The organism is Exiguobacterium sp. Helios, assembly GCF_014524545.1.
Classification (GTDB): Bacteria; Bacillota; Bacilli; order Exiguobacteriales; family Exiguobacteriaceae; genus Exiguobacterium_A.
The window spans coordinates 2,059,023-2,116,693 of the sequence record NZ_CP053557.1 but is presented as its reverse complement, the minus strand read 5'-3'; the positions used below and the strand labels follow the sequence as shown (position 1 = coordinate 2,116,693).

52 protein-coding genes (1 of these 52 only partly in view) are annotated in these 57,671 nt (G+C 46.5%); 50 read left to right on the top strand and 2 right to left on the bottom strand.

The genetic code is table 11. The features are described 5' to 3' along the window. The 42 genes from flhB to HNY42_RS10890 all read left to right on the top strand — a co-directional run. Positions 1-501: the final stretch of a flagellar biosynthesis protein FlhB gene (flhB, locus tag HNY42_RS11095; protein ID WP_131502578.1), read on the top strand. 591 nt of this gene lie to the left of the window's left edge; the window shows 501 of its 1,092 coding nt (coding positions 592-1,092); its start codon lies beyond the left edge, outside the window; the stop codon is at positions 499-501. A 14-nt stretch (positions 502-515) separates the two neighbouring features. Next, the gene (gene flhA / locus HNY42_RS11090) at positions 516-2,540 is read left to right on the top strand and encodes a flagellar biosynthesis protein FlhA (RefSeq protein WP_131502577.1); all 2,025 of its coding nucleotides are present in this window, start codon (positions 516-518) and stop codon (positions 2,538-2,540) included. 3 nt (positions 2,541-2,543) lie between these two features. Then, entirely contained in the window at positions 2,544-3,611 is a 1,068-nt protein-coding gene (locus HNY42_RS11085; protein WP_188004504.1) for a flagellar biosynthesis protein FlhF, read from the top strand. Beyond that, positions 3,608-4,462 (top strand): MinD/ParA family protein, encoded by an 855-nt coding sequence (locus HNY42_RS11080; RefSeq protein ID WP_131502575.1) that lies wholly within the window; start codon positions 3,608-3,610, stop codon positions 4,460-4,462. The genes HNY42_RS11085 and HNY42_RS11080 overlap by 4 nt, the downstream gene beginning before the upstream one ends. Before the next feature lie 21 nt (positions 4,463-4,483). After that, positions 4,484-6,472 (top strand): chemotaxis protein CheA, encoded by a 1,989-nt coding sequence (locus HNY42_RS11075; protein WP_188004503.1) that lies wholly within the window; start codon positions 4,484-4,486, stop codon positions 6,470-6,472. An 11-nt stretch (positions 6,473-6,483) separates the two neighbouring features. Continuing rightward, positions 6,484-6,912 carry a chemotaxis protein CheW gene (locus HNY42_RS11070; RefSeq protein WP_026828027.1) on the top strand — a complete coding sequence of 143 codons (429 nt, stop codon included), beginning with the start codon at positions 6,484-6,486 and terminating at the stop codon, positions 6,910-6,912. Then, positions 6,905-7,513: a chemotaxis protein CheC gene (locus HNY42_RS11065; protein ID WP_114595514.1), complete on the top strand. Its 609-nt coding sequence runs from the start codon at positions 6,905-6,907 to the stop codon at positions 7,511-7,513. The genes HNY42_RS11070 and HNY42_RS11065 overlap by 8 nt, the downstream gene beginning before the upstream one ends. Beyond that, positions 7,506-7,988, top strand: a complete 483-nt coding sequence (locus HNY42_RS11060) for a chemotaxis protein CheD (protein WP_131502573.1) — start codon at positions 7,506-7,508, stop codon at positions 7,986-7,988. Before HNY42_RS11065 ends, HNY42_RS11060 begins: the two co-directional genes overlap by 8 nt. A 13-nt stretch (positions 7,989-8,001) precedes the next feature. Then, on the top strand, positions 8,002-8,775 hold the full coding sequence (locus HNY42_RS11055) for a FliA/WhiG family RNA polymerase sigma factor (RefSeq protein WP_114595516.1): 774 nt from the start codon (positions 8,002-8,004) through the stop codon (positions 8,773-8,775). An 11-nt stretch (positions 8,776-8,786) separates the two neighbouring features. Further along, positions 8,787-9,242: a hypothetical protein gene (locus HNY42_RS11050; RefSeq protein ID WP_188004502.1), complete on the top strand. Its 456-nt coding sequence runs from the start codon at positions 8,787-8,789 to the stop codon at positions 9,240-9,242. 129 nt (positions 9,243-9,371) lie between these two features. Next, a complete protein-coding gene (rpsB, locus tag HNY42_RS11045; protein WP_012370721.1) occupies positions 9,372-10,106 on the top strand; it encodes a 30S ribosomal protein S2 in 735 nt (244 codons plus the stop codon). A gap of 82 nt (positions 10,107-10,188) precedes the next feature. Further along, complete coding sequence (gene tsf / locus HNY42_RS11040) at positions 10,189-11,070, top strand: translation elongation factor Ts (protein WP_114595518.1); 882 nt, start codon at positions 10,189-10,191, stop codon at positions 11,068-11,070. A 110-nt stretch (positions 11,071-11,180) separates the two neighbouring features. Continuing rightward, positions 11,181-11,900: a UMP kinase gene (gene pyrH, locus HNY42_RS11035; RefSeq protein WP_026828033.1), complete on the top strand. Its 720-nt coding sequence runs from the start codon at positions 11,181-11,183 to the stop codon at positions 11,898-11,900. Position 11,901: 1 nt separating this feature from the next. Next, positions 11,902-12,459 carry a ribosome recycling factor gene (gene frr / locus HNY42_RS11030; RefSeq protein WP_114595519.1) on the top strand — a complete coding sequence of 186 codons (558 nt, stop codon included), beginning with the start codon at positions 11,902-11,904 and terminating at the stop codon, positions 12,457-12,459. An 83-nt stretch (positions 12,460-12,542) separates the two neighbouring features. Continuing rightward, positions 12,543-13,280: an undecaprenyl pyrophosphate synthase gene (locus HNY42_RS11025; RefSeq protein WP_131502571.1), complete on the top strand. Its 738-nt coding sequence runs from the start codon at positions 12,543-12,545 to the stop codon at positions 13,278-13,280. A gap of 19 nt (positions 13,281-13,299) precedes the next feature. Then, entirely contained in the window at positions 13,300-14,100 is an 801-nt protein-coding gene (locus tag HNY42_RS11020; RefSeq protein WP_131502570.1) for a phosphatidate cytidylyltransferase, read from the top strand. A 12-nt stretch (positions 14,101-14,112) separates the two neighbouring features. Then, a complete protein-coding gene (locus HNY42_RS11015) occupies positions 14,113-15,267 on the top strand; it encodes a 1-deoxy-D-xylulose-5-phosphate reductoisomerase (RefSeq protein ID WP_131502569.1) in 1,155 nt (384 codons plus the stop codon). Between the two features lie 13 nt (positions 15,268-15,280). Then, positions 15,281-16,522, top strand: a complete 1,242-nt coding sequence (gene rseP / locus HNY42_RS11010) for an RIP metalloprotease RseP (RefSeq protein ID WP_188004501.1) — start codon at positions 15,281-15,283, stop codon at positions 16,520-16,522. A 29-nt stretch (positions 16,523-16,551) separates the two neighbouring features. Next, positions 16,552-18,252, top strand: coding sequence for a proline--tRNA ligase (locus HNY42_RS11005; protein WP_188004500.1), 1,701 nt, complete (start codon positions 16,552-16,554; stop codon positions 18,250-18,252). Positions 18,253-18,376: 124 nt separating this feature from the next. After that, complete coding sequence (locus HNY42_RS11000; protein WP_188004499.1) at positions 18,377-22,672, top strand: PolC-type DNA polymerase III; 4,296 nt, start codon at positions 18,377-18,379, stop codon at positions 22,670-22,672. 129 nt (positions 22,673-22,801) lie between these two features. Then, complete coding sequence (rimP, locus tag HNY42_RS10995; RefSeq protein WP_114595525.1) at positions 22,802-23,269, top strand: ribosome maturation factor RimP; 468 nt, start codon at positions 22,802-22,804, stop codon at positions 23,267-23,269. A gap of 16 nt (positions 23,270-23,285) precedes the next feature. Further along, a complete protein-coding gene (gene nusA / locus HNY42_RS10990) occupies positions 23,286-24,413 on the top strand; it encodes a transcription termination factor NusA (protein ID WP_131502565.1) in 1,128 nt (375 codons plus the stop codon). 3 nt (positions 24,414-24,416) lie between these two features. Further along, positions 24,417-24,686: an RNase P modulator RnpM gene (gene rnpM, locus HNY42_RS10985; RefSeq protein ID WP_012370709.1), complete on the top strand. Its 270-nt coding sequence runs from the start codon at positions 24,417-24,419 to the stop codon at positions 24,684-24,686. Beyond that, complete coding sequence (locus HNY42_RS10980) at positions 24,679-24,981, top strand: YlxQ family RNA-binding protein (protein WP_012370708.1); 303 nt, start codon at positions 24,679-24,681, stop codon at positions 24,979-24,981. The genes rnpM and HNY42_RS10980 overlap by 8 nt, the downstream gene beginning before the upstream one ends. A gap of 15 nt (positions 24,982-24,996) precedes the next feature. Then, positions 24,997-27,165 carry a translation initiation factor IF-2 gene (gene infB / locus HNY42_RS10975; RefSeq protein ID WP_026828043.1) on the top strand — a complete coding sequence of 723 codons (2,169 nt, stop codon included), beginning with the start codon at positions 24,997-24,999 and terminating at the stop codon, positions 27,163-27,165. A 36-nt stretch (positions 27,166-27,201) separates the two neighbouring features. Next, complete coding sequence (rbfA, locus tag HNY42_RS10970) at positions 27,202-27,543, top strand: 30S ribosome-binding factor RbfA (RefSeq protein ID WP_012370706.1); 342 nt, start codon at positions 27,202-27,204, stop codon at positions 27,541-27,543. Positions 27,544-27,594: 51 nt separating this feature from the next. Continuing rightward, complete coding sequence (truB, locus tag HNY42_RS10965; protein ID WP_188004498.1) at positions 27,595-28,503, top strand: tRNA pseudouridine(55) synthase TruB; 909 nt, start codon at positions 27,595-27,597, stop codon at positions 28,501-28,503. A gap of 17 nt (positions 28,504-28,520) precedes the next feature. Further along, positions 28,521-29,450, top strand: a complete 930-nt coding sequence (locus HNY42_RS10960; protein ID WP_188004497.1) for a bifunctional riboflavin kinase/FAD synthetase — start codon at positions 28,521-28,523, stop codon at positions 29,448-29,450. A gap of 123 nt (positions 29,451-29,573) precedes the next feature. Further along, positions 29,574-29,843 carry a 30S ribosomal protein S15 gene (gene rpsO, locus HNY42_RS10955; RefSeq protein WP_012370703.1) on the top strand — a complete coding sequence of 90 codons (270 nt, stop codon included), beginning with the start codon at positions 29,574-29,576 and terminating at the stop codon, positions 29,841-29,843. Positions 29,844-29,978: 135 nt separating this feature from the next. Next, entirely contained in the window at positions 29,979-32,198 is a 2,220-nt protein-coding gene (gene pnp, locus HNY42_RS10950; protein WP_131972525.1) for a polyribonucleotide nucleotidyltransferase, read from the top strand. 78 nt (positions 32,199-32,276) lie between these two features. Further along, positions 32,277-33,518 carry a M16 family metallopeptidase gene (locus HNY42_RS10945; RefSeq protein ID WP_188004496.1) on the top strand — a complete coding sequence of 414 codons (1,242 nt, stop codon included), beginning with the start codon at positions 32,277-32,279 and terminating at the stop codon, positions 33,516-33,518. 64 nt (positions 33,519-33,582) lie between these two features. Continuing rightward, complete coding sequence (locus HNY42_RS10940; RefSeq protein ID WP_188004495.1) at positions 33,583-35,046, top strand: UDP-N-acetylmuramoyl-L-alanyl-D-glutamate--2,6-diaminopimelate ligase; 1,464 nt, start codon at positions 33,583-33,585, stop codon at positions 35,044-35,046. Further along, a complete protein-coding gene (locus tag HNY42_RS10935; RefSeq protein WP_131502559.1) occupies positions 35,043-36,302 on the top strand; it encodes a lipid II:glycine glycyltransferase FemX in 1,260 nt (419 codons plus the stop codon). Before HNY42_RS10940 ends, HNY42_RS10935 begins: the two co-directional genes overlap by 4 nt. Further along, positions 36,302-36,964, top strand: a complete 663-nt coding sequence (locus tag HNY42_RS10930; RefSeq protein WP_114595532.1) for a M15 family metallopeptidase — start codon at positions 36,302-36,304, stop codon at positions 36,962-36,964. Before HNY42_RS10935 ends, HNY42_RS10930 begins: the two co-directional genes overlap by 1 nt. Before the next feature lie 153 nt (positions 36,965-37,117). Further along, positions 37,118-38,782 (top strand): ribonuclease J, encoded by a 1,665-nt coding sequence (locus HNY42_RS10925; RefSeq protein WP_188004494.1) that lies wholly within the window; start codon positions 37,118-37,120, stop codon positions 38,780-38,782. Positions 38,783-38,853: 71 nt separating this feature from the next. Then, positions 38,854-41,019 (top strand): DNA translocase FtsK, encoded by a 2,166-nt coding sequence (locus tag HNY42_RS10920; RefSeq protein WP_131502557.1) that lies wholly within the window; start codon positions 38,854-38,856, stop codon positions 41,017-41,019. A gap of 232 nt (positions 41,020-41,251) precedes the next feature. Continuing rightward, complete coding sequence (locus tag HNY42_RS10915; RefSeq protein WP_131972528.1) at positions 41,252-42,271, top strand: BMP family lipoprotein; 1,020 nt, start codon at positions 41,252-41,254, stop codon at positions 42,269-42,271. A 222-nt stretch (positions 42,272-42,493) separates the two neighbouring features. Continuing rightward, on the top strand, positions 42,494-43,213 hold the full coding sequence (locus HNY42_RS10910) for a GntR family transcriptional regulator (protein ID WP_012370694.1): 720 nt from the start codon (positions 42,494-42,496) through the stop codon (positions 43,211-43,213). A 128-nt stretch (positions 43,214-43,341) separates the two neighbouring features. After that, entirely contained in the window at positions 43,342-44,415 is a 1,074-nt protein-coding gene (locus tag HNY42_RS10905) for a BMP family lipoprotein (protein WP_131502555.1), read from the top strand. A gap of 65 nt (positions 44,416-44,480) precedes the next feature. Then, positions 44,481-46,010 carry an ABC transporter ATP-binding protein gene (locus HNY42_RS10900; protein WP_114595537.1) on the top strand — a complete coding sequence of 510 codons (1,530 nt, stop codon included), beginning with the start codon at positions 44,481-44,483 and terminating at the stop codon, positions 46,008-46,010. Further along, positions 46,007-47,080 carry an ABC transporter permease gene (locus HNY42_RS10895; protein WP_131502554.1) on the top strand — a complete coding sequence of 358 codons (1,074 nt, stop codon included), beginning with the start codon at positions 46,007-46,009 and terminating at the stop codon, positions 47,078-47,080. Before HNY42_RS10900 ends, HNY42_RS10895 begins: the two co-directional genes overlap by 4 nt. Continuing rightward, a complete protein-coding gene (locus HNY42_RS10890; RefSeq protein ID WP_131502553.1) occupies positions 47,080-48,039 on the top strand; it encodes an ABC transporter permease in 960 nt (319 codons plus the stop codon). The genes HNY42_RS10895 and HNY42_RS10890 overlap by 1 nt, the downstream gene beginning before the upstream one ends. Before the next feature lie 103 nt (positions 48,040-48,142). Here the strand turns inward: HNY42_RS10890 and HNY42_RS10885 are convergent, their stop codons facing one another. Continuing rightward, positions 48,143-48,391: a ferredoxin gene (locus HNY42_RS10885; protein WP_012370689.1), complete on the bottom strand. Its 249-nt coding sequence runs from the start codon at positions 48,389-48,391 to the stop codon at positions 48,143-48,145. Positions 48,392-48,683: 292 nt separating this feature from the next. Here HNY42_RS10885 and HNY42_RS10880 point away from each other — a divergent pair, with 292 nt between their 5' ends. From HNY42_RS10880 to HNY42_RS10845, 8 genes are all read left to right on the top strand, one after another. Further along, entirely contained in the window at positions 48,684-49,697 is a 1,014-nt protein-coding gene (locus HNY42_RS10880) for a YpbB family protein (protein ID WP_188004493.1), read from the top strand. After that, on the top strand, positions 49,694-51,127 hold the full coding sequence (locus HNY42_RS10875; protein WP_188004492.1) for a RecQ family ATP-dependent DNA helicase: 1,434 nt from the start codon (positions 49,694-49,696) through the stop codon (positions 51,125-51,127). Before HNY42_RS10880 ends, HNY42_RS10875 begins: the two co-directional genes overlap by 4 nt. Positions 51,128-51,166: 39 nt before the next feature. After that, positions 51,167-51,364 (top strand): hypothetical protein, encoded by a 198-nt coding sequence (locus tag HNY42_RS10870; RefSeq protein WP_233494518.1) that lies wholly within the window; start codon positions 51,167-51,169, stop codon positions 51,362-51,364. Positions 51,365-51,435: 71 nt separating this feature from the next. Beyond that, positions 51,436-52,320: a MerR family transcriptional regulator gene (locus HNY42_RS10865; RefSeq protein WP_131502550.1), complete on the top strand. Its 885-nt coding sequence runs from the start codon at positions 51,436-51,438 to the stop codon at positions 52,318-52,320. 59 nt (positions 52,321-52,379) lie between these two features. Continuing rightward, positions 52,380-52,970: an adaptor protein MecA gene (locus tag HNY42_RS10860; protein WP_188004491.1), complete on the top strand. Its 591-nt coding sequence runs from the start codon at positions 52,380-52,382 to the stop codon at positions 52,968-52,970. 178 nt (positions 52,971-53,148) lie between these two features. Then, positions 53,149-54,096: a D-alanine--D-alanine ligase gene (locus tag HNY42_RS10855; RefSeq protein ID WP_188004490.1), complete on the top strand. Its 948-nt coding sequence runs from the start codon at positions 53,149-53,151 to the stop codon at positions 54,094-54,096. Between the two features lie 131 nt (positions 54,097-54,227). Beyond that, positions 54,228-55,493, top strand: coding sequence for a Glu/Leu/Phe/Val family dehydrogenase (locus HNY42_RS10850; RefSeq protein WP_012370683.1), 1,266 nt, complete (start codon positions 54,228-54,230; stop codon positions 55,491-55,493). Between the two features lie 115 nt (positions 55,494-55,608). Then, a complete protein-coding gene (locus tag HNY42_RS10845; protein ID WP_188004489.1) occupies positions 55,609-56,598 on the top strand; it encodes a YpdA family putative bacillithiol disulfide reductase in 990 nt (329 codons plus the stop codon). A 57-nt stretch (positions 56,599-56,655) separates the two neighbouring features. On the opposite strand, the gene HNY42_RS10840 is transcribed toward HNY42_RS10845, so the two are convergent. Next, positions 56,656-57,624, bottom strand: coding sequence for an asparaginase (locus tag HNY42_RS10840; protein ID WP_188004488.1), 969 nt, complete (start codon positions 57,622-57,624; stop codon positions 56,656-56,658). Positions 57,625-57,671 lie beyond the last annotated feature (47 nt).

The following is a 57,671-nucleotide window of genomic DNA, read 5'->3' as shown; positions in this document are numbered from 1 at the left end:
CTGACGTTCCTGTTAGGGATTTCGGTCAGTATTGCGTTGATTGTCCTTGCTGTACTAGATTTTGCATATCAAAAATTTGATTTTGAAAAGTCGATTCGGATGAGTAAACAAGACTTAAAGGATGAGCATAAGAATACGGAAGGTGACCCGCAAATCAAAGGGAAAATTAAACAGCAACAACGGGAGATGGCGATGCGGCGGATGATGCAAGAAATACCGAATGCCGATGTTGTCATTACGAACCCGACCCATTACGCCGTAGCGATTCAATATGATGACGGCAAACATGCCGCACCCATTGTCGTCGCCAAGGGAGTGGATGCTGTCGCATTCCGGATTCGGGAGAAGGCGACAGCAGCTGAGATCCCGATTATTGAAAATAGACCGCTCGCACGAGCATTATTCGCAAAATCAGAAATAGGAATGGCAGTGGATGAATCATTTTATCAGGCACTCGCTGAAACACTCGCCTTTGTCTATCAAATGAAACAAGCGAAATGAAAGGATGAAGCATCATGACTATTTCAACACGAGATTTATCTGTCCTGCTAGGCGTCATTATGATTGTCTTCATGCTCGTCATTCCACTGCCAGGATTTTTACTCGATTTTCTCATTATCATCAATATTTTAATTGCCTTAATGGTCTTACTTGTCGCAATGAACGCGAAAGAAGCATTGGAATTTTCCGTTTTCCCGACACTCTTACTGATTGTGACTTTGTTCCGATTGGCATTGAACGTCTCGACGACCCGTGCGATTCTCTCGAACGGGAACGGTGGAGAAGTCATTGAAGCATTTGGTAGTTTCGTTGTCGGCGGAAACGCCCTGGTTGGATTCGTCGTCTTCTTGATTCTCGTATTGATTCAGTTTTTGGTCATCACGAAAGGATCAGAGCGGGTATCGGAAGTGTCGGCCCGTTTTACGCTTGATGCCATGCCCGGAAAACAGATGGCGATTGATGCCGATTTGAATTCCGGTATGATTGACGAATTACAGGCCCGGACACGCCGCCAAAAAATTCAATCGGAAGCCGATTTTTACGGAGCAATGGATGGAGCTTCGAAATTCGTCAAAGGAGACGCGATTGCCGGAATCATCATCGTCATCATCAACTTGATTTTCGGAATGATCATCGGTGTCGTGCAACAAGGGTTACCAATGGGGGAATCTGTCAAGCTGTATACGCTGTTAACCGTCGGTGACGGTCTTGTCAGTCAAATCCCGGCCTTATTGATTTCTGTTGCAACCGGAATCATCGTTACCCGCTCGACTTCTGACGGTAACTTAGGAGAAGACATCATCGGTCAGCTCTCACGGACACCGCTCCTCGTCATGATTGGAGCCGGTGCAATCTTCCTGCTAGGACTCTTTACAGCAATTCCCGATTACGTGACGATTCCTGTCGCGGCTGCAGCGGCTTTCTTCGCTTGGCGATTGACACGAACGTCAAAAGCAGCACAAGAAGAAGTGGCTGTCGAAGAAGCACCAACTGAAAATCTGCGATCTAGCGAATCGGTCATTTCCCTCTTGAACGTCGATACAATTGAGTTTGAATTTGGCTATGGTTTGATCCCGCTCGCAGATGAAGCACAAGGTGGGGATTTACTCGACCGGGTCGTCATGATCCGGAGACAGTTGGCACTTGAACTTGGATTCGTCTTACCGACAGTCCGGATTCGTGACCATCTGCAACTTCCACCGAACCACTACCGGATAAAAATCCGTGGAAGTGAGATGGCAACCGGCGAACTGTTACTCGATCATTACCTGGCAATGAGTCCGGGAGTGGATGATCCGGAAATCCAAGGTATCGAGACGGTTGAACCCGCGTTTGGGATGCCGGCCTTATGGATTGACGAACGGACGAGAAGCCGAGCAGAGATGTCCGGCTATACAGTCGTCGACCCGCCATCTGTTGTCGCAACACATTTGACAGAGCTTCTGAAAAAACACGCGGCCGATTTACTCGGTCGGGAAGAGACAAAACAACTGGTTGATCATTTAAAGGAATCGCATCCGATTTTAGTCGACGAAGTGACACCACAATTGTTGTCGATCGGCGAGCTACAAAAAGTGTTCGTGCAGTTGTTAAAAGAAAAAATTTCGATTCGAAACTTACCGCTCATCTTTGAGACATTGGCCGATTATGCTGCCGTGACGAAAGATAGTGATTTGTTGGCTGAATATGTCCGTCAAGCATTGGCTCGACAAATTACGGAACAAGTCTTACAAGGAGACGTCTTACACGTTGTGACGGTATCGAGTGAACTGGAGATGGAGATCCAGTCAGCGATTCAAAAAACGGAGTTCGGCAATTATTTGGCGCTTGATCCGGATAAGGCAACACGTTTCATCGAGTCACTAAATGAATTGACGGCAGAATTCGAACGATACGGAGCTCAGCCAATCGTTTTGGCATCGCCAAGTATTCGGATGTTTGTTCGTCAATTAACAGAACGTTATTTCCCGGATGTGCCTGTTCTGTCTTATAACGAACTGATTCCGACCATTGAAGTCAAGAGTATTGGGGTGATTTAACACATGATGGTAAAACGAATTATCGCAAATTCTGTCAGCGAAGCGATGGAACTGGTTAAACAAGACTTAGGAAATGATGCCATCATTTTGAACACACGGCAGATCAAAGTGGGCGGTTTGTTCGGCTTGTTTGCACAAAAAAAAGTGGAGCTCGTCGCCTCAGTCGAAGAACATCCGGTCGAAAAAACAACACAGCCTGTAAAACGGGTCTCGGATGAGCTACAACCAACTAAATCAGTCGTTCAAAGTCACCCATCAATGATGGAGCCGCTTAGCCCGAAGATTGTCTCGTTCAGTTCACGGCGGTTGCCGGAAGCGCTTAGCTCATACGAAGTCTTGCTCGCTGAACCTGCCCTGCAACATGAAGCGGAGGCACTCTATGATTTATTAGTGTCAACTTACTACAAGACCAATGATGTGAGACAGGTCGAACAAGCCTTCATCACGACTGTGACTGCTCCTATTCAAGTCACGACGGCAACTTCCCGTTTCATCATGGTGACCGGACCAACGGGAGTCGGAAAAACGACGACCCTTGCCAAACTGGCTGCTTATTACCGTCTCACGAAACAACAAACCGTTGGATTGATTACGACGGATACATATCGGATTTCAGCCATCGAACAATTACGGACTTATGCCGACATCATCGATATTCCGTTACACGTCGCCTATGATTTACAAGAATTCGAACAAGCGAAAGTCGACTTATCCGACTGTGACGTTATCCTAATCGACACGGCGGGAAGAAATTTTCTTGACGCGGGTTATGTCGAACAGTTAAAAAAGCGGCATGATTTTTCAGAGACAGATGTATTTCTTGTACTCAGCTTAACGTCGAAGTACCGCGATTTAGAACAGATTCAACAACGGTTCGATCAAGTACCGTTGTCCGGATTCATTTTTACCAAAGCCGATGAGACAACAGATTTGTGGTCGATTTACGGACTTACGAAAAAGACACAGTTGCCTGTGTTTTGTCTGACGACCGGACAAGAAGTACCTGAAGACATCATCTGGCCGACAAGTGCAGAAGTTTCCCGAATGATTGTAGAAAGAGGGTTAAGATGATGCCAGAGGATCAGGCACGAGCGTTAAGATCAAAAGTTTCCGTACGGCAGACCAAAACCATTGCCATCGTCAGCGGTAAAGGTGGGGTCGGAAAAACGAATGTCGCGGTGAATCTGGGTGTCGCGTTATCGTTGCAAGCTAAAAAAGTATTAATCATTGATTTGGACATCGGTATGGCGAATGTCGGTGTGCTACTCGGAAAATCGTCGAAAGTTTCATTAATGGATTGTGTCAAGGAACGGTCACCCTTGACCCAAGCGGTCGTCGAAGCGACGCCGGATCTGCATTTCATTCATGGCGGGAGCGGATTCACAGAACTGATGGATCTGACGGATCATGATGTCGAATTCATGATGAGCGAGTTTCGGTTTTTCTATGAATATGATTTCGTCTTACTTGATCTAGGTGCCGGAGCGACACATCAGACTTTTGATTTCATCAGTAGTGCGGATGAAGCATGGCTGGTCGTGACGCCTGAACCGACGTCGATCATGGACGGATATGCTTTCGTCAAACTTGCGCATCACCATGCAAATGAACTTCCTGTCGCTGTCATCGTCAATCGGGCAACGAACGGACAAGAAGCGCTTGAAACGTTTGACCGGCTACAACAGGTCAGTCAGAACTTTTTGGGAAAATCGTTGCGCTTCGTCGGTTTTTTGCCGGATGATCCGACTGTCATGAAGGCAGTCAAAGCCCAACGACCATTTTATGTATTTGATCGGACGAGTGATGTCAGTTGGCGACTTGATCATATCACGACATCGCTGACAGGACTTCAGGTCCAGGAACAGAAATTTTTAGACCGGTTACTGAATCGTTTGAAAAAACGGCATAGCCGTGTCCGCTAACCATAAAGGAGGATACGTTCCATGGATTTAAATGAATATTTAGGATTGTTTCTTGATGAATCGATTGAACATTTACAAGCCATTAACTCGAGTTTGCTGATTTTTGAACAACGACTCGACGATGAAGCCGTTATCGATCAAATTTTCCGATCCGCTCATACTTTAAAAGGGATGGCCGGAACAATGGGGTATGATGCCATTGCCGATTTAACACACGAAATGGAAAGTGCACTTGATTTAGTCCGTTCGAAGACACAACCTGCTACACCCGAATTAATTGATGTACTATTTGTCGCAGCTGAACAGTTAGAAACGATGGTCGAGGATATCAGTCAAGGTGGTACCGGGAAGCTGGATGTAGCAACAACCGTCGTTCGTTTGAAACAGTTTATCAATACGGATTCGGAACCAGGTCAGGATACGGACAAACCTGCAGCAACAGTCGTGAAAAACTTTGAGTGTGATGTCTACTCTGAGTCGGTTGTCCGTCAATCGATGGCTTCCGGTTATCAAGCCTATGTCATTACGGTGGAGTTATCGGCGGATGTCATTTTGAAGGCAGCCCGGGTGTATATGGTATTTGACCGGTTGCAAAACCTCGGGGATGTCATCTTGTCGAATCCGACTTCGGATGAACTGGAACAGGAACAATTCGAGACCCGTTTTGATGTCTTGTTCGTGACGATGAAATCTGCTGAAGACATTCAAGGTGAAATCAAAGCCGTTTCGGAAGTCGCTCAAGTGTTGATTCAGCCATTCGAAGTGCCGGTCGAACCAGCAGCAGCGGCGACATTGCTTGAGCCGGTTGAAAAGCCGGTCGTCAGTCCGGCAACGGATACTTCGAACGAGACGCAAACACCGGTTGCGGCAAAAACGATTCGTGTCAACCTCGAGCGGATTGATCGATTGATGAATCTGTTTGAAGAATTCATCATCGATCGTGGACGTCTCGAGCGGATTGCGGCAGAAGCCGGTTCTTCTGATTTGACGGAGACGGTTGAACGGATTAAACGCGGAACAAATGAACTGCAGTCACTGGTCCTGACGTTACGGATGATGCCAATCGAACAAGTCTTCAATCGTTTCCCGCGGATGGTACGTTCGGTATCGAAAGATGTCGGCAAAAACATCAAGCTCCACATTACAGGAGCAGAAACGGAACTCGACCGGACGGTCATTGATGAAATTGGGGATCCACTCGTCCACTTGATTCGAAATGCGGTCGACCATGGAATTGAAAGCAAAGCCGACCGGATTTTAGCCGGGAAAGCAGTTGAAGGAAATCTTTCCCTCCGGGCCTATCATTCCGGAAACCGTGTTTTCATTGAGATTGAAGATGATGGCGCAGGAATCAATCAGGAACGGGTGACAAAAATCGCCCTTGAAAAAGGATTGTTGACGGAAGAAGAGGCGGCGATGTTGACGCCGGAAGAAGCGGCAATGTTATTGTTCGCGCCTGGATTCTCGACGGCAGAAACCGTCACCGACTTATCAGGTCGTGGTGTCGGGCTGGACGTCGTTAAATCGAAAATTGAATCGCTCGGTGGAGAAGTCTTCGTCGAGACGAAACGCGGAGAAGGAACGATTTTCAGAATCAGTTTACCGCTGACGTTATCGATTATTTCTGCGATGCTCGTCAAGTTGGGAGAAGAAACGTATGCCATCCCGTTAACAGCCATCCTTGAAACGACATCGCTGAAGCAGGACGCCATTTTACAAGCCCACCGGGAAAAGGTATTCGATTTCCGTGGCCAGCTTGTTCCATTGATTTCATTAAATCAAGTATACGGATTACCACATGTGGAGGCAGATGCCTATTCTGTCGTCGTCGTCCGAAGTGGTGAGAAATTAGCAGGGTTGATAGTCTCAGAACTGATAGGACAACAGGAAATCGTCATGAAACCGTTAGGCAGTTATCTTGAGGGGATTCGTGCGATTTCAGGTGCGACGATTCTGGGTGACGGACAAGTTGCGTTAATCATTGACAGCAATGCACTGTTACGAAAGTGAGGGAATGAAGAATGGAACAAAAATGGGTCGTCTTTCAATTAGAAGAAAATGCATATGGAATTGATGTGCAATCGGTTCGTTCAATCGAACGTGTCATTCCGATCACACGTATCCCCAATGCCGCATCCTATGTCAAAGGTGTCATTAACTTACGCGGAGTCGTTACACCCGTGATTGATTTGCGGACGCGTTTAGGATTTGAGGCCGTCGAAGAAACAGAAGAAACGCGTATCATCATCGCAACACTGGAACATGGAGATGCAGGATTCATCGTGGATTGTGCAAATGAAGTCGTTGAAGCAGCAGATGTCCGGATTGAACCGCTGGCAGATTCAAAACAAGATGAGACAAACTATTTAACAGCCATCGCTAAAGGGGAAGACCAACTGTTCTCTTTACTCGAACCAAACCGTTTATTTGAAGAGATTATCCATGCTTAATCGAATGGAACAGGATGTCTTTCGAGAAATTGGTAATATCGGGGCAGCACATGCGGCAACCGCTTTATCCACGTTGCTGGGACAACCGGTTGAAATCGAAGTCCCTTCAGCGGACTTGGAAGGGTTCTCGACCATCATTGAGAGGGTCGGAGGTGCTGAAGCCTACACAGCAGGAGCACTCCTTCGGTTTTCTGGGGATATTAAAGCATCCTTATTATTTTTAATGCCGCTCAAGGATGCTGAGAAACTCGTTTCGCAGTTATTGCAACAGCCATTTCAATTTTTTTCGGAGCACCATGCGCTTGGTGTTTCGGCATGGGAAGAGATCGGGAATATCTTAATCGGCGCTTATGCCCGCTCGATTTCCGATTGGCTGGATTTATCCGTCCATGTCACGGTCCCGGCCTCTGCTTTTGATATGGTAGGAGCAATTTTGGAAGTTGCCTTACTTGAGTCAACAAAATTTGGTAACATGGCAGTATACATCGATACACGTTTATCCAGTTCAGGTAATGATTTGAATGGTCATTTATTGTTACTACCTGAAGAAGGTGCCTTTGATTCGGTCTTTCAACGATTGGGTGTGGATATTGATGGATGAAGTCGTTCGGATTGGAATTGCAGAATATGCAGTCAGCCAAAAACCAATCATTCTTCGGACGGCTGGTTTAGGTTCTTGTGTCGGTGTCATTATCTACGATCAAGAGCGTGGACTGTCGAGTATGGCACACGTGATGTTACCGGACTCGGCAATCAGTCGGAATATCGCACTGGAAATCGGAAAGTTCGCCGATACGGCCGTCGTCGAGTTGACACGCCGTCTTCGTCATAGTGGAGCAATTCGTCTCCGGGCAAAAATTGCCGGTGGTGCACAAATGTTTCAATTTAAATATGAACACGAATCGATGCGAATCGGTGAACGAAATATTGCGGCGGTAAAATTGGCTTTACGAAAAGCGAACGTCCCACTCGTTGCGGAAGACGTTGGTGGAACAAATGGTCGAACGATCGAGTTCCATTCTCAGACTGGACGGTTAGTCATCCGGACAGTCAACGTCGGAACGCTGGAAATTTAGAGGAGGAATGGTCATGCGTGAGGAATTACAACAACTTTGGAATCAATGGCTATCGACGCGTGATGTAGCGGTAGCTGACCAGTTACTGCTAAATTATGAACCTCTTGTGCACTACCACGTTCAGCGTCTCAGCGCGACACTTCCGAAGAGCGTCGATCGTGATGAATTAAAAAGTCTTGGGATGATGGGATTGTATGATGCTCTTCAAAAATTCGACCAAAATCACAATAATAAATTTGATACGTATGCAGCATTTCGTATTCGCGGCGCCATTTTAGACGGCTTACGAAAAATTGATTGGTTACCCCGGTCGTTACGGGAAAAATCAAAGCGGGTCGAAGCTGCTGTCGAGATTTTAGAACAAAGTCTTCAACGGACCCCGACGATTGATGAAGTTTCATCGATTGTTGATATGAACCCGGAAGAAGTCAAGACGGCACTTGCTGAGAGCTATTTTGCGAATATTCTATCGATCGATGAAGCAGTGACGCTTCAAGACGAAGGAAAAGCGATGGCCGTTTCCTATCTGGATCCAGATGCAGCGACACCTGAGGATACACTTTTGATGCGCGAGCTGATTTCGAAGCTTGCCGAAGAAGTGGAGCAATTGTCCGAGAAGGAACAATACGTTGTGTCCCTCTTTTACTTTGAAGAACTGACATTGACGGAAATCGGGGAAGTACTTGGCCTATCTACTTCACGAATTTCACAGATTCATTCGAAAGCGCTCCGAAAACTGAAACAAGCGTTAGGAAGTGCTTATCTTTCTGACCGCGTCGCGATGTGAAAGGACATACCATGACACTTTTTTATATTTTGCTAGCAGCACTCATTTGTTACGGTCTTTTGTTATTATTTAAGCAACAAGCGCTTTTGAAGGACCGCGTTATACATCTTGAACGACAGAAGCAGGAAACGGAAGAAATTCTGTTACAATTCATGCAACAGGTGAATGAGCTGACGGAAGGGGAGGTAAGATCCCGCCCGTCGACTCCTGTCGAACAAGAATGGAAAGGCGAAATCATTGTAGCTGAAGAATCAGAGCGACCCGATTATTCTTCTGAACCGGTCAAAGTATTTTCAAAAGAAGACAAACCGGACGACCGGGTGGAAGAATCGCCTCTGTTGGATGTTAAAGATCAACTCGAAAAAGGTGCTGATTTAGATCAATTGGCACGTTCACTGAACCGGGGAGCCGGAGAAGTGGCCTTGATTGCTAAACTTTCTCAGAAAACGAAGGTTGCCCGGCGTTAAACTTTATGCTATATTAGTCTACGGTGTTAATTACGCACGCATGTATCGCCGGCTGCGGTGCCTTTAATAGGTTAGCTGGAACAACGATCATCGCGGAGGACATCCAAAACCCAAAAGGAGGAATTCATCATGGCAGTAATCTCGATGAAACAATTGTTAGAAGCTGGTGTACACTTCGGTCACCAAACACGCCGTTGGAACCCAAAAATGGCAAAATACATCTTCACAGAACGTAACGGAATCTACATCATTGACCTACAAAAAACGGTTAAAAAAGTAGACGAAGCTTACAACTTCATCCGTGAAGTAGCGTCTGAAGGCGGAAACGTTCTTTTCGTTGGTACGAAAAAACAAGCTCAAGACACTGTGAAAGAAGAAGCAATCCGTGCTGGTCAATACTTCATCAACGAACGTTGGTTAGGTGGAACACTCACGAACTTCTCTACAATCAAAAAACGTATCAACCGTTTAAAACAACTCGAAAAAATGGAAGAGAACGGTACATTCGAAGTTCTTCCTAAAAAAGAAGTCATCATTCTTAAAAAAGAAATGACTCGTCTTGAGAAATTCCTCGGCGGTATCAAAGATATGCCAGGCGTTCCAGATGCACTCTTCATCGTTGACCCACGCAAAGAGCGTATCGCGATTGCAGAAGCACACAAACTCAACATCCCAATCGTTGCGATCGTTGACACAAACTGTGATCCGGACGAAATCGACTACGTCATCCCAGCAAACGACGATGCGATCCGTGCAGTCAAATTGCTTACTGGTAAAATGGCTGACGCAATCCTCGAAGTTAAACAAGGCGAAGATAACGTAGCACCTGAAACTACTGAAGAAGTAGTAGCAGACGCTGAGTAATTCGTGATGCCAGGTGATAAAGGGAATTGACCTTTTATCACCTTTTTTTTGAAAATAAGGACGTTATAAGGAGGAATATCGAATGGCTATTACAGCAGCTATGGTAAAAGAACTTCGTGAAAAAACTGGTGCAGGGATGCTTGACTGCAAAAAAGCACTCGTCGAAGCTGATGGGGACATGAACGCAGCAATCGACTTCTTGCGTGAAAAAGGAATCGCTAAAGCAGCAGCTAAAGGCGACCGGATTGCAGCAGAAGGTTTGACAGCTGTCGCAGTTAACGGCAACAAAGCAGCACTTGTTGAAATCAACTCAGAAACAGATTTCGTTGCGAAAAACGAACGTTTCCAATCACTCGTTCAAAACATTGCAGACGCAGTACTCCGCAATGGTTCTGAAACGGCTGAAGCAGCACTTGCTTCTGAATACGAAGCAGGAAAAACAATCGACACATACATCTCAGAAGAAGCATCAACAATCGGAGAGAAAATTTCACTTCGTCGTGTAGCGCTCTTCGCTAAAGAAGACAACGCAGCATTCGGTTCTTACCTCCACATGGGTGGTCGTATCGGTTCTGTCGTCGTCGTCGAAGGCACAACAGACGAAACTGTTGCAAAAGATATCGCAATGCACATTGCTGCAGCGCGCCCACTTTACGTCGACCGTTCTTCTGTCACAGAAGAAGAAAAAGCACGTGAAGAAAAAGTTCTTACAGAGCAAGCACTCAACGAAGGCAAACCTGCTAACATCGTTGAGAAAATGATTGCTGGTCGTATGAACAAATTCTACGAAGAAATCTGCCTCGTTGACCAAACATTCGTCAAAGATCCAGACTTCAAAGTTGGTAAATATGTAGAATCTAAAGGCGGAAAAATCGTTTCATTCGTACGCTTCGAAGTTGGAGAAGGTATGGAGAAACGTGAAGAAAACTTCGCTGAAGAAGTAATGAACCAACTTAAAAAATAAGAATCAGGATTTCCTGATGACAAGAGAAGGAACACGTATGCTTCAATCCACTTTCGTGTGGAAGTGGGTCGTGTTCCTTTTTTACGGAATTTAGCAAGGGGGACATAGTCATGCAACCGAAATATAACCGGATTGTGTTAAAATTGAGCGGAGAAGCGCTCGCAGGAGATCAAGGGTTCGGAATTCATCCTGGGATTGTCAATTCGATTTCGAATCAAATTAAAGAACTAGTCGAATTGAACGTAGAAGTCGCAGTCGTCGTAGGTGCAGGAAACATTTGGCGCGGTAAGACGGGAGCGGAGCTTGGGATGGACCGGGCAAATGCCGATTATATGGGGATGCTTGCGACCGTCATGAACTCGCTCGCTTTACAAGATAGCCTGGAATCCGTTGGTGTCGAAACACGTGTTCAGACGTCGATTGAAATGCGACAAGTCGCTGAACCATACATCCGCCGTCGGGCAATGCGTCATCTTGAAAAAGGACGGGTTGTTATCTTTGCAGCCGGAACAGGGAATCCGTATTTCTCAACAGATACGACAGCGGCGCTTCGGGCAGCTGAAATCGAGGCGGAAGTCATCTTAATGGCGAAAAACAACGTCGATGGCGTCTACTCGGCTGATCCAAATGTTGATCCAGATGCGAAGAAATTTGAGACATTATCTTACTTGGATGTTCTTAAAGACGGTCTTCAAGTCATGGATTCAACGGCAACATCACTTTGTATGGACAATGACATCCCGCTCATCGTATTCTCGTTGATGGAAGAAGGAAACATTAAACGAGTCGTCATCGGTGATGAAATCGGGACACTTGTAAGGGGGAAATAACATGTCACAAGCAATCATGAAACAAGCAGAAGAACGGATGGAGAAAGCACATCTGTCATTGAAAAAAGAACTTGCGACGTTACGTGCAGGACGTGCGAACGTATCAATCCTTGATCCGGTTCAAGTGGACTACTATGGTTCACCGACACCACTCAATCAAGTCGCAAACGTCAACACACCGGAAGCGCGTTTGATTTTGATTACACCGTGGGATAAATCGATGGTGACAGAAATTGAAAAAGCGATTCAACGTGCAGACCTAGGGCTTGCTCCTTCTTCGGACGGGACAGTCATTCGATTAGCGATTCCACCATTGACAGAGGATCGTCGGAAAGAACTCGTGAAACTTGTCAAAAAGTACACGGAAGAAGGAAAAGTCGCTCTTCGGAACATTCGTCGTGATACGAACGAACAACTGAAAAAACAAGAAAAAGACGGCGTGTTGACTGAAGATGACCTCCGCGGTTACACAGAAGACGTTCAAACATTAACGGACAAATTCGTTAAAGTACTTGATCAAACGGCGACGGATAAAGAACAAGAAATTATGGAAGTATGACACGTAATATTGTCAGGTTGGGGACTCTTTGTCACACGAAGAGTCCCTTTCTTCTTAAACTAAACGAGGGGAGGAAGAAGTAAATGTTTCAATGGTTAAATCAGACTAAAGAAGTAATTGAACAACAAGTTCCTGAACATATTGCGATTATTATGGATGGAAACGGACGTTGGGCAAAAAAACGAGGCCTTCCCCGTATCATGGGGCATCGTGAAGGGATGAAATCTGTCCGGGAAGTTGTTCGGACGGCAAATGAATTAGGTGTGAAAAGTTTGACGTTATATGCTTTTTCAACCGAAAACTGGACGCGTCCTGAAGAAGAAGTCAGTTTCCTGATGAAACTGCCGGCCCAATTTTTAGAGTCGGATCTTAAAGATTTGAATGAACGGAACGTCAAAGTCGAAGTGGCGGGAGAAATTTCGCGTCTGCCGATTTATACACGGGAAGCCGTTCAACAAGCCAAAACGGATACAGCGGACAATACAGGACTTCGGTTGATTTTTGCCCTCAATTATGGAGGACGGGATGAAATCGTTCAAGTCATGCAAAAAATCGCTGAAAAAGTGCAAGCCGGTGTATTGCGGCCTGACATGATTACGAACGAAGTCATTGAACAAGAATTAATGACAGGTTCGATGACAGATGTCGATCTCGTCATTCGTACGAGTGGGGAACAACGACTTTCCAACTTTTTATTATGGCAAGCTGCCTATGCCGAATTTTACTTTACAGATGTCTTATGGCCCGAGTTCCGGCGTGACCAGTTCTTAGCGGCGATTGAAGACTATAATCAACGGACGCGTCGTTTTGGCGGAGTCTGACTAAACGAGGACATATCTTATGAAAACACGAATTATTACAGGAATATGGGCAGGTGCCATCTTTTTAGTATTGCTTTATCTAGGAGGACTCCCATTCCTTGCTTTCATGGCAATTTTGACAATCATCGGGTATACCGAACTGATTAAAATGCGACAATTGTCGTTCAAGTCAATTCCGGTCCTGTTGTTCGGAGCGGGAACATTACTTCCGTTCATCGGGTTGTATGAACAGGCCAGCGAACAGTCGCTGTCACTCGGGCTGTCTCCGATTGCATGGGGCATGTTAATTGTCTTGATCGGTTTATTTTGGACAGTGTTCTCCAAAAACGTATTCACCTTCGACGATGTGGCCTTTTTGCTGTTGACTGCAGTCTATGTCGGAATAGGATTCGCATCGTTTACGTACATTCGGTTGCTTGAAAACGGTTTGACGTTTTCCTTACTGATCATCTTACTGATCTGGTTCACGGATTCGGGTGCTTACTTCGTTGGGAAAAGTCTGGGGAAAACAAAATTGTGGCCAGCCATCAGCCCAAATAAAACAGTTGAAGGAGCACTCGGTGGTGTCGTTCTTGCGATCGTACTCGGAGTGGTGTTTGAACTGATTCACCCGACAGTCGGTCTCGGAACTGTCGTATTGTTGGCACTGATCGTTGCCGTCGTCGGTCAATTAGGCGATTTAGTCCAGTCAGCGTATAAACGTCATTATGGCGTAAAAGATTCCGGAGCATTATTACCCGGACACGGTGGGATTCTTGACCGGTTCGACAGTATGATCATTGTCTTTACCGTTCTGATTGTACTCGGTATATTCGGATAAGGAGGAAAAAGGATGAAACAGGTTAGTATCATTGGGGGAACTGGATCAATCGGGACCCAAACGTTAGATGTCATCGCAGCAAATCCAGACCGTTTTCAACTGGTCAGCTTTGCGTTCGGGAAAAACATCGAGGTTGCCTTACCCTGGCTGAATCGTTTACGTCCGGAGCTGGTAGCTGTCTTAGACGAGACAGTAAAAGAACAACTCGAAGCTGTTCTTGATTACGCGCCAACAGTGCTCGTCGGTGAAGAAGGATTGATTGCTGTCGCAACAGCAGAACAAGCGGATATCGTCATTACAGCCGTCGTCGGTGCCGTCGGGCTTCGTCCTACGCTTGCCGCCATTGAAGCGGGAAAAGCAATCGGGTTGGCAAACAAAGAAACACTAGTGACAGCCGGACACCTCGTCATGAAAAAAGCACGTGAAAAAGGTGTCGCTATTCTTCCGGTCGATAGTGAACATGCCGCGATTTTCCAATGTCTGAATGGCGAACGTCGCCAAGACGTCCGACAAATCATCTTAACCGCATCCGGCGGCAGTTTCCGTGATCAAACACGGGAACAGTTGGCAAACGTAACAGTCGAGCAGGCGCTAAACCATCCGAACTGGTCAATGGGGGCCAAAATTACGATTGATTCGGCGACGATGATGAACAAAGGATTTGAAGTCATCGAAGCGCACTGGTTGTTTGATGTCACGTACGATGAAATCGATGTCGTCCTTCACCGGGAATCCATCATCCACTCGATGGTCGAATTCAATGATGGTGCGGTTATGGCGCAACTCGGGATGCCGGATATGCGTGAACCGATTCAATATGCCCTTACATATCCGTCCCGCCTTGAAATCAAAGGGGGAGAACGGTTAAACTTAAAACAAATCGGACGCCTGAATTTTGCGGAAGCTTCATTTGAACGTTATCCATTGCTTCGTCTTGCGTTTGAAGCAGGACGTGCGGGTGGATCGATGCCTTCCGTGCTCAATGCTGCGAACGAACAAGCTGTTGACCGTTTTTTAAAAGGGGAAATCAGCTTTTTAGAAATTGAAGCGAGCGTCGAGGCGGCTCTTCAAGCACATGAAAACATCGAAGATCCGTCTTTGGACCAGATTTTAGAGTCGGATCGTTGGGCCCGTGCGTTTGTTGCGTCCCTCTCACTCGCTAATTAAGGATGGGATAACAATGACGACCTTTATATCAATCGTATTGATGTTCGGTGTACTTGTTGCCGTGCATGAATGGGGTCATCTCGTCATGGCAAAACGGGCAGGAATCCTCTGTCGCGAATTCGCCATCGGATTTGGTCCGAAAATTTTTTCTTTTTTCAAAAATGAGACGTTGTACACGATTCGCCTGTTACCAATTGGTGGATATGTCAAAATGGCCGGGGAAGAACCGGAATTCGTTGAAGTCAAACCGGGGCAAACAATCGGCTTGGGACTTCGTGACGGTATCATTGAGACGATGTATTTGGATGCTTCCCGTCCGGAGGCGGATCAAGTCGTAACCGTCGAAAAAATTGATTTGTTGCATAAGCTAGAAGTCATCGCCTTACAAGATGAAGTATCGGCACGTTACCCTGTCTCGAAGACGGCATTTCTTGTCGAAGGACAAACCAAAACTCAAATCGCGCCATACGATCGAACGTTTGGATCAAAATCCGTTTTCAAACGTGTCCTAGCCATTGCGGCAGGTCCGGCCATGAACTTTGTTCTCGCGTTTGTTATCTTGTTCGGCTTAGCATTGTATAATGGTTCACCGACCGGAGAAAGTGTCATTGGAACGGTGCAAAAAGAATCTCCGGCTGATAAGGCAGGTCTTGTCGAAGGAGACCGGATTGTTTCCGTCAATGGAACAGAAACGGATAAATGGACGGATTTACGGGCCGGGTTCCAAGATCAGGCCGGAAAAAAGACAACCGTCGTCTACGAACGAGATGGTCAGGAGCAAACGACGTCCATCACACCGAAGGTACAACAGCAAGGTGATCAAAAAGTTGGAATCATTGGTGTGACGAATGAGACAGAAAAATCATTTGGAACAGCCTTACAGACAGGTATTTCCGAAACATGGCGGATGTCGACATTGATCGTCGGAGCTGTCGGAGATCTCGTAACGGGTGTCGTCGGCGTCGATCAATTATCCGGTCCGGTCGGAATCGTCAAAATGACGGATCAAGTTGCGGACAGCGGATTTTCCATGTTGCTGACATGGACTGCATTGCTTTCAGTCAACTTAGCAGTATTCAACTTATTACCACTACCTGCTTTAGACGGTGGCCGATTATTGTTCCTGTTTTTAGAAGCGTTGCGCGGGAAACCGGTCGATCCGCAAAAAGAAGGATTAGTCCATTTTGTTGGATTTGCACTTTTGATGCTCTTGATGTTGGTCGTCACATGGAACGATATCCAGAAGTTCTTTTAAATTATTAGTCAAAGGGGTTCACGACTCACATGAAACAATCCAAATTATTTATGCCTACTTTACGGGAAGTACCATCCGATGCAGAAGCCATCAGTCATCAGCTTTTGTTACGGGCAGGGTTTATGCGTCAAAATGCAGCCGGAATCTATTCGTATCTTCCACTGGCGAAACGCGTCCTGTCGAAAATCGAGACGATCATTCGTCAAGAAATGGAGGGAGCTGGTGCGCAGGAATTGTTGATGCCAGCTATTCAACCAGCAGAACTATGGGAAGAAACCGGACGCTGGGATATTTACGGTCCGGAACTGATGCGTTTGACGGACCGTCACGATCGACGGTTTGCGCTTGGTGCGACACATGAAGAGTTGATTACGTCCATCGTCCGTGATGAGCTGAACTCCTATAAAAAATTACCGGTCAACTTGTTCCAGATTCAAATGAAGTACCGGGATGAACGCCGTCCACGGTTCGGATTACTCCGTGGCCGTGAATTCATCATGAAAGATGCCTATTCGTTCCATTCGTCGCAAGAGAGTTTGGAAGAAGAATATCAAAATATGTTTAATGCCTATACAAAAATCTTCACACGTGTCGGACTCGAGTTCCGTCCGGTCGTCGCAGATTCCGGTGCGATTGGCGGTAGTGGAACACATGAATTCCATGCCTTGGCTGCTATCGGCGAAGATACGATCGTGTATTCTGATCAGTCGGATTATGCGGCGAACCTGGAGATGGCAGAATCGGTCGATCAGTACACGAAACAAGATAAAGCATCAGAAGCATTAGAAGAAGTTCACACAGGTGACGCCAAAACAATTGAAGCTGTCAGTGCAGTACTTGGATTACCGGAACAGGAGTCGATCAAAACGGTTGTCTTCAAAACGGAAGAAGGTCTTGTCATGGCGCTCGTCCGTGGTGATCATGAAGTCAATGACATTAAACTGAAGAATTACCTCGGTGCTCTCGATATTATGATGGCAACGGATGAAGAAATCGAGCAGGCACTCCATTCGACACCGGGAACGCTCGGACCGATTGGGGCCGACATGAAGGTTGTTGCGGATTATGCAGTGCGGGCATTAACAAATTCTGTTTGCGGCGCGAACAAGCCGGAAACGCATTACGTGCATGTTGAGCCAAACCGCGACTTTGAAGCAGAATACACAGATTTACGATTCGTCGAAGAAGGTGACCTCTCACCGGACGGACAAGGACACGTCAAGTTCGCTCGAGGAATCGAAGTCGGACAAGTCTTTAAACTCGGGACACGTTATTCAGAGGGCATGAATGCTACGTTCCTTGATGAAGGCGGGAAAGCCCAACCGTTGATCATGGGTTGTTACGGGATTGGTGTCTCGCGGACGATGTCTGCCGTCGTCGAGCAACATTACGATGAACGCGGCATCATCTGGCCAAAAGCCATTGCACCATTTGATGTTCATTTGATTGCCGTCAACGGTAAAAATGCAGAACAAATGCAAGTGGCGGAAACGGTCTACCATGACCTGACGGCCGCCGGATTCTCGGTTCTCTTTGACGATCGGAAAGAACGTGCCGGCGTCAAATTCGCCGACGCAGACTTGATTGGACTGCCTGTAAGAATCAATGTAGGTAAAAAAGCACCGGACGGTATCGTGGAACTGAAAGCACGACGCGGTGGAGAAGCAGAAGAAATTCAACAAGCAGATCTTCTTGAAGCTGTTCGTTCGCTTTATGAAGGTTTACAATAAGTAATGGGAACGGTCACTTTTCGTAAAGTGACTGTTTTCTTGTCTCACACCCATTCGCCCCTTGGGCAATCTGCAAGAGGAGGAGGAGTGGCTGTCATGGTGTGAAGCAACAACGACAGCACAAATGCGAGTGGATACACAACAACGCATGTCGCTCTTGATGAGCGATTTAGAATTACCAACCGGCATCGTTGAAGAATTTTTTACAGATGCTTCACTTGAAAAATTACGGGTCCAAAAAGCAACCGCGACATGGACTTTCCATATCCGACTGCTACAGGTCTTACCTCAAAACGTTTATCAGATGTTTTACAGTCGGCTGAAAAGCCGTTACCAACAGTTTGCGGAGGTCAAATTACTGCTTGAATCCGAGCAACGTCCCGACGCTAAACTATTTATTGATTACTGGCCGTATATCGTCGAGGATTTGGCTGATGCCTCGTCAGCGATGCGGAGTCATCTAAGCCGTGTTTTGCCGGAGTACCGGGACAATAAACTATTTATTCCGGTTCGAAGTGAACCGGAAGCCGGATTCCTGAAAAATGATCTTTGCGGTGAAATGCAATTATTATACGGGGCATACGGGTTCCCGAAATTTGTGTGTGAACCGGTCGTCCAGATGGATCAAACTGAGCAGGAAGAATTACGGAATCAGGTTAAACAGGAGGATATTGATGAAGCAAAACGAATGCTTGAACTTCAATTCAAACGGGAACAATCCCGTGACGATGACGAAGGACCAATTGATATCCGGATTGGAAAACCGATTCAAGACGAAGTGGTACCGATTAAGACGATTCAAGATGAAGAACGCCGGATTGCAATCCGGGGACTTGTTTTTGCGGCAGAAAGTCGGGAACTCCGCAGCGGAAAAACAATCTTTACATTTAAACTGACCGACTATACGGATTCTTTGGTCGTCAAAATGTTTGCCCGTGACGAGACCGATGTCAAAATCCTGTCGGCTATCAAAAAAGGCATGTGGATTCAAGTAGCGGGCCGTGTCGAATTTGATACGTTCTTGCGTGACTTGTGTATGATGATCGCCCAGTTGTCCGAAGTCAAAATGGAACTGCCGGCCGATCCATGGGCGGGTGAGAAACGGGTCGAGTTACATGCCCATTCCCAAATGAGTCAGATGGATGCTGTCATGAACGTGACGAAATATGTGGAGCGAGCAGCTGCCTGGGGGCACCCGGCAGTCGCCATCACTGATCACGCGGGGGCGCAAAGCTTCCCGGATGCGTATTATGCCGGAAAGAAAAACAACATCAAGGTGTTATACGGGATTGAAGCGAACGTCGTCAACGACGGGGTTCAGGTCGCGTATCATCCGGTCGATCAGGACTTGGAAAAAGCAACGTTTGTCGTTTTTGACGTCGAGACCACCGGATTGTCTGCGATGTATAACAAAATCATCGAGTTAGCCGCTGTTAAGATTTACGATGGAGACATCATCGACAAGTTCGAAGCGTTTGCTGATCCAAAACATCTCTTGTCAGCGACAACGATTGATTTAACGGGAATTACCGATGAGATGGTCCGCGGAAAACCGGACCCGGAACAAGTCGTCAAGGAATTCATGGACTGGGCGGGGGATTCGATTCTCGTTGCCCACAATGCTTCCTTTGATATCGGGTTCTTAAATGCCACATTACGGTCCGGTAACCATGATGAATCGACTTTACCCGTCATCGATACGCTCGAACTCGCGCGTGTCCTGATGCCGAGTCTTAAAAATCACCGTTTGAATACGCTCGCGAAACGATTTGATATTGAATTGACCCAGCATCACCGGGCGATTTACGATGCGGAAGCGACCGGCTATTTGATGCTCAAACTACTGCAAATGGCGGACGAGATGTTTAATATGAAGACTCACCTTTCGCTTAACCGGGAGATGGGAAAAGATATTTCACGGGCACGTCCGTATCATGCGACGGTCTATGCCAAAAACCGGACAGGTCTGAAAAACTTGTATCAGCTGATTTCGCTGGCGCATACGAAACACGTCCACCGTGTCGTCCGGACACCGCGTTCGCAACTCGTTGCGCACCGGGACGGTTTGATCATAGGTTCGGCCTGTGACAACGGGGAAGTGTTTGATGCAGCCCTTAATAAATCAGATGAAGATTTGGCGAAGGTCATGCGTTTTTATGATTTCATCGAAATTCAGCCACCTGCGATGTACGGTCATTTAATCGAACGGGAAATCGTTCAAAATGAGTTGGAACTGCGGGATTTGATCAAAAAGGTCATCCGGGTCGCGGAAGAAAACGATATTCTGCCGGTAGCGACGGGCAATGTGCATTATCTGGACACACATGACGCCACCTATCGGGAAGTGTTGATTCGGACGCAGGGCGGCGCCAACATGCTGAATATGCGTAAACAATTGCCGCCGGCCCATTTCCGGACGACACAAGAAATGATGAGTGATTTTAAATTTTTAGGACCGGAACTGTCGGAGCGGCTTGTCATCATCAATAGTCAGAAAATCGCCGGCTGGTTTGAAAATATTGATATCATTCCAAAAGATTTGTTCACGCCTAAAATTGAAGGCGCGGATGAAGAGGTCCGGTCGTTGTCGTATGACATGGCGCATCGCATTTACGGCGATGTCCTGCCGGAAATCGTCGAAGCACGGCTCGAAAAGGAACTCAAATCGATTATCGGTCACGGATTTGCCGTCATTTATCTGATTTCGCACAAGCTCGTAAAAAAATCACTCGATGATGGATATCTCGTCGGATCCCGGGGATCGGTCGGTTCGAGCCTCGTCGCGACGATGACGGAAATCACGGAAGTCAATCCGTTACCACCGCATTACGTCTGTCCGAATTGTAAGGAGTCGGAATTCTTTGATGATGGATCGGTTGGTTCTGGATTCGACTTACCGGATAAAACGTGTAAGACGTGTGACGTGCCGTTAATCAAAGACGGGCACGATATTCCGTTTGAGACGTTCCTTGGATTCAAAGGGGATAAAGTACCGGATATTGATTTAAACTTCAGTGGAGAATACCAGCCAAAAGCCCACGCCTATACAAAAGTCTTGTTTGGTGACGACTATGTGTACCGAGCCGGGACAATTGGTACGATTGCCGAGAAAACGGCTTACGGCTACGTCAAAGGATATCAGTCTGAAAATGATTTAAACTACCGGAATGCTGAAGTCGACCGGCTCGTCAGCGGTGTGACCGGTGTCAAACGGACGACGGGTCAGCATCCGGGTGGGATCATCGTTGTTCCGGATTATATGGACATTTATGATATCAGTCCGATTCAATTCCCGGCGGATGACATGGGGTCCGAGTGGAAAACGACCCACTTTGATTTCCATTCGATCCACGATAACTTATTGAAACTGGATATCCTCGGACATGATGATCCGACGATGATTCGGATGTTGCAAGATTTGTCGGGACGCGATCCGAAAACGATTCCCGTCGATGATGCAGAGGTCATGAAGATTTTCAGTTCGACAGAATCGATTGGCGTGACACCGGAACAGATTGATTCGAAAACCGGGACGCTTGGGATTCCAGAGTTTGGGACAAAATTTGTCCGACAGATGCTTGAAGAAACAAAACCGACGACTTTTTCAGAACTTGTCCAGATTTCCGGTCTGTCTCACGGCACGGATGTCTGGCTCGGTAATGCCAGTGAGCTGATTTATAACGGAACATGTGAACTGAAAGACGTCATCGGTTGCCGGGATGATATCATGGTCTATTTGATTTACGCGGGTCTTGAACCGTCACTTGCCTTTAAAATCATGGAATCGGTCCGTAAAGGGAAAGGTCTTTCAATTGAGATGGAAGAGGCGATGATTGAAAATCATGTACCGCTTTGGTATATCGATTCGTGTAAAAAAATCAAGTACATGTTCCCGAAAGCCCACGCCGCGGCCTATGTGTTGATGGCCGTCCGGATTGCTTATTATAAAGTCCATCATCCGATGTACTATTATGCCTCTTACTTCACGGTTCGTGCCGGTGATTTTGATATCGGGGCGATGAACAAGGGATCGGCAGCGATCCGCAAAGTATTGCAGGATATCAAAGATAAAGGATTTGAAGCAACGGCGAAAGACAAGGGGCTGTACACCGTGCTTGAGATTGCGCTTGAAATGATTGAACGGGGCTTTACCTTCAGCAAAGTCGATTTGTATAAATCGAGTGCATCCGAGTTTCTGATTGATGGAGATTCGCTACTGCCGCCGTTCGATGCTGTCACCGGTCTTGGAACGAACGCGGCGAAACAAATCGTCGAAGCCCGAAAAGGCGGTGAGTTCCTGTCGAAGGAAGATTTGCAAAAACGGGCGAAACTCTCGAAGTCGATTATCGAAACGCTGGATAATCTCGGTTGTCTGGAAGGTCTTCCGGATGAGAACCAACTCTCGTTATTTGACCTCTAAAGCCTTGCGGATGCTTGCTTAAGAAGGTGCATTATGCTATATTGAGTGAGGAAATGTTTTTTATACTACGACTTGGAAGGAGTAGGGGGACCTGCTCCTTTCTTGTTTGTTTTTTGAAGGAGGATGAAGATGACGAACGTAACTGAGAAGGTCGAACAACTCGCTAAACCGATCGTAGAACGAGAGGGGATGGAGCTTGTCGACGTCGAATTCGTCAAAGAGGGGGCGGATTGGTTCCTACGTGTCTCCATCGATAAAGAAGGTGGCGTTGACCTGGAAGACTGTGTCAACATCAATGAAAAGTTATCGGAAGCATTGAATCAAGATGATCCGATTGACGAACCCTACTATTTAGATGTTGCGAGTCCAGGTGCTGAACGACCACTCAAAAAAACCGAGGATTTCGAAAAGGCGATTGGCAAACACGTCTATATCAAGACGCATGATCCCGTCAAGGATGCGACAGAATTTGAGGGTACACTACTGACTTATTCTGAAGAAATGCTTGAACTCGAAGTCCGTGTGAAGACACGAAAATTGAAAATTGAAATACCGGTGAACAAGATCGCGATGGCGCGGCTTGCGGTAGTGTTCTAAGGAAAGGAAGAGAACGATGGGACCACAGTTACTTGAAGCAATCGAACAAATCGCTAAAGAAAAAGAGATTGATAAGAATATCATCATCGATGCGCTGGAACAGGCATTGATTTCCGCTTACCGTCGCAACTTTGGAAAAGAGTCGGAGGCAGTAAAAGTCGAATTTGACCAACAGACAGGAGATATCCGTGTCTTTGCCTTAAAAGAGGTTGTTGAACGTTTGACACAGCCGGAAGAACAGCTTTCACTCGAGGAAGCACACGAAATCGATCCAACGTATGAACTCGGTGATTTCCATAAAGTCGAAGTGACACCAGGTGATTTCGGACGTGTCGCAGCACAAACGGCGAAACAAATCGTCACACAAAAGATGCGCGAAGCAGAGCGGGAACGTATTTACAATCATTTCGCCGACCGGGAAGATGAAATCATGACCGGAATGGTTGAACGTCAGGATGCACGTAATCTTTACGTTAACCTGGAGGGGATTGAAGCCGTACTGACGACACACGAACAGATGCCGAATGAACGTTTCGGAATCCGGGAATACATCAAAGTATACGTAACGAAAGTCGATCCAATGGTCAAGGGATCAGGCGCATCGATTCTTGTATCGCGGACACACCCAGGTTTATTAAAACGTCTGTTTGAAATCGAAGTACCTGAAATCGCCAGCGGCGAAGTTGAAGTGAAGTCGGTAGCACGTGAAGCCGGCGACCGTTCGAAGATTGCCGTTGCTTCCGACGAAATCGATCCTGTCGGTGCATGTGTCGGTCAAAAAGGAGCGCGTGTCCAACGTATCGTTAACGAATTAAACGGAGAAAAGATTGATATCGTCCGTTATTCAGATGATCCGAAAGAATACGTCGCCAATGCATTAAGTCCAGCACAAGTCGTCGCCGTATATGTCAATGAGCCGGCAAAAGCGACAATCGTCGTCGTACCGGACTTCCAATTGTCACTTGCGATCGGGAAACGTGGTCAAAATGCCCGTTTAGCTGCCAAGTTAACAGGATGGAAAATTGACATCAAGAGCGAATCAGAAGCAGAATCGATGGAATTGAAAGATGTCTTCATGAAAGTCGAACCTGCGGCAACAGAAGCAGTTGACGTGGAAACGGTCCAAGTCGAAGGCGAGGAATAATTCGTGCAAAAAAAGGTACCATTACGCAAATGTGTCATCACACAAGAGATGCGTCCTAAAAAAGAGTTAATTCGGGTCGTCCGGACACCTGACAGTGAGGTTGTCGTCGATCTTAATGGTAAAATGAATGGGCGAGGCGCCTATTTGACGAAAGATGCCACTGTCATTGCGACAGCAAAAAAGAAGCGCACACTCGATCACCATCTGAAAGTCAAAACAACAGATGCGTTATATGATCAATTGCTTGCGATCGCGGGAGGTACACATGAGTAAATGGGAATCGCTCCTTGGTCTCGCGAACCGAGCGCGGAAAGTGACGACTGGAGAAGAACTCGTACTGAAAGAAGTACGGGGGGGACAAGCCAAACTCGTCCTCTTAGCAGCAGATGCGGGGGCTGCCACGCGTAAGAAAGTGACGGATAAATGTACAAGTTATCGTGTTCCGTACATCGAAGTCGGAGATCGAAACATTCTTGGACATGCACTTGGGAAAGACGCGCGTGTTGTCGTGTCAGTCAACGAAGCCGGATTTGCGAAAAAGCTAACGGAACTCCTCTCGAACGATTAACTGGAGGTGGATCTTTTGGGTAAACGTGTATACGAATTCGCGAAAGAACAGAATGTAACGAGTAAGCAGGTCATCGCCCAGCTCGAAAAGCTGGAAAAACCCGTTAAGAATCATATGGCGGTTTTAGATGAACAGACAGTACAGCAACTCGACAAAGTATTTAATCCCGAGAAACATCGGGTCCAAAAAACGGAGGCTCCAAAACAAGTGAAATCAGACAATAAACCGAACAGACCAGGAACAACTAACAAACCAGCAGGGAACCAATCACGCAATACAAAAGGCGGACGTCCGGAATTCGGAAACCGCAATAACCGCGGTGGAAAACGCCGTCCACAGAAAAAAGTGGAACCACGTAAACTGGAAGTAGCAGACCCAAATTCAAAATCAAGTCAACGAAAAGCAGCACGTCGGGCGCAAGAAGAAGCAATGGCGAACGTCGTTCAATACGCAGACAACTTAACAGTCGGCGAATTGGCTGAAAAAATGGATAAAAAACCAAACGAACTGATCATGAAATTGATGGGAATGGGCGTTATGGCGACCATTAACCAAGATCTCGATGATGAGACGGTTGAATTGCTTGCATCTGACTTCGGATTTGAAGTCGAAAAAACAGTTAAAGTCGATGAAACAGACTTCGATGCATATGAACTGAACCTCGATAACTACGAATTGTCAGAACGTCCACCGGTCGTTACAATCATGGGACACGTTGACCACGGTAAAACGACATTGCTTGACTCGATCCGAAACACAAAAGTCACAGCAGGCGAAGCCGGCGGAATTACGCAGCATATCGGTGCCTACCAAGTAGAAATCGAAGGAAAGAAAATTACATTCCTCGATACACCAGGTCACGCCGCGTTTACAACAATGCGTGCACGTGGGGCAGATGTCACGGATATCGCCATCATCGTTGTCGCAGCAGATGACGGCGTCATGCCGCAAACGGAAGAAGCGATCAGCCACGCAAAAGCAGCCGGAGTTCCAATCATCGTTGCTGTCAACAAGATGGATAAAGAAGGCGCTAATCCAGACCGTGTCAAACAAGAATTGACGGAGTTCGAACTCGTAGCCGAGGACTGGGGCGGTGACACGATTTTCGTACCGGTTTCAGCTCTTAAAGGAGACGGAATCGACGAGTTGCTTGAGATGATTCTTCTTGTCTCCGAAGTCCAAGAATATAAATCTACACCGGACATGCACGGACGCGGAACGGTCATCGAAGCGAAACTCGATAAAGGACGCGGACCTGTTGCGACATTGCTCGTCCAACACGGAACACTTCGTGTCGGAGATCCAATTGTCGTCGGTCATACGTTCGGCCGGATTCGGGCAATGGTCAACGATATCGGTCGCCGTGTCAAAGAGGTTGGCCCGTCGACACCAATCGAAATTACAGGCTTGAACGATGTACCAAAAGCCGGAGATCAATTCTTTGCGTTTGAAGATGAGAAAAAAGCCCGTCAAATCGGGGAAGCGCGTTACCAACGTGAAATCGAGGCACAACGCCGCGATTCAGCGAAAGTCAGTTTGGAAGATCTCTTCGACCGGATCAAAGAAGGCGAAGTCAAAGACCTCAACATCATCATCAAAGGTGACGTTCAAGGTTCAGTCGAAGCCCTCGCCGGTTCACTCAAGAAAATCGACGTCGAAGGTGCTAAGATCAACATCGTCCACTCAGGTGTTGGTGCCATCACAGAAGGTGATGTCATCTTGGCTTCAGCAGCTAACGCCATCATCATCGGCTTTAACGTCCGTCCAGATGGTAACGCGAAATCGATGGCAGACCAAGAGAAGGTTGAGATTCGTCTTCACAAAATCATCTACAATGCGATCGAAGAAATCGAACAAGCGATGAAAGGTCTTCTTGACCCAGAATTCGTTGAGAAAATCATTGGTCAAGCTGAAGTTCGTGACGTCATCAAAGTCTCGAAAGTCGGAACGATTGCCGGTGGTTATGTCACAGAAGGTAAATTGACACGTGCTGCAGGTGTTCGTGTTGTTCGTGACAGCATCGTTATTTATGAAGGAAAACTCGATACGTTGCGCCGCTTCAAAGACGATGTCAAAGAAGTAGCAGCCGGTTACGAGTGTGGAATCAAGATCGAACGATACGACGATATCAAAGTAGACGATGTCATCGAAGCGTTCATCATGGAAGAAGTTAAACGCAAGTAACAGAACGGATCAGAATCCGAACTGGAGGGATATAGAATGAGCGTACGTTCCAATCGTGTAGCAGAGCAGGTGCGTAAAGAAATTACGCAAATGTTGATTAAAGATGTGAATGATCCGCGTGTCAAGGCGGTGACGGTAACCGGTGTTGAAGTCACAGGTGACTTACAACAAGCAACGATCTTTTATTCGGTGCTCGGTGATGAAACGGTGCGTGAAGAAGCGCGCGTTGGTCTTGAAAAGTCAAAAGGGTTCATGCGTAAAGAAATCGGATCACGGATCCGTTTACGGAAGACACCTGAATTGCTGTTTGAGATCGATACATCTGTCGAGTACGGATCACGGATCGACGAATTGCTCCGGAACTTGAACAAGGATTAACAAGACAAGGGCAACCACACCTGTGGTTGTCCTTTTTTAGGAGGGACAAGGATGGAACCCATCGGAGTATTACCGTTAGATAAACCAGCAGGTATGACGAGTCACGATTGTGTTTTTCGACTGCGTCGCCTTTTTCAAACAAAAAAAGTCGGACATACCGGAACGCTTGATCCGGAAGTGACAGGTGTCTTGCCGATTTGTCTCGGACGAGCAACGAAGCTTGCGCGCTTCATTACGGACGAAGGGAAGAAGTATGTCGCAGAAGTGACGATTGGCTATGCGACGACAACCGAAGATGCCCACGGGGAAACCGTTCAGGAAACGCCGGTCCCACCTGATGCATTTACGGAGCAGCAAGTCGATGAAATACTCAATCAACTGACCGGACAGCTGGAACAGACACCGCCCTATTATTCGGCCGTGAAAGTAAACGGGAAAAAATTATATGAATATGCCCGTAAAGGCATCGAAGTGGAACGACCGACCCGAATCGTTCAAATCGATACACTGGACCGAACATCTGAATTGACTTTTGAAGACGGTGTCTGCCGTTTTCAAATCGAAATTGCCTGCGGAAAAGGCACGTACATCCGGACACTTGCGGTTGAAATCGGTGAACGGTTAGGTTATGCGGCCCATATGAGTGAATTGCGCCGGACAAGCTCGGGTGCGATGTCCGAAACAGAAGCGGTGACACTTGCAACACTTGAAGCCTGTGAGACGGTGGAAGAGCGGATGCAGTACGTTTTACCGATTGAACAAGTCATTCAAAAGTGGCCACGGTTGACTGTAGACGCCGAGACAGCGGCCCGTGTCTTGAATGGTGCCAAGTTAGCAGGCATTCCGGTCGAATTTGAACGCTTTACTGTCTATAATGAAGAGGGCATCCCTTTAGCAATCTATCGGCTTGATTCCGAAATCAATATGGGACGCGTAGAAGTCATGTTACAAATCGATTAGGATCGGAGAGATCAGGAATGGACATCATTCATTTAACATATCCAGAACAACCAGTAGAAGACCCGGCTGTTATTGCACTCGGCTTTTTTGATGGCGTACATCTTGGACACCAACGTGTTTTACAAACCGCAATTGAAAAAAGCCGCGAATTACATCTGCCGGTAGCGGTCATGACGTTTGATCCTCATCCGAAACAAGTACTTGGTAACGGAACGGAACAGATTCTCTACATTACACCGCTGGACCGAAAACTCGAAAAGATGGCGCAACTTGGCATTGAACGGGTGTATGTCATTGAATTCACAGTCGCCTTTTCAGAGTTGTCACCACAAGACTTCGTTGACCACTATTTAATTGCTGCCGGAGCACGCCACATTGTTGCAGGATTTGATTATTCGTATGGACGGTTCGGGGCCGGCAAAATGGCGACGCTTGATTTCCACAGTCGTGGACGATTTGATCATACGATCGTTTCAGAACACCAAGCAGACGATGAAAAGGTCAGCTCGACACGAATTCGTCGTTTGCTCGCAGATGGCGCCGTCGCAGAGGCAGCTCTGTTGTTAGGTGAGCCGTATCAAACGAAAGGGATTGTCATTCATGGCGACGCCCGCGGTCGCCAAATTGGATTTCCGACCGCCAATATCCGCCCGGAATTTGCTTATGTCATTCCGAAACTAGGTGTCTATGCGACGTTCGTTCATCTAGAGGATGGGCGGAAATTTCCGGCAATGACGAACATCGGACGGAGACCGACGTTTTATGAGACGGGAGAAGTCAGCATCGAAACTCACCTGCTCGCATTCGACGAAGATTTATATGGACAGGAACTGAAGCTCGAATGGATGGCTTACTTACGGGACGAACAAGCATTCGATGGAATCGAGAGTTTAAAAAATCAACTTGCCCAAGATAAAATTCACGCGATGCAGGCACTAACGGTTTGACAGACGGTGACGGGTTCGTTATGATGAGTCAGTACGAATACGTACAGCCGGTTGGCTTGGCATCAGGTCTCACCATCCGATGCTCGGCAATACGGTCATTCAAAAGATGGAGGTGGAGTGACAATGGCACTCACTAAAGAACGTAAAAATGAAATTATCGAAGCTTATGCTACGAAACAAGGCGATACTGGTTCGCCGGAAGTACAAGTTGCTGTTTTAACTGAACAGATCACAACTTTAAACGATCACTTACGTACACACAAAAAGGATCACCACTCACGTCGTGGTCTCTTGAAAATGGTTGGTCGTCGCCGTAACTTGCTCACATACCTTCGTAACAAGGATGTTTCACGTTACCGTTCATTGATCGAGCGTCTTGGTCTTCGTCGCTAATCCGAACAGATCAACAAGGAAGCAGGAGCATCGTCTCCTGCTTCTTTTTTTTGCCGATTCGTGGACATTTGGCGCAAGAACATCCATAATTAGATTTGAATGAAAAAACGGATAGAAGTGAGAGGGGATTTGTGCATGTCACAAACAAAGCAGACGTTTTCGACCGAACTCGGTGGACGTCCATTAACAATTGAAATCGGTCAACTGGCCAAACAAGCAAACGGAGCAGCATTGATCCGTTACGGTGAGACGGCAGTCCTTGCGACGGTCGTAGCATCAAAACAACCGAAAGACTTAGATTTCTTCCCATTAACAGTGAACTATGAAGAAAAATTATATGCAGCAGGTAAGATTCCGGGTGGCTTCCTAAAACGTGAAGGACGTCCGGGCGAAAACGCGATTTTGACATCACGTTTGATTGACCGTCCGATCCGTCCCTTGTTCCCAGATGGATTCCGTCATGACATCCAAGTTGCAACGACGGTCTTATCTTCAGATGAAGACAATTCACCAGAAGTCGCAGCGATGATCGGGGCTTCCATTGCCTTGTCGATTTCAGACATTCCATTTGATGGTCCGATTGCCGGCGTGACGATTGGTCGCGTGAACGGTGAGTTCATCATCAACCCGACAATGAGTCAAGCAGCTGAAAGTGATATCGACCTTCAAGTTGCCGGAACGAAACATGCGGTCAACATGGTCGAAGCCGGAGCAAAAGAAGTGTCGGAAGAAGCGATGCTTGAAGCGATTCTTCTCGGACATGATGTCATCAAGACATTGATTGCGTTCCAAGAAGAAATCGTCGCAGCCGTTGGTCAAGAGAAATTCGCCTATACGGTTTCTTCGTTTGACGAGACACTTGTCAACCGTTTGAAAGCTGATGCACTTGCAGAAGTGACGATGGCGGTTCAAGTCGAAGAAAAACAAGCACGCGATCTTGCCATCAACGAAGTCATTTCGAAATATATCGATCAGTACGCAGCAGATGACTCGATTACGGAAGCGCAATTGGCAGAAGTATCGGGTGTCTTGAACAAATTCGTCAAAACAGAAGTACGTCGTTTGATTACAGAAGACAAAGTCCGTCCAGACGGTCGTGGTCTTGCTGAAATCCGTCCGCTTGACTCGGAAATCGGATTGTTACCACGTGCACACGGTTCAGGTTTGTTCACACGTGGTCAAACACAAGTCTTGTCTGTTGCGACGCTCGGTGTCGCAGGAGATGCGCAAATCATCGATGGACTTGGACTCAAAGCAGAAAAACGTTTCATGCACCATTATAACTTCCCGCCGTTCTCAGTCGGAGAAGCTCGTCCGATGCGTGCACCGGGTCGTCGTGAAATCGGTCACGGAGCACTCGGGGAACGTGCACTGTTACCAGTTCTTCCATCAGAAACAGATTTCCCTTACACGATTCGTCTCGTGTCAGAAGTTCTTGAATCAAACGGTTCGTCTTCACAGGCATCGATTTGTGGATCAATCCTTGCGATGATGGATGCAGGTGTGCCGCTGAAAGCACCGGTCGCCGGAATTGCAATGGGCTTGATTAAAGAAGGCGAAAACTATTCGATCCTGACAGACATTCAAGGGATGGAAGATCATCTCGGCGATATGGACTTTAAAGTCGCAGGAACTAAAGACGGAGTGACTGCTCTTCAAATGGATATGAAGATTGGCGGAATTACGCGTCAAATTTTAGAAGAGGCGCTTGAACAAGCGCGTCTCGGTCGTTTACACATCCTTGAACACATGAATTCAGTCATTGCTGAACCACGTGTCGAGTTGTCTAAATATGCACCGAAAATCGTCACATTGAAAATCAATCCGGATAAAATCCGTGATGTGATTGGACCCGGCGGTAAAGTCATCAACAGCATCATCGATGAGACGGGTGTTAAAATCGATATCGATCAAGACGGAACAGTCTTTATCGCGTCAACGGATCAAGACGGCATCAATCGTGCTCGTCAGTTGATTGAAGATATCGTCCGTGAAGTCGTCATCGGAGAAGAATTTGACGGGACAGTTCGCCGCGTCGAAAAATTCGGTGCTTTCGTTGAACTATTCAAAGGAAAAGATGCTCTTGTACACATCTCGGAATTAGCACTTGAGCGTGTTGGCCAAACTGAAGATGTCGTCAAATTAGGCGATAAATTGAAAGTTCGTGTCACAGAAGTCGATGACAAAGGACGTGTCAATGCATCGCATAAAGTATTGCTTGTTGAAGGTATGAGTGCGGAAGATCGTGCTGCATACGATGAAAAGAAAAAAACAGAGCGTGACAGCCGCCCGCCGCGTCGGGATACTGGATCTCGCCCACCACGTGACGGACAACGTCCACCGCGTCGTAACTAATGAAAACAAAGGTGGCTCAACGGTGCGAATACGTGCACCGCGGGCCACCTTGTTTCATATTTCAAGGAGGAATGAACGATGGTCGAAAGACTTGTATTAGAGAATGGGGTTCGAATCGTCAGTGAACGGATCGAGAATGCCCGGAGTGTAGCAACCGGTATTTTCATCAAAGCCGGTTCCCGGACGGAAACCAAAGAAGAACATGGCATCAGCCATTTGATTGAACACATGATGTTTAAAGGGACGAAAAAACAATCGGCAAAAGAAATTGCCGTTTATTTTGACCGCTTGGGTGGTAATATTAATGCATTCACGAGTAAAGATCAGACCTGTTATTATGTAAAGACATTGGATGAACATGCCATCACGGCGTTTGATGTCCTCGCTGACATGTTTTTGGAGTCGACGTTCGACGAAGAGGAACTGGAAAAAGAAAAGCGGGTCGTGATTGAAGAAATTAAAATGTACGAAGATACACCAGATGATTTGGTGCACGAACTGTTAGCAGTGGCCGCTTACGGGGAAGACGTCATGGCCCGACCGATTCTCGGTACGGAAGAAAGCGTCAAGCAACTGAGCCGTCAAATGATTGTAGAGTACCTGCAGGAAGCATATGCACCGGAACAAATCGTCATCTCGGTTGCAGGGCATGTGACGGATGAATTGATTACACAAATTAAAAATCGGTTCAGTACACTGCGGACAAGTGAAACCGTCCGCCAAATTGAAGAACCGACTTTGAAAAGTGACACGTTGCGGAAAGAAAAAGACACGGAACAAGTCCATGTTTGTTATAACTTCCGAGCAATCCCTTCTGCTGATGATCGTTTGCCGACGTTAGCCTTACTCAATAATGCGTTCGGAGCGACGATGTCGAGCCGCCTGTTCCAATCGATTCGCGAAGACCGTGGATTAGCCTATTCCGTCTTTTCGTACTATACGACATTCGATGATCATGGCACGTTTACGATTTATGTCGGAACATCAAAAGAAACGCTGGAAGAAGTTGAAACCGTTCTTTCAACGGAAATCAAACAACTGCTCGAACATGGTCTGACGACGAAAGAGCTAGAAGATGGAATCGAGCAGTTAAAAGGATCGTTGATTTTAGGAAATGAGAGTATATCCAGTCATATGAACCGTAATGCCCGGAATGAACTCCATTTAGGAATGCATCCGACGCTAGAAGATGTACTGGCAGAAGTGGAACAGATTACGCCTGCTAACGTTCAGGAAATGATTGCGTATATCTTTAGTGAACCACCGGCTAAAGCTTACATCTTGCCGGAAATCGATGAGGCAGACCTTGAAACCGAGTGAACCTTACCCTACACTGAAATAGCATGTAACTGAAAAACAAGTTGTTGAGAAAGAAGGAATACCCTTGAATTTAGCTGAACTAATCGAAGTCATTCAGACTCAAAAAACGGAACGTATGGTAGAGGCAGTCGTGACGTCTTTAACAACCGATTCACGTGATGTGAAGCCAGGTACGTTATTTGTCGCCATTAAAGGTTATACAGTGGATGGACACGATTATGCCAAACAGGCCGAAGCACAGGGGGCTGTCGCCATCGTGTCAGAACGCTTGCTCGATGTGACGATTCCTGTCATTCTTGTCAGAAGTACGACCCGGGCGATGGCAGAACTTGCCGGTAAGTTTTATGATTATCCTTCTGAAAAGATGCGGATGATCGGAATCACCGGAACGAACGGAAAAACGACGACGACGACGATCGTCCGTGATGTCTTGGCCCAGTTGGGACGGAAAACGGGAATCATCGGTACCGTCGAAGTCAAAATTGGTGACCGGATCGTCCCGAGTCGTAATACGACACCTCAAAGTTCGGAACTGCAAGCCTTTTTCCATCAAATGCACCAAGAAGGCGTCGAAGACGTCATCATGGAAGTCTCTTCACACGGATTGGAGCTCGGACGGGTGACCGGAACAGATTTTGACGTGGCTGGATTTACGAACCTGACACACGATCATCTCGATTTCCATAAAACATTCGAGAATTATGCACGGGCAAAAGGATTGCTCTTTGCACAACTCGGGCAACGGCTATCCGATAAAAAAGTCGCAGTCTTGAATGCAGATGATGAGATCAGTCAGTTATTTGAGATGATGACGGGTGCCCGTGTCATGACATACGGGATTGATCAATCGGCCGACTTGATGGCTACAAATATTACACAAACGCTTCAGGAAACAACATTTACGATGGTTTATCAGGAACAATCGGTCGAACTGACTGTTCAATTCATCGGTCGATTCAACGTCTATAACTTACTGCTTGCCACAGGCATCCTTCTTTCAATCGGCTACAGTTTAACTGAGATTTCGAATGCGATCACTCAGATTCAGCCGGCAAAAGGTCGGATGCAACGTTTGCCGATTGACGGTTACAACATTTATGTGGACTATGCGCATACGCCGGATGGTATCGAACAATGTTTGAAAGCATTAGTTGATGTTCCAAAAGAAAATATCGTCTTTTTAATTGGAACAGGCGGAAATCGGGATGTGACCAAACGGCCGATGATGGGACAACTTGCCTCAACGTACGCGGGAACAGTCGTCATCACGACGGACGATCCCCGTTTTGAATCGTATGAGTCCATCACATCCGGAATCGCATCCGGGATGCTTCACGATCAATTCGTTGAAATCGGAGACCGGGAAGAAGCAGTCCGCTACGCAGCGAGTCTTGCTCGACCGGACAACATCGTTATTCTAGCAGGAAAAGGGCATGAAAAATATCAAATCATTGGGGATGAGAAGACACCCCTCGACGAAGAGGTACTCGTTAAAGAGATGATACGCCAATTGGAGGAAAAGAAGTGACTTATCAACAACTTGAAATTGAACAGGCGCAGTTTGAACAGTTTGTAAAAACCCACCCGAAAGGAGATCTTCTCCAGTTACCTGCTTGGGGATCCGTCAAGGCAGCAACTGGCTGGACGCATGAACGGATTGCGGTCGGAACGTCAACCGGTCAGCTGGTCGGGGTCGCATTGTTATTGTTTAAAAAAGTTCCGAAATTACCGTTTACGTTATGTTATGCTCCACGCGGATTTGTCGTTGATTATACAGATCAGTCAGCCGTTGCGGCATTACGGGATGCGGCGATTCGAGTCGCAAAAAAACGAAAAGCGATTACGATTAAACTCGATCCGAACGTCGACCGGACGGAATATCCAAACTTGCTTCAAGAAATGAAGGAACTCGGATTTAAGCACAACGGATTCGGAGGCGGATTTGATTATGCGCAACCGCGCTTTACGATGGAGACGAGTCTTGAAGGGTCGGAAAAAGAAATCTTTGACCGTTTCCATTCCAAGTTTCGTTATAATGTCCGTTTGGCTGAACGAAAAGGGATTGTTTGTTACGAAGCATCGCGGGAAGAGTTAAAAACATTTGCGAACCTGATGGTCGAAACAGGAGAACGTGATGGGTTTTCGATTCGCGGTCTCGATTACTTTGAAAATCTTTACGATCATCTTCGTCCGACTGGAGATGCGGCATTGTTTTTAACTAAACTGGATGTCGTTCGGGCGCTTGAAAATACGGAAGCAGCCTTATTACAAGCAGATAAGGAGTTAACGAAAATCCACCGTCAGCTGGAAAAAGAAACGGTCGAAAAAAAAATCAACAGTTTGAATAATCGACTCGAACAGACGACTGCTCAGATTGAAAAGGCAGAGAAATCGAAAACTGAACTGATGGCGATTGCGGCAAAACATCCAAACGGAGTGATTCTTTCAGGCGGTTTGTTGACGCTTGCCGGTCGCCGGTCGTATTACCTATACGGTGCCTCGTCAAACGAATACCGTGAATTCATGCCGAACCACTTGATGCAATGGACGATGATGCGTCATGCGAAAGCGCACGGAGCCATTTCATATGACTTTGGCGGTGTGAGTGGATCAACGGATCCGGACGATCATTATGCGGGTCTCTATGCCTTTAAGTCAGGTTGGGGCAGTGAAATGATTGAAAAAATCGGAGAGTTCGACTATGTCCTGAACAAGCCGTTATATCTGTTGCTTGAAACAGGATTGCCGATTCTTCAAAAAATTCGGAAGAAGTTACGCCGCTAATGAAACGGGGAACAATCTTCATCTGGATTTTGTTCCTGCTGGTCATGTTTGCCATCGGATCCTTTCTTGCCGCGTCTACTAATCGAATGCCAAGCATTTTGATGGATCAGCCGGAGTTAGGGCTGGAAAGTTGTCCACGAGACCGTGCCGGCGAGAACCGTCTCATTAACGACAGTGCCAATCAATTGAAGCAACTTCATCCGGCAGTCCGTACCGGTGCGGAGGATTTGATTCGTCTCAGTCATTCCTGCTACAACATTGATATCCGGATCACACAAGGATATCGGACAAAAAAACAGCAGGATGCACTGTATGAACAAGGCCGCTCACAAGCAGGAGACGTAGTAACCAACGCGCGCGGCGGAGAATCGATGCACAATTATGGTTTAGCGATTGACTTCGTTCAAATGATAGACGGAGATATTTCTTACGATTTAGAATACGACGGAAATCAATCAGGTAAAAGTGACTGGCGTGAGGTGGCTGCTGTCGGGAAAGCGCTTGGCTTTGAATGGGGCGGCGACTGGAAACGATTTGTCGATTATCCGCACTTCGAGATGACATTCGGTTATTCCTTGAACGAGCTTCAAGCAGGCGAGAAACCGAGCAGACAGGAAAAAGCAAACCGAACAGAGGAAATCGAGAAGCTGTTGAATCCGTAAAACGAACATCGTGTGGACCGAAAGAGTGGTCACACGATGTTTTTTTTCGTTTTCACCATCCCTGTTGTTGGCAGAATGGCAAAGTTCGGCTAGAATAGTGATAGTGATAAGTGGACGGCTCACGAAAAGTGAATATAAATAGGAGGTCATATCGTGTCAAAGAAAAAGACGGAAAAAGTAAGCGTCTTTGCTCTTGGTGGCGCCGGTGAAATCGGTAAGAACATGTACGTCGTCGAACTCGACGAGGACATCTTCGTAATCGATGCCGGGTTAATGTTCCCAGGAGATGAGATGCTTGGAATCGATAAAGTCATTCCAGACATTAGTTATTTAAAAGAAAACAAAGAGCGGATTCAAGGGATTTTCATTACTCATGGACATGAGGACCACATTGGTGCCCTCAGTTATGTCTTACGGGACTTAAAAGTACCGGTTTATGGAACACGTTTAACGCTTGGTTTGATTGAAATTAAATTAAAAGAAGCCGGTTTATTGAAAAAGGCAGATCTTCGTCCAATTGATGCCAAGACGAAATTAACCGTAGCAGGTCACTTCATTACGTTCTTCCGTGTTAATCACTCGATTCCGGATGCAGTCGGGGTATGTATCCAAACATCGCAAGGGGCGATTGTCCATACGGGAGACTTTAAATTTGACTACACACCAGTCGACGGCAAACAAGCTGATTTCGGGAAGATTGCCGCAATCGGTCAGCGCGGTGTCCTCTGTCTGTTATCTGATTCGACGAATGCCGAACGTCCTGGTATGTCCGGCTCAGAATCAACGGTCGGTTCGGAACTGAACGATGTCATCTATGAGGCACCAGGTCGCGTCATCGTAGCTTCCTTCGCATCAAACGTTCACCGTCTGCAACAGGTCTTTGCAGCGGCAGAAGCCAACAACCGGAAAGTTGCGGTTGTCGGTCGCAGCATGGTCAATATCGTGGAGGTCGCTCAACGTTTGAACTACTTGCGCTTTAAACACAAAACGTTGGTCGAACTGTCGGAAATCAATCGACTTGATGATAATCAAGTTGTGATTTTAACGACGGGGTCGCAAGGTGAACCGATGGCAGCTCTCACACGCATGGCACGGAACGCGCATAAGCAGGTCAACATCCGCTTAAACGATACCGTTGTCGTTGCAGCGTCACCGATTCCCGGAAACGAGAAATCCGTTTCGAAAACAATTGATCTCTTGTTCCGCGCCGGTGCGAACGTCATCTACAATCAGCGGAAGGTTCATGTATCCGGTCACGGACACGCAGAAGACTTGAAGTTGATGCTGAACTTGATTAAACCGAAATTCTTCGTTCCAATCCACGGGGAGTTCCGGATGCAAAAGGCACACAGCCGTTTAGCACAAACGGTTGGTGTCAATGCGAACAACATCTTCATCATCGAAAACGGGGATGTCGTCGAGTTTGAAAAACGGAAAGCCCGGATGTCACGTAAAGTGAACGCCGGAAACGTCCTGATTGACGGAATTGGTGTCGGGGATGTCGGAAACATCGTCTTACGTGATCGTCGCCTGTTGTCACAAGACGGTGTTGTCCTCTGTGTGATTACCATCAGCCGAAAAAATAAAACGATTGTCTCCGGGCCAGAAATCATTTCCCGCGGATTCGTTTATATGCGCGAATCCGAAGATATGATCAATGAAGCCAACCGTATCGTTGCCAAGCAACTGCAAGGTAAATTGACTGGTGAGCTCGACTGGACAGAAATGAAATCATTGATTCGTGACAAGTTAAGTTCATACTTGTATGAACAGACGAAACGTCGTCCGATGATTTTACCGATCATCATGGAAATTTAACAAAAGGAGCGACTCAGGGAGGCCGATGGATGGTCAGCTGAGTCGTTTTTTTATCAGGAGGTCAGAGAAAGATGGCGACAACAAAAAAAGGACCGGTCCGGAAAACACCGCCACGAAAGCGCATCCCGGCGAAAAAACGGCCACCCGCGAAAAAACAGCGTCAACCGATCCAATACCGTACATATGCAGCAATCATCGCGGTTCTTTCATTGCTGGCGTACGTTTTAGCACTTGGACAGTTTGGACGTGTCGGTGAAGTACTGGCGCAATTCGCAACAGATCAGGTGGGACAGTTTGGTTCCCTTCTGTACGGTTTGATTGGCGGAATGTTGTTACTGATCTTATCAAACCAAGAACGGGTAGCCAAATGGGCCTGGTCTTCCTTAATTTTAGGTGGCTTAATCTGGATTGATTTGCTACTTGGTCAACCGCGTGGGGCCATGAATGCATGGCTGTATCAAGGTTCCTCTTATTATATCTCCAGTTTTGGGGCATTTATGATCGGTTTATTTCTGATGGTGACAGGAATTCATCTGCTTCAGCCGACATTTTTCAGTGAACTGGCGTTCGGGATCAAGGAACGAATTCAGGAATTCCGGCAACGCGAGCGACAGACAGTAGCAAAAGAACGTCCTCAGAAAAAGAAACCAACCCAGTCAGAAGCGCTAGAACAACCGGTTGCTAAAAAGAAAACATTGAAAAAACAAGCCGTCGAAGAACTCGTCCCGGAAGAAGCACCGGTCAATCTTCAAGATGTACCAATCATCGGATTTGCGGATCATGTCGAACCACAAGCGAAAGACCCACAAGGACCGCTGACGATGACGGAGACACCGGACGGGTATCAATTGCCGTCGCTTGATTTACTGTCAGAACCCGTCACAAAAGACTTATCAGGGGAAAACAAGCGCTTAAAAGACAATGCGACGAAACTGATTGCTACGTTAAAGTCGTTTGGAATTGGAGCAAAAGTCTTAAAAATCCATCTTGGGCCAAGTGTGACGAAATATGAGATTGAACCGGATCAAGGTATCAAGCTGAGTCGAATCACCGGACTGGCCGATGATTTGGCACTTGCGCTCGCAGCAAAAGATATCCGGATTGAAGCACCGATTCCCGGAAAAGCTGCCGTCGGAATCGAAGTGCCGAACCGGGAAGTCGCGATGGTCTCTTTACGAGAGGTCTTAGGGGCGGAGAGCGTTCAAGCAGACCCGGATCGCTTACTTGTTGCGCTTGGTCGAAGCATCTCCGGTGAGACGGTCACAGCGAAGCTGAATAAGATGCCGCATGTCTTAGTCGCCGGTTCAACCGGCTCCGGGAAATCTGTTTGTATCAACGGAATGATTGTTTCGATTTTAATGCGGGCCCGGCCAGATGAAGTCCGGCTGATGATGATTGATCCGAAGATGGTCGAACTGAATGTCTATAACGGAATTCCCCATCTGCTCGCACCTGTCGTGACAGATCCGAAGAAAGCGGCACAGGCTTTAAAACAGGTCGTTTCGGAAATGGAACGGCGGTATGAAATCTTCAGTCAGAACGGGGCGCGGAATATCGAAGGCTACAATGCCTTGATCGATAAGATGAACGCAGAGGAAAAAGTCCATCAACGCCTGCCGTACATCGTCGTTATCGTTGATGAGTTAGCCGATTTGATGATGGTTGCCTCAAATGAAGTCGAAGATGCCATCATGCGGCTCGCTCAGATGGCGCGGGCAGCCGGGATCCACATGGTCATCGCGACACAACGGCCAAGTGTCGACATCATTACCGGCGTCATCAAGGCCAACATCCCGTCCCGGATTGCTTTCAGCGTTTCCAGTGGGACGGATTCCCGGACGATTCTTGATACAAGTGGGGCAGACAAGTTGCTCGGACGAGGGGACATGTTATTGCTCGGGAACGGAATGAATAAACCGGTTCGCGTCCAGGGAGCATTCCTGTCAGATGAAGAAGTCGAAACAATCGTCAATCATGTCATTTCCCAACAAAAGGCACAATATGTCGAGGCTATGATTCCTAAAGATATTCCAGAAGGGGAGACGGAAGTCGACGATCCGTTATACGATGAAGTCGTTCAGTTCATCTTGACACAGGAGACAGCATCCACCTCGATGATTCAACGAAAATATCGGATCGGCTACAACCGGGCCGCCCGACTGATTGATGCGTTAGAAGAAAATGGTTTGATTGGTCCGTCTGAAGGATCAAAACCGCGTCGTGTCATGGGGCATTAACAGTTGAAAGAGGAGAGAGCCACCTGAGGCTTTGTCCTCTTTTTTTAGGTGAAAATCAAAAAATGAAAACTTAAACCGTTTTCATCAAAATAGTTGTCAGACGTCTGTTGATTTTGTGCGGGATATTTGTCATACTCAGTCATATGAGTTGGCGTACCCGATAAAGGTACGTGAGCGACTTTTTCACAAATAGATAATGAAAGCGCTCACATTACAGGAAGAGGAGTTGGCGATGATGAAAAAGCAGTATGCATTCGTATCAATGATGACCATTGCGACAGTCGGATTAGCAGCATGTGGAGGTTCGGCGGACAACAATTCAAGTAAAAAGGAACAGTTTTCTGTAGCGATGGTTGCCGATAAAGGCGGAATCGATGACAAGTCATTTAACCAGTCGGCATGGGAAGGCCTTCAAGCGTACGGAAAAGAAAATCAGCTTAAGCAAAATGAAGGCTACTCCTATCTTCAGTCTAAGTCCCAACAAGACTACCAACCGAACTTGTCTCGACTCGCACGAGGCGGGGAAGATTTAGTATTCGGAATCGGGAATACGTTTAACGAAGACATCGAGACTGTAGCGAAACAATTTAAAGATACTCAATTTGCCATCGTCGACAATGTCGTACCGGGTAAAAATGTGACATCAATTACGTTCAAAGAGAACGAAGGCGCTTATCTTGCGGGAATTGTAGCGGCCATGCAGACAAAAACGGACCACATCGGATTTGTCGGCGGCATGAAGATGGATGTCATTGAGCGATTCCGTGCCGGATTCGAAGCAGGGGCAAAATCCGTTAATCCAAAAATCAAAGTTGACGTCCAATACGCTGAGGATTTTGCAGCACCGGAAAAAGGACAAGCAATCGCAGCCGGAATGTACGGAAAAGGCGCGGATATTATTTTCCCGGCTGCCGGCGGAACAGGAAACGGTGTCTTCACAGAAGCGAAAAACCGTAAGAAGAACGGCGAAGATGTTTCAGTCATCGGAGTAGACCGGGATCAAAAAGAAGAAGGTATGCCGGAAGACGTGACGTTGACATCGGTCATCAAGCGAGTAGATCGTGCGGTTCAAGATACAGCCAATGCGGCGAAAGACGGAAAACTAACGGGTGGGAAAACGATTCGTTACGGTTTAAAAGAACAAGGTGTCGATTTAGTAGAGTCAGACAAGCTGTCAAAAGAGACATTGAAAAAAGTCGAACAAGCCAAAAAAGCTGTTGTTGAAGGAAAAACAGTTGTCCCTGAACAATAAGCGACAGGTGGAAAAGGGGTATTCTTAGGTAGAATGCCCTATTTTCTTCCAATCTTATTTACGTTATGAAAAGGGTTACAAAAGCGCCAGAAGTCAGACTTCTAACCTGTTACAAAATGATTGCAGGATTGAGTCCGGCATCATATACTTATCTTGGCTGGAGTTCTCATACGTCAGAAGTCTGAGCACTGGTTACAACTAGATAGAGGATGGAGATGCGTCATGTCGATTAAATTAGATCATCGTTTGCTTTATTTACGTGTGATTGAAAAAATCAAGTCTGACATCGATGACGGCGTTTACAAGGAAGGCGAAAAGTTACCTTCAGAGTTTGAACTTTCAAAGCAACTTGGCGTTAGTCGAGCGACTCTTCGAGAGGCTTTACGAATTCTTGAAGATGAGAACATTGTCATCCGTAAACACGGTGTCGGTACGTTTATCAATGCAAGACCACCGTTTACTTCAGGGATTGAGGAGCTTTACAGTGTCACGGAGATGATTGCGCGTGCAGGTATGATTCCGACCTCAGAAGTTCTGTCATCAGAAATGGTACAACCAACTGAACGTGATCGAGAACGTTTTCAGTTAGGACCGGATGAACTGGTTTATCGAATCGAACGAATCCGACTTGCGGGAGATGTTCCTGTCGTCTATTGTGTCGATAAGATTCCAAGCCATTATATTAAAAATGAAGAACAGTTTACGTCTTCGACGTCACTGTTTGACGCTCTAGAAAAAGAATTAGGACGCCGTGTCACTCATGCGGTCACGCACATCGAACCGCGGATTGATCCAAAGATCGCTGAACAATTACATACGGACCAACCGTTACTCGTACTGCGGCAAACGCATTATGATGAGCTTGACCGATCCGTTCTTTATTCAGCGAACTATTTCCGTGCGGACAAGTTTGATTTCCATGTCATCCGTAAGCGTGTCTAACCACTCGTTTTAGGGGTTCCACTGAAAGCGCTTTCCACCTACCTACGTAACGCTCCTCATCACCAGCCTCAGGTGCTTGACGTAGTCAGGAACTTTGTATGACCATATTCGAAAGGGGATTATTTCAGATGAAAAAGAAGTCACTTCTCGCATTAGCAGCAACAGGTTTAGCAATGAGTTCGGTACTCGCAGCATGTGGTGGTAACGATGATTCGAAAGATTCAAGCGGCGGAGACGAAAAAGCAGGCTTCAAAGTAGGTATGGTTACAGATACGGGCGGTGTTGACGATAAGTCGTTCAACCAATCAGCGTGGGAAGGGATTCAGAAATTCGGTAAAGACAACGACTTAAAAGAAGGTACAGGATACAAGTACCTCCAGTCAGCGAAACAATCGGATTACCAACCGAACCTTCAGCAATTGGCTCGTGCGAAATATGACTTGATTCTCGGTATCGGATTCTTAATGGCAGAAGATATCGGTAAAGTTGCCGATCAGTTTAAAGACAACAACTTTGCACTCGTCGACATGGTCGTTGATAAGCCAAACGTAGCTTCAATCGTCTTCAAAGAAAACGAAGGATCATTCCTCGTTGGTGTTGTTGCCGGTTTGACAACGAAATCAGACAAAGTTGGTTTCGTCGGTGGTGTTAACTCTGACTTGATCAAAAAGTTCGAAAGTGGATTTAAAGCTGGAGTTAAAGCCGTCAACCCGAAAGCAGACATCCAAGTTCAATATGCAGAAGACTTTAACGCTGCTGAAAAAGGACAAGCAATTGCTTCAGGTATGTACGGTAAAAAAGTCGACGTCATCTATCATGCTGCTGGTGGAACAGGACAAGGTGTCTTCACAGAAGCGAAAAACCGTAAGAAAAACGGCGAAGATGTTTGGGTAATCGGTGTCGACCGTGACCAAGTTGAAGAAGGTATGCCAGAAAACGTTACATTGACGTCAATGGTCAAACGTGTAGATACAGCAGTTGAACAAGTAGCAAAAGATACGAAAGACGGTAACTTCCCAGCTGGTAAAGTCGTTGAGTTCGGTCTCAAAGACGGCGGAGTTGATATCGCACCATCACAAGACAATGTAGCGAAAGACGTCTTGACGAAAGTGGAAGACTTCAAAAAACAAATCATCGCTGGCGACATCAAAGTTCCAGCTACTGACGACGAGTACAAAGAATACGAAGCGTCACTGAAATAAACTGGAAGCGGGGGTCGCTAGTACTGCGGCCTCCCCTTTTAAACTAAACATGGGAGTGGATTTTCTTGGAATACGTCATTGAAATGCTAAACATACGAAAAGAGTTTGGCAGTTTCGTCGCAAATGATAACATCACGCTCCAGCTTCGGAAAGGTGAGATTCACGCTTTACTTGGTGAAAACGGTGCCGGAAAATCGACGCTGATGAACGTCTTATTTGGTTTGTATCAGCCTGAGGCTGGAGAGATTCGTGTACGTGGTGAGAAAGTCAATATTACGAGTCCGAACGTTGCGAATGATCTGGGGATCGGGATGGTACACCAACATTTCATGCTCGTTCAAAATTTCACAGTAACAGAAAACATCATCTTGGGTGCAGAACCGAAAGCCGGTCTGAAAATCGACCGAGCAGCGGCACGTGAAAAAGTCCGCCAAATTTCGGAACAATACGGTCTTGCCGTTGATCCAGATGCAAAAATCGAAGATATTTCGGTAGGGATGCAACAGCGTGTTGAAATTTTAAAAACACTGTACCGTGGCGCAGATATTCTAATCTTCGATGAGCCATCTGCTGTTTTAACCCCACAAGAAATCAAAGAATTGATTCAAATCATGAATCGATTGATTGCTGAAGGGAAATCGATTATCTTGATTACCCACAAATTGAAGGAAATCATGGAAGTCGCCGATCGCTGTACGACAATTCGTCGTGGTAAGTATATCGGAACAGTTGATATCGATGAAACAATGACCCAATCAAGACTGGCTGAGATGATGGTAGGGCGGGAAGTAAACTTCAATGCGGAGTATTCCAAGGCAACTCCACAAGAACTTGTACTGGACATCAAAGATTTAGTTGTCAAAGACAGTCGCGGTATCAAGGCAGTAGACGGATTGAACCTCGATATCCGGGCCGGTGAAATCGTCGGAATCGCTGGAATCGATGGGAATGGACAAACGGAGTTGATTGAAGCTATTACCGGTTTGCGTAAAGCAGACAGCGGTGAGATTTTCCTCAATAACAAATCCATCAAGAACTTAAAACCACGAAAAGTGACGGAATCCGGTGTCGGACATATTCCGCAAGACCGTCATAAACACGGTTTGGTCCTCGACTACTCGATCGGGCACAATATGGTGTTACAAACGTATTATCAAAAACCGTATTCAAAAGCAGGCATCATGAACTACGGTCAGGTCATGGAAAAAGCAAAAACCTTAATCGAGAAGTTCGACGTCCGAACTCCAAGTCCGGAAACATTTGCGCGCGCCCTGTCAGGCGGAAACCAACAAAAGGCGATTATCGCCCGTGAAGTAGATCGTTCCCCTGACTTACTGATTGCGGCACAACCAACACGTGGACTAGATGTCGGAGCCATTGAATTCATCCATGAACAATTGGTTCTCGAACGAGAAAAAGGCCGTGCTGTTCTATTGATTTCATTTGAATTGGAAGAAATTCTACAAGTGTCGGACCGGATTGCGGTTCTTTATGAAGGACGTACCGTTGCTTTCCTTGATCCGAAAGAAACAAACGAAATCGAACTTGGCTTCTTGATGGCCGGCGGTAAGAAAGAGGAGGTCGGTCGTTCATGAAACTAGAACGTTTTTACGGAATATTGATTCCGATTCTGTCCATCATTTTAGGAATGGTCGTCGGTGCAATCGTTATGCTGGCTGGCGGTTACAATCCGGTTGATGGATTTGATCAATTGTTTTACGGAATATTCGGAGAGCCTTACAGCATCGGTGAAACATTACGAGCTGCTGCTCCGTTGATTTTTGCGGGTCTTGCTGTTGCCTTTGCTTTCCGGACAGGACTCTTTAACATCGGAGTGGAAGGACAAGTGTTGGTCGGCTGGATGGTTGCCGTCTGGATCGGGATTGAGTTTGACCTCCCGACAGCGATTCACTTGCCGCTCGCTTTGATTGGTGCGGGACTTGCTGGAGCGCTTTGGGCATCCGTCCCGGGTATCTTAAAAGCAAAATTCCACGTGCACGAAGTTATCACGTCGATCATGATGAACTATATCGCCCTCTATGTGACGAATGATATTTTACGTCACGTCATCGGGATTGAAAACGAACGGACGGAGTCAGTAAAGGAATCCGCTTCACTTGCTTCACCATTCCTGCAGGAATTGACGGATTTCTCACGTCTGCATAACGGGATTTTCATTGCTGTTCTCGCAGCACTCGTCTTTTGGTTCATCCTTTGGAAAACGACGCTCGGTTATGAATTACGGGCAGTTGGTTTCAATAAGAGTGCAGCAGAATATGCCGGTATGGGTGTCAACAAGAACATTGTTCTTTCATTCGTCATCTCGGGTATATTTGCAGGACTCGCCGGAGCGATGGAAGGGTTAGGAACATTCCAAAACATGACGCTGAATGCTTCATTCACAGGTGTCGGATTCGACGGGATTGCCGTTGCCTTACTAGGTGCCAACAATCCGATTGGGGTTGTACTTGCCGCCTTACTGTTTGCGGGTCTGAACATCGGTGGTCTTTCGATGCAACAAATCGGAATCCCGCCAGAATTAATTAAAATCATCATCGCATTTATCATCATCTTCGTCGCATCGGGTTATGCGATCCGTCTTTTGATCGAGAAGTTCACGGTCAAGAAACCCGAAGATAAAAAAGTGAAAGGAGCCGATAAATAATGGGCTTTTTAGAAGTACTGTATATTATCGTACCGATCGCACTTGCCTATTCGGCTCCGTTGATCATTGCAGCACTCGGTGGAATCTTCAGTGAGCGTTCTGGTGTTGTCAACATCGCACTTGAAGGATTGATGGTCATGGGGGCATTCTCAGGTATCGTTTCGGCCTTAACGTTATCGAAGATGGGGTTAGGCGCTGCCAGTCCTTGGATTGCCATGCTGATTGCCATCGTTGTCGGAGCCATATTCTCGTTGTTCCTCGCAATTCCGGCCATTTTATTCCGTGCCGATCAGACGGTTCTCGGAGTAGCGATTAATATGTTAGCTGTCGGTTTGGCGATTTTCCTTGTTCGTGCGTTTTATGGAAAAGGACAGACGGATTCGATTCCGAACCGGATTTCGAAAGAAAACGTTCCGTTTTTATCGGATATCCCGGTACTCAAGATGTTTTTTGCTAACGTCTATTACACGTCGTACATTGCGATTGCTTTGGCATTCGTTGCGTGGTACGTCATCTTCAAAACACCATTCGGTCTCCGTCTTCGTTCGGTCGGGGAACATCCCATGGCGGCAGATACGATGGGAATCAATGTCACGAAAATGCGTTTCATCGGTGTCATGATTTCAGGTGGTTTTGGTGGTCTTGCCGGCGCTGTTTACGCGACATCGATTTCACTCAACTTCAGTGTAACAACAATTCTTGGACAAGGATTCCTTGCGATTGCAGCCATGATTTTCGGAAAATGGAATCCACTCGGAGCGATGGGCGCAGCCTTATTCTTCGGATTCGCTCAAGCGATTTCGATCATTGGACAACAGTTACCGCTTTTGGATCAAATTCCACAAGTCTACTTGTTGATTGCACCATACTTGCTGACGATTTTGGCACTTGCCGGTGTCGTTGGACGGGCGGATGCACCGAAAGCTGTCGGTGTACCGTATATCAAAGGAAAACGGTAACGTTTCCTGTCTTAAATCACTTTTCTGCGCTCGCCGTAGGAAAGTGATTTTTTTTACGAAAAAAAAGATCTGCTCCTGTAAGAGCAGACCGGTGAGTCGAACATTATTCGTATTTAAGCGCGTCGCCTTCAAATGATTCGTCCGCTACTTTGATAGAATCTGTCGGGCATCCTTCGAATGCATCGATCATATCATCAAATAACGCTTCTGGAATTTCAGCTGTTCCCTTGTTATCATCTAAAATGACGTAAGCCAAGCCCTCATCATCGTAATCATAAATATCAGGGGCAGCTGCGCCGCAAGCGCCACATGCGATACATGTGTCTTTGTCAACAATTGTAAATTTAGCCATCGGTCATTCTCCTCTCGATTCGAAAACATTGGAAACCAAGTACTGTTCTCATCTATAAGTCATTGTATCGGACTCATGCGCGCATTTCAATGAAGAAGAGGTAGAAGTATGTGAATAAACCAATCGATGGGGTGAAATCGCCTTTTCCGTTTCTTTAGTAGATTCAACATAGCGTAAATCAGATAGGAAATGTAAAATAGGAACAAATGTACGAATTGGGAGTCGGATGTATTCTGAACATGAACGAGGCATCCCAGTAACAACTTGCAACAGGACGGAAAGGAGGACTGACATGGAAAAAACAATCGTACGACAAATCGTACTAGAAGCCATCAGTCGTTTGCAAAATGAACGGACAGATCGAAGCTTATTTCATCTGATTCAAGGAAAACGTTCAGCGACTTCCTTACAAGACGCACATTTTTACGGACTGGAAGCTATTTTCGGAATGGTGCCATTAAAAAAAGACCGGTTTGAGCAGCTGTTACAGGAGCTGGAACATGCCGGCTGGATCGAGCGGGAACAAACTTTGATGATTACAGATGCCGGAAGAGCACAAATCACTCCGCCTTTTTTACTGGATGACTTAGGTGGAGAGCTACGCGGTTATCCGATACATTTGTGGAAACGGATCAGTCTGTTGATTCAATCGATTGTCTGTCTTAATCAAAACACTTTTTTTATTCCAGTACAACAAGACAGTGGGATAAAAGAGTGGGTCAGACAACAAATCCGTCAGGTACCCGAACGGTCGGTTTGGATAACGACTGTGTATCAAGAACTGAATAAGGCGTTACATCAATTGACAGAACGAGATGCAATTCTCATCAGTTACCGGTTATCCGGGCAAAAAACGGGATTATCGTTTCCTCAATTGAGTGAACGGCTGGGAACGGACTTGCTTTCGCTACAGTTGGAATTTGTGATGGCCTGGCGAAGATGTTTACGGGCATTACCTGAAGACGGCCTGATACTGTCTCTAGGAAACGATATTGATCATTTTAAAATGACGCAGTCTGCGAAAAAGACCTGGGAGTTGCTGAAACAAGGTTACACCGTTCAACAAATTGCCGAGAGGCGACGATTAAAAAAAAGTACGATGGAAGATCATCTCGTCGAAATCGCAATGTATGCTACTGTTTTTCCACTCGAACAATTTGTGACTGCTACCCAACATGAAGAGGTTGTCCGACTCTCTGAACGGTTACAGACGTTCTCACTGAAACGGATTAAACACGAATTGACGCAGGAAATGGACTATTTTCAAATCCGTATCGTCCTGGCAAGAAAGGTGGCTCGTCCATGATGGAAGAAGTATTAAAGCGAATCTTTCGATATGATGCATTTCGTGACGGGCAACGTCCAATCGTCGAATCGGTCCTTGACGGTCATGATACAGTCGCTATCCTGCCGACAGGCGGAGGTAAATCGATTTGTTACCAATTGCCATCTTATCTGCAAACGCCCGGACTGACGTTGATTGTATCCCCCTTGCTGTCGCTGATCGAAGACCAGGTCATGCAAATCAAACGCCGGGGGGAACGATCCGTCGCCAAGTTGACGTCGCTTGAGTCCCGTGATCAAAAAGAGCACATTTTACGCCACCTGAATCAGTTACGTTATTTATATCTGTCCCCTGAGCAGTTGGCTGTCCCGCAAATCCAACAACGGTTAGCGGACATCAAAATCAATCTGTTTGTCGTCGATGAAGCCCACTGTATCTCGCAGTGGGGGCACGAGTTCAGAACGGAATATGCAAAACTGGGGTCTATCCGAAAACAGCTGGGTAATCCGACTTGCCTAGCTTTGACGGCTACGGCAACGAATCAAGTCGAACAGGACATCATTCAAGGGCTGGCACTTATACAACCCAACCGGATCCGTCATTCCGTCAACCGACCGGAAATTCAACTCATTGTCGAACAAACTGAACAAAGCGAAAAAGATACAGTGTTGAAAAGACGATTGAAGACTACCAATCGTCCATGCGTCATTTATACGACGACGCGGAAAGAAGCAGAGCGAATCGCGACGTTTGTTCCTCAGGCGGCCTATTACCACGCCGGTCTTGAACCGGAAGATCGACAACTGATTCAACAACAGTTCCTTCACGACGAAATTGACTGTCTGGTCTGTACCAGTGCATTTGGTATGGGTGTTGACAAAGGAAATGTCCGGACCGTCATTCATTATACGATGCCGGCTACGATTGAAGCCTACATGCAGGAAATCGGACGAGCGGGACGGGACGGTCAGCCCTCGACTGCTGTATTACTCTATGCACCAGGTGATCAACAACTTCAACAATTCTTAGTGGATAAACAATATGCGTCGTTACTTTGGGTTGATCAAGTGACTCAATCCCGCGGACAAGGGGAGTCTTTTGAATCGATTGAACAACGCCTTAATCTCGAACCGGATGATCCCGCCTATCGATTGTTAAAAAGTCAACTTATGGAAGGGAAAACAAAATCACAAATTATTGAATGGCAAGAGGACCGGAAAAAAATACGTTTACGTGAACTTATGCAAATGATAAATTATATTCAAAATACGTTTTGTCGCCGGGCCTTCATCTTGGAGCATTTTGGCGAGAAGCCAGTTGTACAAGACCGGTGTTGTGACAATTGCGGTACACTCACGGTGGACGAACCTGTCATACAGGTCGATGTGAACCAACTTGACTGGAAACGTCGGCTAGAAGAAGTCTTTTTTTCATCCCGTCCTTCAGTGTAAACTAATAGTATTCCTTATTTTTTAGAAAAGGTGATGAAATTGAGTAAACACGATCAACGAAAAAATCGGCAAGATGAACAACAACGAACATCATTACCTCCACGTTCCTCGAGAATCGAGCACGTTCGAAATGAACGGTTAAAACAACCATTTGCTAAAAATCCACTTGCGATTACCCTCACCGTTTTGATGATTACCATTATCATTGCCTTTGTCTCCATCGGTTTCATGATGTAAGCGCACATTGTGAACGGAGATTTTTTTCCTTTACGGGTATACTAAAGGGAAGAAGAAAGGAGGCACGGTGCATGGATCGTGGGAAATATAATATCAAAGCAGTTGCTGCATTGGTGGGACTCAATCCGACGACCATTCGTGCTTGGGAACGGCGGTATCAAGTATTGGATCCAGATCGGAGCGAATCAGGACATCGTATTTACAGCGATAACGATGTTGCCAAGCTGCGGTGGATTGTCGATAAACAAAAAGAAGGGCTATCGGTTTCGAAAGCCATTCAACTATATGAAATGCCGGTGAACCGAACGGAGGTTCCAACCGATTACGGGATCGAACTGCGTGATCAACTGTTCGAAGCACTGACGAGTTTCGAAGAACGGCACGCACATGACATCATGAACAAAGCCTTTTCGATGTTTAGCTTTGATAAGGTCATTCAAGATATCGTAGGTCCGTTGTTACATGAAATCGGGATGCGATGGGAAAAAGGAACGATTACGATTGCACATGAACATTTTGCGACGGCGTTCTTACGGGCGCGTCTCTCGACGTTATCCCTTCAAATGCCGATTAATCCATTTTTGCCACGCATTCTGTGCGTTTGTGCACCGGAAGAAGAACATGAACTTGGATTGCTGTTCTTTACGTTGTATTTACGTCAGAGCGGATTCGATGTCATTTTCCTTGGCGCGGGTATTCCAGTACCCGATCTTGTGGCGGTAACGAAACAGCTGACTCCTCGAGCAGTTGTTTTATCTTGTACGATTTCTGATCATTTAAAGGACCTGGATGAAGCAATTGACGAGATTCATCTGCATGCGCCGCAAACGGAAATTGGTTTGGGTGGCTATGCCGTTGACCAACATCCGGAAAAGTATGGGGATATGTTGCTTGGATCAGATGACACCGCTTGGAAAAGTTGGTTAAGTCGACTCACTCCGACAACTGGTGTATAGTGTGAGTCATATTGAACGGAGAGCTTTTATACTCTGCCGAGTAACTGGAGGAGTCTAATATGAGGTTTGAGCAATTTAAGCAAGGTCACTTACGGGTCTTCGTGTCAAAGCAAGAACTGTCTGCCCATGACGTTCGACCAGAAACGTTGGCTGTCGGAAAAGGACAAGCATTATTACGTAATTTACTAGAAGAAGCAGAATCGAATTACGGATTTCATGCCGTCGGGACACTCGACTTTTTTGTCACATTTTTTCCGAATGACGGGATGTTGGTCGATGTTCGGCGGGAAGGCGCCTTGCCGGAAGAAACGTTTGAAGAATTTGATCAAGTGGAAATCAGGATGACGGTCGATATCGTGCATCATGTCTTATATCAACTGGATCAGTTGGAGGATGTCATTCAAGCGAGTCATAGTCTGGGGCGTCACATCGATCAAACGGAATCGGGTGGCACACTGTATTTCTTTGAAAACCGTTATTATTTATACTTCCAAGAACAAATGAAGCAACATGTTGAGCAGACGATTACAACGATTCTGTCGGAATACGGAGTACCCAGTCCGAAAAGTCCGCTCGTGATGTCGGAATACGGCAAAACGATTCTGTTGGAACAAGCGGTTCCAGCTCTAATCGCAACCTTTACACCTTGATTCGGATGACCCATTTTAATCGGGAATCGTCAAGGTGTAGCTAAAAAGTCACTTCACCGAATGCATTCGGGAAGTGACTTTTTATGTGTCTGGACGATTCTTGCGACCATTTTGTGTTTTTTCATACAAAAAGTGATGGTATGATAAGCATTGAACGTAAGATGAAGGAGTGAACAAGATGAAAGTGGCAGTATTGTTTGGCGGAATTTCTGGTGAACGTGAAGTTTCATTAAATAGTGGGAAATCGGTAATTAATGCGCTGGAAAGTAAAGGGCATGAAGTCGTTGCCGTCGACTTTCATCCAGAGCGTGCAGAGGAAATCTTAAATCTACAAGTCGAGGCCGCTGTCATTGCCCTTCACGGCAAGTTTGGTGAAGATGGTCGTGTCCAAGCACTACTAGAGATGGCAGGCATTCCATATACAGGTTCAGGAGTATTGGCGTCAGCGTTAGCGATGGACAAGGCGCGCTCAAAGGTACATTTCGAAAAAGCAGGCATTCGAATTGCACGGGATGTATTGGTCGAGCGAGGGGACGACATCGAACAAAAAGTCAAACAATGGGACAAGCAATTCCCTTGTGTCGTCAAGCCGGCACAAGAAGGCTCTTCGAATGGTTTAACGATTGCGACGGACGAACAGATGCTGCGTCAAGGCATCGAACTGGCATTCCAGGCGGATGATGCTGTTTTGATTGAACAATTCATCAAAGGGCGTGAAGTTACAGTGCCGGTTCTCGGGGCGAAAGGACAAGAAAAAGCCTTGCCGGTCATTGAGATCATTCCGAAAAATGAATTTTATGACTACGAGTCAAAATATGCAATCGGTGGATCGAAACATATCTGTCCGGCGCAGTTTAACGACAAGACGACACAAATCTTACAGGAATGGGCCGTTTTAGCCCATCAAGTGTTAGGATGCGCCGGTTATTCGCGGTCCGATTTCCTTGTTCCCGATGAAGGGGCACCGGTTATTCTGGAAACGAATACGTTACCGGGGATGACCTCTACGAGTCTGTTCCCAGATGGTGCGCGAGCTGTCGGAATCGACTATCCGGAACTGGTCGAAACATTTATTGAACTGGCGATTACGCGTCATCAAAGTGAATCGGCAAGCAAAAAAAAGTGAAAATGAAGTAGATGTTAGAAAGCGCTTACAAATATGGTGACAACCCCTTTCATTACGGCTCGGAAAAAGGTATACTTTATCCGAACAAGGAAACGGCATAGGGGATGCCACTTATGGGGAGGAACGTTGGAATGATCACTGACCAACAACACGCAAATCATCGCAAGAATGTACTCGAAGCAACACAAGAAATCGTCAAGGAAGCACTTGAAAAACTTGGTTACCCAGACGAGATGTATGAACTGTTGAAAGAACCACTTCGGATGTTGACAGTCCGGATTCCGGTTCGAATGGATGACGGATCGACCAAAATCTTTACCGGTTACCGTGCTCAGCATAATGATGCCGTCGGTCCGACGAAAGGTGGAATTCGTTTCCATCCTAACGTAACGGAAGTCGAAGTCAAGGCATTGTCCGTCTGGATGAGTCTCAAGGCAGGAATCGTCGATTTACCTTACGGCGGGGGGAAGGGCGGAATCATCTGTGACCCACGTGAAATGAGTTTCCGTGAAATTGAACGGTTAAGTCGCGGATATGTTCGTGCCATCAGTCAAATCGTTGGTCCGACGAAAGATATTCCGGCACCGGACGTCTTCACGAATTCACAAATCATGGCGTGGATGATGGATGAGTACAGTCGAATCGATGAATTCAACTCACCAGGCTTCATTACAGGGAAACCATTAGTGCTTGGAGGTTCCCATGGTCGTGAGACGGCAACGGCAAAAGGTGTCGCCATCATGATTCGAGAAGCGGCTGCCAAAAAAGGAATCACGCTTGAAGGGGCACGTGTCGTCGTTCAGGGATTCGGTAACGCCGGAAGCTTCTTATCGAAGTTCATGCATGACCTCGGTGCGAAAGTCATCGCCATCAGTGATGCATACGGAGCATTACACGATCCGAACGGTCTTGATATTCCGTATCTACTCGATCGTCGCGATTCATTTGGTACTGTGACGACCCTTTTCAAAAATACGATTTCGAATAAAGAGTTGTTGGAACTGGAATGTGATATTTTAGTCCCGGCAGCCATTGAAAATCAAATCACAGAAGACAACGCCCATGACATTAAAGCGAGTATCGTGGTCGAAGCGGCGAACGGTCCAACGACGAACGAAGCGACGAAGATTTTAGCGGAACGTGATATTTTGATTGTTCCGGACGTTCTCGCTTCAAGTGGTGGCGTAACAGTCTCTTACTTTGAATGGGTTCAAAATAATCAAGGATACTACTGGACGGAAGAAGAAGTGCATGAAAAACTTGAAAAAGTGCTCGTGAATTCCTTTAACCAGGTGTATCAAACGGCTCAGACAAGAAATGTCGACATGCGACTTGCGGCATACATGGTAGGTGTCCGGAAAATGGCGGAAGCGTCACGATTCCGTGGTTGGGTTTAATCTAAGTCAAGCTCACTTCTAAGTGAAGTGAGCTTTTTTTGTATGGTTATTTCTTTCTTCGGCCGGAAAGATTTGCTAAGATGAAAAAAAAGCAAGCGGAAGAGGCGAAAGAGATATGTTGGATTGTATCGTCATCGGCGCAGGACCTTGTGGGTTATCAGCTGCAATTGAAATGCAGGAACGGGGATTGTCCGTCGAAGTCATTGAAAAAGGAAATATCGTGGAAGCCATTTATCAGTACCCGACACACCAGACGTTTTTTTCAAGTAGTGAAAAGCTGGAAATCGGCGGTGTGCCTTTTATTAATAAAGAATTGAAACCGAAACGACAAGATGCACTCGTCTATTACCGGGAAGTAGTACGGCGAAAAGAAGTTACCGTGCGACCATTTGAGACGGTTCAACACGTCGCGCGCATCAACGGCGGGTTTAACGTGACTTCGCTTCGCAGTCAGCAAGTCGTGACACGGGAAGCTAAATCGGTTGTTCTCGCGACCGGTTATTATGGACTGCCGAATAAGATGAATATACCGGGCGAAGAGTTGCCACACGTTTTCCATTACTTCAAAGAAGGTCATCCGTTTTATGGCCAGGATGTTGTCGTAATCGGTGGGAAGAATTCGAGTGTCGATGCAGCAATTGAACTTGAAAAAGCAGGTGCCCGTGTGACCATGTTGTATCGCGGCGAATCGTATAGTCCGTCGATTAAACCATGGGTCCTGCCGAATTTTGAATCCCTGGTCCGGGCAGAAAAAGTGACGATGGTGTTTGACGCAACAATCGAAGAAATTACGAATGCGGAAGTGTTATATTCTGTTCACGGTGAACAGTTGGCCGTCAAAGCTGATTTTGTCTTCGCGATGACGGGTTATACACCGGATATCGGACTGTTCGCCGATGCCGGAATTGAAATCGATTCAGAAACAGGAATCCCTGTATTTGATGAAGCGACGATGGAGTCGAACATCGACGGCATCTATATCGCTGGTGTTGTTGCAGCTGGATATGATGCCAATAAAATCTTCATCGAAAACGGACGATTCCATGGTGAATTGATTGCAGACAGTCTTCTGTATCGTCTGAAACAAGAAACTGCACGATCATAATGTATATGCACACAAAGGGAGAGGCGTTCATAGCCCCTCCCTTTGTTGTCTGTTCTTCTATTCGACGCGGAAAGATTCTTCCAAAGCATGGTGCGTCGCACTAATCTCAAGTTCGATCATTAATTTCAACCGTGCTTTTTGAGAATTCAGTCCATTTGAGAAAATCACACCGAGTTCTTTTAATTGTTGTCCGCCCCCGGTATACCCGTATACATCCTGGACGATCCCGTTGAAACAACGACTGACGATAACGATCGGCATTTGTTGTGTCAGTGTCTGAATCGCATCTACCAGGCTCGGCGGCACGTTTCCTTGACCGAGTACTTCTAGCACAAGGCCATCGTAACCGAGTTCGCTGACCGCAAGCAGTAAATCAGGCTCCATCCCGGCATAGACTTTGAGGACGGCAACGCGTTTGCTCAATTGTGTCACCATATGGGTCGGTTTGAGAAGCGGTGTGTTAAATAAGTAAACATGATCTTTCGTCACCATACCCAGATTTCCGAAATGGACGGATTTAAAAGTATCGACTGAAGAGGTATGAGTTTTTGTGACGTTAAACGCAGAGTGGATTTCCCCGTTGAAGACGACGAGGACCCCTTTGTCTTGAGCAGCCTTACTGACGGCCACCCGTAAGGCGGTAATCAAATTAAATTCACCGTCTGATCCGACCTCATTGGAAGAACGCATCGCACCAGTCAAAACGATCGGGATAGGCGCTCCGATCGTGAGCTGGAGAAAGTATGCTGTTTCCTCTAACGTATCCGTGCCGTGTGTGATGACGACGCCGTCATACGAGCCATCCTGTAATTCCTTACCGATGAAGTGAGCAAGTCGTAACATGATTTCTGGTGTGATATGCGGAGACGGCAGATTGGAAAAGTGACGTGTTGTAATGTCAGCAATGTCGGTCGCTTTGGGCAATGAGGCATCCAGCGGATTGATTTCATTAGGTAAAACGTGACCGGAATGGTTTTGCGCCATGGCGATGGTGCCTCCGGTATGAATCAAAAGTAGTTTTTTCATTAAGTAGTCGTCGTCGTAAAACGAGCAACCTTCACCTTCTTTCCCGT

What these genes read in the sequence shown, in the direction of transcription:
- HNY42_RS11080 (WP_131502575.1), top strand. Translation starts at nt 3,608, where the DNA reads ATGATGCCAGAGGATCAGGCACGAGCGTTAAGATCAAAAGTTTCCGTA.
- HNY42_RS10865 (WP_131502550.1), top strand. Translation starts at nt 51,436, where the DNA reads ATGGATCGTGGGAAATATAATATCAAAGCAGTTGCTGCATTGGTGGGA.
- pnp (WP_131972525.1), top strand. Translation starts at nt 29,979, where the DNA reads ATGTCACAAACAAAGCAGACGTTTTCGACCGAACTCGGTGGACGTCCA.
- pyrH (WP_026828033.1), top strand. Translation starts at nt 11,181, where the DNA reads ATGCAACCGAAATATAACCGGATTGTGTTAAAATTGAGCGGAGAAGCG.
- HNY42_RS11000 (WP_188004499.1), top strand. Translation starts at nt 18,377, where the DNA reads ATGCGAGTGGATACACAACAACGCATGTCGCTCTTGATGAGCGATTTA.
- nusA (WP_131502565.1), top strand. Translation starts at nt 23,286, where the DNA reads ATGGGACCACAGTTACTTGAAGCAATCGAACAAATCGCTAAAGAAAAA.
- HNY42_RS10910 (WP_012370694.1), top strand. Translation starts at nt 42,494, where the DNA reads ATGTCGATTAAATTAGATCATCGTTTGCTTTATTTACGTGTGATTGAA.
- HNY42_RS11065 (WP_114595514.1), top strand. Translation starts at nt 6,905, where the DNA reads ATGCTTAATCGAATGGAACAGGATGTCTTTCGAGAAATTGGTAATATC.
- rbfA (WP_012370706.1), top strand. Translation starts at nt 27,202, where the DNA reads ATGAGCGTACGTTCCAATCGTGTAGCAGAGCAGGTGCGTAAAGAAATT.
- HNY42_RS10915 (WP_131972528.1), top strand. Translation starts at nt 41,252, where the DNA reads ATGATGAAAAAGCAGTATGCATTCGTATCAATGATGACCATTGCGACA.
- HNY42_RS10930 (WP_114595532.1), top strand. Translation starts at nt 36,302, where the DNA reads ATGAAACGGGGAACAATCTTCATCTGGATTTTGTTCCTGCTGGTCATG.
- rpsB (WP_012370721.1), top strand. Translation starts at nt 9,372, where the DNA reads ATGGCAGTAATCTCGATGAAACAATTGTTAGAAGCTGGTGTACACTTC.
- HNY42_RS11070 (WP_026828027.1), top strand. Translation starts at nt 6,484, where the DNA reads ATGGAACAAAAATGGGTCGTCTTTCAATTAGAAGAAAATGCATATGGA.
- HNY42_RS11020 (WP_131502570.1), top strand. Translation starts at nt 13,300, where the DNA reads ATGAAAACACGAATTATTACAGGAATATGGGCAGGTGCCATCTTTTTA.
- rseP (WP_188004501.1), top strand. Translation starts at nt 15,281, where the DNA reads ATGACGACCTTTATATCAATCGTATTGATGTTCGGTGTACTTGTTGCC.
- truB (WP_188004498.1), top strand. Translation starts at nt 27,595, where the DNA reads ATGGAACCCATCGGAGTATTACCGTTAGATAAACCAGCAGGTATGACG.
- HNY42_RS10855 (WP_188004490.1), top strand. Translation starts at nt 53,149, where the DNA reads ATGAAAGTGGCAGTATTGTTTGGCGGAATTTCTGGTGAACGTGAAGTT.
- HNY42_RS11075 (WP_188004503.1), top strand. Translation starts at nt 4,484, where the DNA reads ATGGATTTAAATGAATATTTAGGATTGTTTCTTGATGAATCGATTGAA.
- HNY42_RS10845 (WP_188004489.1), top strand. Translation starts at nt 55,609, where the DNA reads ATGTTGGATTGTATCGTCATCGGCGCAGGACCTTGTGGGTTATCAGCT.
- rimP (WP_114595525.1), top strand. Translation starts at nt 22,802, where the DNA reads ATGACGAACGTAACTGAGAAGGTCGAACAACTCGCTAAACCGATCGTA.
- HNY42_RS11005 (WP_188004500.1), top strand. Translation starts at nt 16,552, where the DNA reads ATGAAACAATCCAAATTATTTATGCCTACTTTACGGGAAGTACCATCC.
- tsf (WP_114595518.1), top strand. Translation starts at nt 10,189, where the DNA reads ATGGCTATTACAGCAGCTATGGTAAAAGAACTTCGTGAAAAAACTGGT.
- HNY42_RS10875 (WP_188004492.1), top strand. Translation starts at nt 49,694, where the DNA reads ATGATGGAAGAAGTATTAAAGCGAATCTTTCGATATGATGCATTTCGT.
- HNY42_RS10920 (WP_131502557.1), top strand. Translation starts at nt 38,854, where the DNA reads ATGGCGACAACAAAAAAAGGACCGGTCCGGAAAACACCGCCACGAAAG.
- HNY42_RS11060 (WP_131502573.1), top strand. Translation starts at nt 7,506, where the DNA reads ATGGATGAAGTCGTTCGGATTGGAATTGCAGAATATGCAGTCAGCCAA.
- HNY42_RS10850 (WP_012370683.1), top strand. Translation starts at nt 54,228, where the DNA reads ATGATCACTGACCAACAACACGCAAATCATCGCAAGAATGTACTCGAA.
- HNY42_RS10840 (WP_188004488.1), bottom strand. Translation starts at nt 57,624, where the DNA reads ATGAAAAAACTACTTTTGATTCATACCGGAGGCACCATCGCCATGGCG.
- frr (WP_114595519.1), top strand. Translation starts at nt 11,902, where the DNA reads ATGTCACAAGCAATCATGAAACAAGCAGAAGAACGGATGGAGAAAGCA.
- HNY42_RS10980 (WP_012370708.1), top strand. Translation starts at nt 24,679, where the DNA reads ATGAGTAAATGGGAATCGCTCCTTGGTCTCGCGAACCGAGCGCGGAAA.
- HNY42_RS11050 (WP_188004502.1), top strand. Translation starts at nt 8,787, where the DNA reads ATGACACTTTTTTATATTTTGCTAGCAGCACTCATTTGTTACGGTCTT.
- HNY42_RS11015 (WP_131502569.1), top strand. Translation starts at nt 14,113, where the DNA reads ATGAAACAGGTTAGTATCATTGGGGGAACTGGATCAATCGGGACCCAA.
- HNY42_RS11055 (WP_114595516.1), top strand. Translation starts at nt 8,002, where the DNA reads ATGCGTGAGGAATTACAACAACTTTGGAATCAATGGCTATCGACGCGT.
- HNY42_RS10860 (WP_188004491.1), top strand. Translation starts at nt 52,380, where the DNA reads ATGAGGTTTGAGCAATTTAAGCAAGGTCACTTACGGGTCTTCGTGTCA.
- HNY42_RS10890 (WP_131502553.1), top strand. Translation starts at nt 47,080, where the DNA reads ATGGGCTTTTTAGAAGTACTGTATATTATCGTACCGATCGCACTTGCC.
- rpsO (WP_012370703.1), top strand. Translation starts at nt 29,574, where the DNA reads ATGGCACTCACTAAAGAACGTAAAAATGAAATTATCGAAGCTTATGCT.
- HNY42_RS10945 (WP_188004496.1), top strand. Translation starts at nt 32,277, where the DNA reads ATGGTCGAAAGACTTGTATTAGAGAATGGGGTTCGAATCGTCAGTGAA.
- HNY42_RS11085 (WP_188004504.1), top strand. Translation starts at nt 2,544, where the DNA reads ATGATGGTAAAACGAATTATCGCAAATTCTGTCAGCGAAGCGATGGAA.
- HNY42_RS10895 (WP_131502554.1), top strand. Translation starts at nt 46,007, where the DNA reads ATGAAACTAGAACGTTTTTACGGAATATTGATTCCGATTCTGTCCATC.
- flhA (WP_131502577.1), top strand. Translation starts at nt 516, where the DNA reads ATGACTATTTCAACACGAGATTTATCTGTCCTGCTAGGCGTCATTATG.
- HNY42_RS10885 (WP_012370689.1), bottom strand. Translation starts at nt 48,391, where the DNA reads ATGGCTAAATTTACAATTGTTGACAAAGACACATGTATCGCATGTGGC.
- HNY42_RS11025 (WP_131502571.1), top strand. Translation starts at nt 12,543, where the DNA reads ATGTTTCAATGGTTAAATCAGACTAAAGAAGTAATTGAACAACAAGTT.
- HNY42_RS10960 (WP_188004497.1), top strand. Translation starts at nt 28,521, where the DNA reads ATGGACATCATTCATTTAACATATCCAGAACAACCAGTAGAAGACCCG.
- HNY42_RS10905 (WP_131502555.1), top strand. Translation starts at nt 43,342, where the DNA reads ATGAAAAAGAAGTCACTTCTCGCATTAGCAGCAACAGGTTTAGCAATG.
- HNY42_RS10880 (WP_188004493.1), top strand. Translation starts at nt 48,684, where the DNA reads ATGGAAAAAACAATCGTACGACAAATCGTACTAGAAGCCATCAGTCGT.